The sequence below is a fragment of the Arthrobacter gallicola genome, from assembly GCF_014836775.1.
GTDB classification, from domain to species: Bacteria; Actinomycetota; Actinomycetes; order Actinomycetales; family Micrococcaceae; genus Arthrobacter_B; species Arthrobacter_B gallicola.
The window spans coordinates 416174-473844 of the sequence record NZ_JACSQD010000001.1 but is presented as its reverse complement, the minus strand read 5'-3'; the positions used below and the strand labels follow the sequence as shown (position 1 = coordinate 473844).

Annotated in this window: 47 protein-coding genes (2 of these 47 running past the window's edge); 21 read left to right on the top strand and 26 right to left on the bottom strand. The window is 65.2% G+C overall.

What is annotated here, in order from left to right:
- On the bottom strand, window positions 1-541 hold the 5' portion of the coding sequence (locus tag H9639_RS02105; RefSeq protein WP_318241950.1) for a helix-turn-helix transcriptional regulator. The gene continues 221 nt to the left of window position 1, outside the view; only the first 541 of its 762 coding nucleotides appear in the window; the start codon lies at window positions 539-541; the stop codon falls past the left edge of the window.
- 156 nt (window positions 542-697) lie between these two features.
- On the opposite strand from H9639_RS02105, the gene H9639_RS02100 reads away from it, so the two are divergent.
- From H9639_RS02100 to H9639_RS02090, 3 genes are read left to right on the top strand one after another with little or no spacing between them, the layout of a single operon-like run.
- Window positions 698-1651: an ABC transporter ATP-binding protein gene (locus H9639_RS02100; RefSeq protein ID WP_404799701.1), complete on the top strand. Its 954-nt coding sequence runs from the start codon at window positions 698-700 to the stop codon at window positions 1649-1651.
- Window positions 1648-2391, top strand: coding sequence for an ABC transporter permease (locus tag H9639_RS02095; RefSeq protein WP_191806474.1), 744 nt, complete (start codon window positions 1648-1650; stop codon window positions 2389-2391). Before H9639_RS02100 ends, H9639_RS02095 begins: the two co-directional genes overlap by 4 nt.
- A 5-nt stretch (window positions 2392-2396) precedes the next feature.
- The gene (locus H9639_RS02090; protein ID WP_318241949.1) at window positions 2397-3416 is read left to right on the top strand and encodes a COX15/CtaA family protein; all 1020 of its coding nucleotides are present in this window, start codon (window positions 2397-2399) and stop codon (window positions 3414-3416) included.
- Between the two features lie 1523 nt (window positions 3417-4939).
- On the opposite strand, the gene H9639_RS02085 is transcribed toward H9639_RS02090, so the two are convergent.
- Complete coding sequence (locus tag H9639_RS02085) at window positions 4940-5836, bottom strand: heme o synthase (RefSeq protein ID WP_191806863.1); 897 nt, start codon at window positions 5834-5836, stop codon at window positions 4940-4942.
- A gap of 448 nt (window positions 5837-6284) precedes the next feature.
- On the opposite strand from H9639_RS02085, the gene tkt reads away from it, so the two are divergent.
- The 6 genes from tkt to pgl are packed head-to-tail and all read left to right on the top strand — an operon-like array spanning window position 6285 to window position 14521.
- Window positions 6285-8474, top strand: coding sequence for a transketolase (gene tkt, locus H9639_RS02080; protein ID WP_191806472.1), 2190 nt, complete (start codon window positions 6285-6287; stop codon window positions 8472-8474).
- A 23-nt stretch (window positions 8475-8497) separates the two neighbouring features.
- Window positions 8498-9613 (top strand): transaldolase, encoded by a 1116-nt coding sequence (gene tal, locus H9639_RS02075; protein ID WP_191806471.1) that lies wholly within the window; start codon window positions 8498-8500, stop codon window positions 9611-9613.
- 5 nt (window positions 9614-9618) lie between these two features.
- Window positions 9619-11241, top strand: a complete 1623-nt coding sequence (locus H9639_RS02070; protein WP_191806470.1) for a glucose-6-phosphate isomerase — start codon at window positions 9619-9621, stop codon at window positions 11239-11241.
- A gap of 3 nt (window positions 11242-11244) precedes the next feature.
- Window positions 11245-12789, top strand: a complete 1545-nt coding sequence (gene zwf, locus H9639_RS02065) for a glucose-6-phosphate dehydrogenase (protein WP_191806469.1) — start codon at window positions 11245-11247, stop codon at window positions 12787-12789.
- On the top strand, window positions 12786-13721 hold the full coding sequence (locus tag H9639_RS02060; protein WP_191806468.1) for a glucose-6-phosphate dehydrogenase assembly protein OpcA: 936 nt from the start codon (window positions 12786-12788) through the stop codon (window positions 13719-13721). The genes zwf and H9639_RS02060 overlap by 4 nt, the downstream gene beginning before the upstream one ends.
- Window positions 13718-14521, top strand: coding sequence for a 6-phosphogluconolactonase (gene pgl, locus H9639_RS02055; RefSeq protein ID WP_191806467.1), 804 nt, complete (start codon window positions 13718-13720; stop codon window positions 14519-14521). The genes H9639_RS02060 and pgl overlap by 4 nt, the downstream gene beginning before the upstream one ends.
- Before the next feature lie 159 nt (window positions 14522-14680).
- On the opposite strand, the gene secG is transcribed toward pgl, so the two are convergent.
- From secG to H9639_RS01980, 15 genes are all read right to left on the bottom strand, one after another.
- Window positions 14681-14932 carry a preprotein translocase subunit SecG gene (secG, locus tag H9639_RS02050; RefSeq protein WP_066297948.1) on the bottom strand — a complete coding sequence of 84 codons (252 nt, stop codon included), beginning with the start codon at window positions 14930-14932 and terminating at the stop codon, window positions 14681-14683.
- A gap of 53 nt (window positions 14933-14985) precedes the next feature.
- Window positions 14986-15801, bottom strand: coding sequence for a triose-phosphate isomerase (gene tpiA, locus H9639_RS02045; RefSeq protein WP_191806466.1), 816 nt, complete (start codon window positions 15799-15801; stop codon window positions 14986-14988).
- Between the two features lie 86 nt (window positions 15802-15887).
- Window positions 15888-17114: a phosphoglycerate kinase gene (locus H9639_RS02040; protein ID WP_191806465.1), complete on the bottom strand. Its 1227-nt coding sequence runs from the start codon at window positions 17112-17114 to the stop codon at window positions 15888-15890.
- 38 nt (window positions 17115-17152) lie between these two features.
- The gene (gene gap, locus H9639_RS02035) at window positions 17153-18157 is read right to left on the bottom strand and encodes a type I glyceraldehyde-3-phosphate dehydrogenase (RefSeq protein ID WP_191806464.1); all 1005 of its coding nucleotides are present in this window, start codon (window positions 18155-18157) and stop codon (window positions 17153-17155) included.
- 210 nt (window positions 18158-18367) lie between these two features.
- Entirely contained in the window at window positions 18368-18994 is a 627-nt protein-coding gene (locus tag H9639_RS02030; RefSeq protein WP_191746655.1) for a superoxide dismutase, read from the bottom strand.
- A gap of 107 nt (window positions 18995-19101) precedes the next feature.
- Entirely contained in the window at window positions 19102-20082 is a 981-nt protein-coding gene (whiA, locus tag H9639_RS02025) for a DNA-binding protein WhiA (RefSeq protein ID WP_191806463.1), read from the bottom strand.
- Between the two features lie 10 nt (window positions 20083-20092).
- Window positions 20093-21118: a gluconeogenesis factor YvcK family protein gene (locus tag H9639_RS02020; protein ID WP_191806462.1), complete on the bottom strand. Its 1026-nt coding sequence runs from the start codon at window positions 21116-21118 to the stop codon at window positions 20093-20095.
- The gene (gene rapZ, locus H9639_RS02015) at window positions 21119-22018 is read right to left on the bottom strand and encodes an RNase adapter RapZ (protein ID WP_191806461.1); all 900 of its coding nucleotides are present in this window, start codon (window positions 22016-22018) and stop codon (window positions 21119-21121) included.
- 120 nt (window positions 22019-22138) lie between these two features.
- Window positions 22139-24160, bottom strand: a complete 2022-nt coding sequence (gene uvrC / locus H9639_RS02010) for an excinuclease ABC subunit UvrC (protein ID WP_191806460.1) — start codon at window positions 24158-24160, stop codon at window positions 22139-22141.
- Between the two features lie 1159 nt (window positions 24161-25319).
- Window positions 25320-25988, bottom strand: a complete 669-nt coding sequence (locus tag H9639_RS02005) for a lysophospholipid acyltransferase family protein (protein WP_191806459.1) — start codon at window positions 25986-25988, stop codon at window positions 25320-25322.
- Window positions 25975-26670, bottom strand: coding sequence for an HAD hydrolase-like protein (locus H9639_RS02000; RefSeq protein WP_318241948.1), 696 nt, complete (start codon window positions 26668-26670; stop codon window positions 25975-25977). Before H9639_RS02000 ends, H9639_RS02005 begins: the two co-directional genes overlap by 14 nt.
- 112 nt (window positions 26671-26782) lie before the next feature.
- Window positions 26783-29677 (bottom strand): excinuclease ABC subunit UvrA, encoded by a 2895-nt coding sequence (gene uvrA, locus H9639_RS01995; protein ID WP_191806458.1) that lies wholly within the window; start codon window positions 29675-29677, stop codon window positions 26783-26785.
- Window positions 29678-29731: 54 nt separating this feature from the next.
- Window positions 29732-30109, bottom strand: a complete 378-nt coding sequence (locus H9639_RS01990) for a GntR family transcriptional regulator (protein WP_191806457.1) — start codon at window positions 30107-30109, stop codon at window positions 29732-29734.
- A 94-nt stretch (window positions 30110-30203) separates the two neighbouring features.
- Window positions 30204-32117 carry an ABC transporter ATP-binding protein gene (locus tag H9639_RS01985; RefSeq protein WP_191806861.1) on the bottom strand — a complete coding sequence of 638 codons (1914 nt, stop codon included), beginning with the start codon at window positions 32115-32117 and terminating at the stop codon, window positions 30204-30206.
- A 2-nt stretch (window positions 32118-32119) separates the two neighbouring features.
- Window positions 32120-33853 carry an ABC transporter ATP-binding protein gene (locus tag H9639_RS01980; protein ID WP_191806456.1) on the bottom strand — a complete coding sequence of 578 codons (1734 nt, stop codon included), beginning with the start codon at window positions 33851-33853 and terminating at the stop codon, window positions 32120-32122.
- A gap of 136 nt (window positions 33854-33989) precedes the next feature.
- Here H9639_RS01980 and H9639_RS01975 point away from each other — a divergent pair, with 136 nt between their 5' ends.
- Window positions 33990-34637, top strand: coding sequence for an MBL fold metallo-hydrolase (locus tag H9639_RS01975; RefSeq protein WP_191806455.1), 648 nt, complete (start codon window positions 33990-33992; stop codon window positions 34635-34637).
- 12 nt (window positions 34638-34649) lie between these two features.
- On the opposite strand, the gene H9639_RS01970 is transcribed toward H9639_RS01975, so the two are convergent.
- Complete coding sequence (locus tag H9639_RS01970) at window positions 34650-35426, bottom strand: trans-aconitate 2-methyltransferase (protein WP_191806454.1); 777 nt, start codon at window positions 35424-35426, stop codon at window positions 34650-34652.
- 58 nt (window positions 35427-35484) lie between these two features.
- Entirely contained in the window at window positions 35485-35874 is a 390-nt protein-coding gene (locus H9639_RS01965) for a tautomerase family protein (RefSeq protein ID WP_191806453.1), read from the bottom strand.
- 122 nt (window positions 35875-35996) lie between these two features.
- Between H9639_RS01965 and H9639_RS01960 the strand changes: the two genes are divergently transcribed.
- The 4 genes from H9639_RS01960 to H9639_RS01945 all read left to right on the top strand — a co-directional run bounded on the left by H9639_RS01960 (window position 35997) and on the right by H9639_RS01945 (window position 41661).
- Entirely contained in the window at window positions 35997-38546 is a 2550-nt protein-coding gene (locus H9639_RS01960) for a DEAD/DEAH box helicase (protein WP_191806452.1), read from the top strand.
- Window positions 38547-38556: 10 nt separating this feature from the next.
- Window positions 38557-39054 carry a GNAT family N-acetyltransferase gene (locus tag H9639_RS01955; protein ID WP_191806451.1) on the top strand — a complete coding sequence of 166 codons (498 nt, stop codon included), beginning with the start codon at window positions 38557-38559 and terminating at the stop codon, window positions 39052-39054.
- Entirely contained in the window at window positions 39051-40349 is a 1299-nt protein-coding gene (locus tag H9639_RS01950; RefSeq protein ID WP_191806450.1) for an alpha/beta fold hydrolase, read from the top strand. Before H9639_RS01955 ends, H9639_RS01950 begins: the two co-directional genes overlap by 4 nt.
- Before the next feature lie 85 nt (window positions 40350-40434).
- A complete protein-coding gene (locus H9639_RS01945; RefSeq protein ID WP_191806449.1) occupies window positions 40435-41661 on the top strand; it encodes a hypothetical protein in 1227 nt (408 codons plus the stop codon).
- Between the two features lie 34 nt (window positions 41662-41695).
- On the opposite strand, the gene H9639_RS01940 is transcribed toward H9639_RS01945, so the two are convergent.
- From H9639_RS01940 to coaE, 4 genes are all read right to left on the bottom strand, one after another.
- Window positions 41696-42073 (bottom strand): PLDc N-terminal domain-containing protein, encoded by a 378-nt coding sequence (locus tag H9639_RS01940; RefSeq protein WP_191806448.1) that lies wholly within the window; start codon window positions 42071-42073, stop codon window positions 41696-41698.
- 203 nt (window positions 42074-42276) lie between these two features.
- Complete coding sequence (locus H9639_RS01935; protein ID WP_191806447.1) at window positions 42277-43482, bottom strand: TerC family protein; 1206 nt, start codon at window positions 43480-43482, stop codon at window positions 42277-42279.
- 82 nt (window positions 43483-43564) lie between these two features.
- The gene (uvrB, locus tag H9639_RS01930; protein ID WP_191806446.1) at window positions 43565-45640 is read right to left on the bottom strand and encodes an excinuclease ABC subunit UvrB; all 2076 of its coding nucleotides are present in this window, start codon (window positions 45638-45640) and stop codon (window positions 43565-43567) included.
- A gap of 74 nt (window positions 45641-45714) precedes the next feature.
- On the bottom strand, window positions 45715-46338 hold the full coding sequence (gene coaE / locus H9639_RS01925) for a dephospho-CoA kinase (protein WP_191806445.1): 624 nt from the start codon (window positions 46336-46338) through the stop codon (window positions 45715-45717).
- Window positions 46339-46391: 53 nt separating this feature from the next.
- On the opposite strand from coaE, the gene H9639_RS01920 reads away from it, so the two are divergent.
- From H9639_RS01920 to H9639_RS01890, 7 genes are all read left to right on the top strand, one after another.
- Window positions 46392-47066, top strand: coding sequence for a YigZ family protein (locus tag H9639_RS01920; protein WP_191806444.1), 675 nt, complete (start codon window positions 46392-46394; stop codon window positions 47064-47066).
- Entirely contained in the window at window positions 47063-48211 is a 1149-nt protein-coding gene (locus tag H9639_RS01915) for a class I SAM-dependent methyltransferase (RefSeq protein ID WP_318241947.1), read from the top strand. Before H9639_RS01920 ends, H9639_RS01915 begins: the two co-directional genes overlap by 4 nt.
- Before the next feature lie 299 nt (window positions 48212-48510).
- Window positions 48511-49779: an ABC transporter substrate-binding protein gene (locus H9639_RS01910; protein WP_191806860.1), complete on the top strand. Its 1269-nt coding sequence runs from the start codon at window positions 48511-48513 to the stop codon at window positions 49777-49779.
- A 57-nt stretch (window positions 49780-49836) separates the two neighbouring features.
- Window positions 49837-50823: a carbohydrate ABC transporter permease gene (locus tag H9639_RS01905; protein WP_191746679.1), complete on the top strand. Its 987-nt coding sequence runs from the start codon at window positions 49837-49839 to the stop codon at window positions 50821-50823.
- A complete protein-coding gene (locus H9639_RS01900) occupies window positions 50820-51734 on the top strand; it encodes a carbohydrate ABC transporter permease (protein ID WP_191806442.1) in 915 nt (304 codons plus the stop codon). Before H9639_RS01905 ends, H9639_RS01900 begins: the two co-directional genes overlap by 4 nt.
- The gene (locus tag H9639_RS01895; RefSeq protein WP_191806441.1) at window positions 51734-53191 is read left to right on the top strand and encodes a GH1 family beta-glucosidase; all 1458 of its coding nucleotides are present in this window, start codon (window positions 51734-51736) and stop codon (window positions 53189-53191) included. Before H9639_RS01900 ends, H9639_RS01895 begins: the two co-directional genes overlap by 1 nt.
- Window positions 53192-53249: 58 nt before the next feature.
- Window positions 53250-54281 carry a LacI family DNA-binding transcriptional regulator gene (locus H9639_RS01890; protein ID WP_191806440.1) on the top strand — a complete coding sequence of 344 codons (1032 nt, stop codon included), beginning with the start codon at window positions 53250-53252 and terminating at the stop codon, window positions 54279-54281.
- Between the two features lie 76 nt (window positions 54282-54357).
- On the opposite strand, the gene H9639_RS01885 is transcribed toward H9639_RS01890, so the two are convergent.
- The 3 genes from H9639_RS01885 to H9639_RS01875 form a co-directional block, all read right to left on the bottom strand.
- Window positions 54358-55056, bottom strand: coding sequence for a hypothetical protein (locus tag H9639_RS01885; RefSeq protein WP_191806439.1), 699 nt, complete (start codon window positions 55054-55056; stop codon window positions 54358-54360).
- Between the two features lie 112 nt (window positions 55057-55168).
- Window positions 55169-56641 (bottom strand): 30S ribosomal protein S1, encoded by a 1473-nt coding sequence (rpsA, locus tag H9639_RS01880; RefSeq protein ID WP_066298016.1) that lies wholly within the window; start codon window positions 56639-56641, stop codon window positions 55169-55171.
- A 332-nt stretch (window positions 56642-56973) separates the two neighbouring features.
- A protein-coding gene (locus H9639_RS01875; protein WP_191806438.1) for a GNAT family N-acetyltransferase crosses the window boundary here: on the bottom strand, window positions 56974-57671 show its 3' portion. 613 nt of this gene lie beyond the right edge of the window; 698 of the gene's 1311 nt are visible here — the last part of the coding sequence; its start codon lies beyond the right edge, outside the window; the stop codon is at window positions 56974-56976.

The following is a 57671-nucleotide window of genomic DNA, read 5'->3' as shown; positions in this document are numbered from 1 at the left end:
GGCAATGCCCCTGGCACAGCTGGATGCTCAGCAGCGTGCTGGGTTTCCGGCTGGTGCCGATCATGGTGGTGGATCCGACAAACCCGTCCTTAGTCAAAAGGCCGGCCAGTGCCTCAGCTCTGTCTTCGAGCGCCGGCCCGGCGGCGTCGAGCACCGGACGGTACCGTTCCTCCATTTTCCGGAACCGTGCCGCAGCGAAAGCTTCAATGGCCTCGGGGCCAGCAGCTTGACCCAGCTCCCGGAGCGCTTCGGTGGCGATGGTCAGGTAGTCGTTACCGAGGTAGGACTGACCCTGATGGCTCACGACGTAACGCCGTGCCGGGCGGCCAGCACCCGAGCCCGGACTACTGACCCGTTTAACCTCGATCAGGCCCTGCCGCTCCAGTGTGTCGAGGTGGCGGCGCACCGCCGCTGGCGTGAATCCCAGCTTCTCGCCGAGTTCCGCGGCACTGACCGGACCGCGCTCCAGTACGGCACCGAGGACGCGGTCCCGGGTGCGCTCGTCCGGCTCCCGGGCAGCTGTGGTGGGGGCGGTGTTCACCGCCCCTGGAATCTCCGTCTCAGAACTGTTCACTGAATACACAACACAATCATGACCTAATCCATTCCGCCAGGCTACTAAGGGCAGGCTTCCCCTGCGCCGGGAGAAGCGGCCCGCGCGGCGGGAGCGGACTACTACCTAACGTAGAATATGGGCGTGCCTAACGACGAACCGTGCCTGACCATCCATGGCCTGATCCGGGACCGCGGTCCCGTTCCCGGCCTGGACGGCAAAATGCTCCGGGTCCTGGCCGGCGTCGACTTCACGGCCAGACGCGGCCAGGTCACCGCCCTCCTGGGTGCCAACGGCGCCGGGAAAACGACCACCCTTGAATGCGCCCAGGGGCTCCAGCCGATCGACGGCGGTGAAGTGCGGCTGCTGGGCCGTTCACCCTACGGGGCCGGCGCGGACCTGCGCGCCCGGGTAGGCGTGATGCTGCAGGACGGCGGCCTGCCGCCGTCGGCCCGCCCTGTGGCGCTGCTGCGGCATGTGGCCCGAATGTACGCAGCTCCCCGCGACGTTGACTCCCTGGTGGACCGGCTCGGGATCGGCAGCTTCGCCAACACCAGTATCCGCAGACTCTCCGGCGGCCAGCGGCAGCGGGTGGCCCTCGCTGCAGCCCTGGTGGGAAACCCGGAGGTGCTCTTTCTGGACGAACCCAGCGCCGGGCTGGATCCCCAGTCCCGTCAGATCGTGTTCGAGCTGATCCAGGAACTGCGGGCTGAGAACCTGGGCATCATCCTTACCACCCATCTGCTCGACGACGCGCAGAAGCTTGCCGACTACGTCTACATCATCGATGCCGGGCGCACGGTGGCGCGGGGAACCGTGGCTGAACTGACCGCACGCACTTCGGATCATCCTGCGGGACGCGAGCTGACTTTCGAAGCGCCGCCGGGACTGGCGGTTTCCATCCCCTCGCTGGCCCACCTGGATCTCGCCGAAGAGAGCCCGGGCCGCTATGTGCTGCGCGGTGAATTCTCCCCCGCGGACCTGGCCGGCCTTGCCAGCTGGTGGCATGAAGCCGGGATCCTGCCGGACAGTATCCATATGGCGTCGCGGACGCTGGAGGATGTATTCCTCGAACTATCCGGAAGGGAGATCCGATGAGCGCCCCCGCGTCCCTGCCCGTCCGGGTTCTGAACCAGGGCAAATATGAAGCCGGCACCATGCTGCGCAACGGCGAGCAGCTGGTCCTCGCCGTCGTGCTTCCGCTGCTGGGGCTCATCGCGCTGAGCGTGACCCCCATCCTGGATGCCTACGGATCCTCCCGGGTGGACACCGCCACCCCCGGTGTCCTGGCACTCTGCGCCATGTCCACGGCGTTTACCGGCCAGGGCATCGCCACCGGATTCGACCGGCGTTACGGTGTCCTCCGGTTCCTTTCCACCACGCCGCTGGGCCGGGCCGGACTGATCGCCGGAAAGGTCATCGCTGTGCTGTCCGTCCTGGCCATCCAGGTTCTGCTGGTCACGGTGGTCGCCCTGTTCCTGGGCTGGCGGCCGTCGCTGCCGGGAATTCCCCTGGCGCTGGTCCTGCTGGTACTCGGCGCCGTTGCGTTCACCGCGCTCGGCCTCCTCGTGGCGGGCACCGTGCGCCCCGAGGCGACCCTGGCCATCACCAACCTGCTCTGGATCCTGCTGGCCGGCGCCGGCGGTATCATCATTCCGGCCAGCACCCTTCCCGCAGGCCTCGAGCCCTACGTCCAGCTGCTGCCCTCCGCGGCGCTGGGCGACGCAATGAGGTCAGCGCTGCTCGAAACGCAGTTCAACCTTCCCGCCACGTTCATCCTGCTGGCGTGGACAATCCTGGGCGGCCTCGCTGCCGTCCGCTGGTTCAAATGGAGTTAGCCCCCGTGCCGAAGACACCCGCACCTGCCCCAGCCACCCCAAATACGGAGTCGTCCCTGGTTCCCGCGACCAGCCGCCTGGTCCGGTCCCTGGCGGTCGCCACCCTGGTGGCCAACATCGGCATCGTCGTTACGGGCGGAGCCGTGCGTCTCACGGCCTCCGGCCTCGGCTGCCCGGAATGGCCGCTGTGCACCCCTGATTCGCTGATCACGACGCCGGAAATGGGCGTCCACGGCATCATCGAGTTCGGTAACCGGCTGCTGACCTTTGTCCTGGCGGCGATTGCCTTCGCGATGGTGGCATCGGTCTGGAAGGCACGCTCGGCCCGTCCGGACCTCTTCTGGCTCTCGGTGGCTGCCCTGGCCGGCATTCCGGCGCAGGCGGTTATCGGCGGCATCACCGTGTGGACCGGCCTCAACCCCTGGGTGGTGGGCCTGCACTTTATCGTTTCCATGGCCATCATCGCAGTGGCCGTGGTCCTGGTGAACCGGGCCTGGCTGAGCCGTTCGCGGCTCGATACTGCCGCAGCACCGCTGGCCGGGCGCACCCTGCGTCCGGTGGTCTGGGCGATTGCGGTCCTGTCCGCCATCACGGTTATCCTCGGCGTTATTGTTACCGGGTCCGGCCCGCACGCCGGAGACCACGGCGCAGCCCGCAACAACCTCGACTCCGACCTGGTGACCCGCCTCCACGTGGTTCCGGTCTACCTGCTCGTTTTCGCCGTCGCCGTTGCCCTGTACCTCGTGTTCCGCCGCGGAGCCGACCGCCGGCTGAGGCTCTCCCTGGTGATCTTCGCGGTGGTCCTGCTGGCGCAGGCTGTCATCGGCTACACGCAGCATTTCCTGCACCTTCCGATCGTCCTGGTGGCACTGCACATGCTCGGCGCTTCGGTGATGACCGCTGCTGCGGCGCACGTCGTCTACACCGGTCTTTCCCGGAAGGTTCCGGGCGCGGTGGCCGGAGCTGCGGTTTCCGGCGGGCCAGTTTCCGGCGCTGAAGTTTCCGGCGCAGCTGCCCGGGGCTAACCTGTACCCGCTGAATTCCCTTCCGGTTTGGTGTCTGTGCGGCACTGACGGAGGGGTGCGGCTAGCTGCTGGTCCGGCTGGAACCTGCTGGACACGGGTGGAACCGGCCGGAAGCGGCTGGAACCTGGTGGGCCCTGCCGGAAGCGGCTGGAACCTGGTGGGCCCTGCCGGAAGCGGCTGGAACGTGCTGGACCCTGCCGGAACCTGCTGGGCCCTGCCGGAGGCGGCCGGAACCTGCTGGAAGCGACCGGAACCGGCGTGACCGGCTTGCCGACCTCTTTCCTGTGAACATTGCTGCCAAAGGCCTCTCCGCGTCTGCGGGGAGGCCTTTGGTGTCTATGGGGTGCGTGTGCCGGCGTCGAGTGGGGATGGGTGCGCGGGGGCTGTGGGGATGGGTGCGTCGGGGGCGGCTGGGCTGGACCCGGGGTGCCAGCTGTCGGGTGCCAGATTTCCCACTAAATGTGACTGCTGTGGCCCGTGGGGTCACTCTCGGTTACTCCTGTAACTGAGAGTGGGAACGGTGGATCCGCGTGGACCGCGATTGCCGGATGAGTGCCACAGACGCCGGGCCGGAACGCCACCAGACAGCGCTCAGACAATACGGGACCTGGGCAGACAGTGCGAGACCTGGGCAGGAAGCGTTCCCACGACACGGGTTCCCACTCTTTGTTCACTCCTGGGGCTGGAGTGACCCCACCAGCCTCAGGAGGATACATACAGTGGGAACGCGTGTCGCGGATCGTGTGGGGCGTGATTCTGCCGGATGGGGCAGCTGTCGGTTCGATGCTGGGGCCGCAGACGCCTGGCCGCAACTCCACCGGACAGGGCGCCGACAGCGCGGGACCTGGACAGGAATCGTTCCCGCGACACGGGTTCCCACTCTTTGTTCATTCCTGGGGCTGGAGTGACCCCACCAGCCTCAGGAGGATACATACAGTGGGAACGGTGGATCCGCGTGGACCGCGATTGCCGGATGAGTGCCACAGACGCCGGGCCGGAACGCCACCAGACAGCGCTCAGACAATACGGGACCTGGGCAGACAGTGCGAGACCTGGGCAGGAAGCGTTCCCACGACACGGGTTCCCACTCTTTGTTCACTCCTGGGGCTGGAGTGACCCCACCAGCCTCAGGAGGATACATACAGTGGGAACGCGTGTCGCCGTAGCGGTTGGGGCGAAACAGGCCAGGCTGGGAGCTACCGGATCCCCCGGGGTCCGCCACCAAGAGGCGGACGGCATACGGGCTACCGGATTCCCCCGGGTCCGCCACCAAGAGGCGGACGGCATACGGGCTACCGGATTCCCCCGGGTCCGCCAGCAGCGGCGCGCCTCTTGGGAGTCACAGCTACGGGTACCAGCACCGTTCTGGGGCCTACAGGTCGTCCAGGCGCATCGGCGGTGAAGTCACCCGCGAGTCAGACGAAACGTCAGGAGGGTCTGTCACGGACCGGCACGCAGCCACCTGAGGCAGCTCACGGCTGGCGCCCCCTGGCACCCCCACGCACCCCACGCAGCGAAGCAGACTAGAAGAGCGGACCGCCGACGAACGGATCGATGGCAAGGGCCACGAAGAGGATCGTGAGGTAGCTGATGGAGCCGTGGAAGACCTTCATTGCCGACTTGTCGCTGACCTCGCCGCGCTGGGCACGGCCGTGTAGGCGGTGGGTCTCGGCGAGGAACCAGATACCGCTCAGAGCAGCACCGATGGTGTAAACCCAGCCGGCACCGCCAACGGGAACCAGGAGCAGGGAGCAGACCACGGTGGCGTACGCGTACAGCACAACCTGGACCGAGACCAGCTTGGCACCGGCGACGGCACCGAGCATCGGAACGGAGGCATTGCGGTAGTCCTCGCCGTACTTCATGGACAGCGGCCAGTAATGCGGCGGGGTCCAGAGGAAGATCACCATGAACAGGATGATTGCCGGCCATTCCACGGTATTCGTGACGGCGGCCCAGGCGATCAGCACCGGCATGCAGCCGGCAGCTCCGCCCCAGACAATGTTCTGGGTGGTGCGGCGCTTGAGGATCAGCGTGTACAGGACCACGTAGAGCAGAATGGCGCCGAGGCCCAGCAGGCCGGTGAGGGGGTTCGCGCCGAACCACAGAAGGGCAATCGAAACGATGCCCAGCACCCAGCCGAAGACCAGTGCCTCCCGCGGTGTCACCTCACCTGTGACCAGCGGACGCTTCTCGGTCCGGCGCATCAGCCGGTCCATGTCCCGGTCAATGTAGCAATTGAAGACGCCGGCACTGGCGGCAGCCAGCGCACCGCCCACCATGGTTGCCACCATCAGCCAGACGGACGGAATTCCGCCGTGCGCGAAGAACATGGTGGGAAGAGTGGTGACCAGCAGCAGTTCAATGACGCGCGGCTTCGTCAGCGCAACATAAGCCCGAAGCTTGCGGCCCGCGCTCATTTTTCCGGTGTAGACCGGAATCTCGGCGGGGGCATGCTGCGTACTCACGAAAAGATCACTCAGTCCTGTCTAGGGTCCTGCTCTGGGCCGGAAAAGTCCGAGATCATCATAACCTCTATCCCCTGTAGAAAACGAAGCCCGCAGCGCGTTCCCGCGGACACGTTACCCAAGACGGCTTCCCACAGGCAGGATCACACGTGGTTGGCCGTCACGATACGCCCAATGACCGGCCCTTCGGGATAAGGTTGGAGCGGACATTCCAACGGAGCCATCGGGCACCGCAGGAGGAGCGCAGAGCCTGCCGCCCCCCGCCCAGCCGCACGCAGCCCGCGAAGCGGCGGCGGATGAGCAGGAGAGCGCAATTGTCCGGTAACGACTCAGCACAAGGCTTCCGGTGCTCAAGGCGCCGGTCATCCCCGAAAGAGAGGGCCCGGTAAACGTGCCACATTTGGAAGAGCAGAATCTGACCTGGACCGAGACGGACAGCAAGGCAGTGGACACGATCCGGGTCCTCGCTGCCGACGCCGTCGAAAAGGTCGGCAACGGACACCCCGGAACTGCCATGAGCCTGGCTCCGGCAGCCTACCTGCTGTTCCAGAAGCTCATGCGCCACGACCCGGCCGACCCGCACTGGATCGGCCGTGACCGCTTTGTCCTCTCCCCCGGTCACACCTCCCTGACCCTTTACATCCAGCTCTTCCTCTCCGGTTACGGACTGGAGCTCGATGACCTGAAGGCACTGCGGACCTGGGGCTCCAAGACTCCCGGCCACCCTGAATACCGGCACACGGACGGTGTGGAAATCACCACCGGCCCGCTGGGGCAGGGCCTGGCCTCCGCCGTCGGCTTCGCCTTCGCTCAGCGCCGCCTGCGCGGAATGCTCGACGCCGAGGCTCCCGCCGGCGAGAGCCCCTTCGACCACACTGTCTGGGTCATTGCCTCCGACGGCGATCTCCAGGAAGGCGTCACCTCCGAGGCCTCCTCGCTGGCCGGCCACCAGGAACTGGGCAACCTCGTGGTGATCTACGACGAGAACCACATCTCCATTGAAGACGACACCGACATCGCCTTCACCGAAGACGTCCTGAAGCGCTACGAAGCCTACGGCTGGCACACCCAGCGCGTGGACTGGACCGCCGGCGGCGAATACAAGGAAGACGTGGCAGGCCTGTACGAGGCACTGACGGCCGCCAAAGCCGAGACCTCGCGTCCCTCGATCATCTCGCTGCGCACCATCATCGGGTGGCCCTCCCCCAACAAGCAGAACACCGGCAAGATCCACGGTTCGGCCCTGGGCCGCGACGAAGTCGCCGCTCTCAAGGAAGCCATGGGCTTTGACCCGGAGAAGTCCTTCGACGTCGACCCCGCCGTCCTGGAGCACGCCCGGGCAGCCGTTTCCCGCGGCGCCAAGGAACATGCCCTCTGGAATGAAGCCTTTACCGCCTGGCAGGAAACCAACCCGGAGGCCGCAGAGCTGCTCGAACGCATCCAGGCCGGCAAGCTGCCCGCCGGATGGGAAGAATCCCTGCCTGCATTCGAAGCCGGCAAGGATGTTTCCACCCGCGCCGCGTCCGGCAAGGTCCTGAGCGCCATCGGCCCGGTACTGCCGGAGCTGTGGGGCGGTTCAGCCGACCTGGCCGAGTCCAACAACACCACCATTGAAGGCGCACCGTCCTTCATCCCCGCGGGCAAGCAGACCAGCACCTGGTCCGGCGGACCCTACGGCCGGGTGCTGCACTTCGGCATCCGGGAGCACGCAGCCGCCGCGATCGTCAACGGCATCACGATGGCCAGCAACACCCGGGCCTTCTCCGGTACCTTCCTGATCTTCAGCGATTACCAGCGTCCGGCCATCCGCCTCGGCGCCCTGATGGGTGTGCCCTCCATCTACGTCTGGACGCACGATTCGATCGGCCTCGGCGAAGACGGACCGACGCACCAGCCGGTCGAGCAGCTGGCCTCGCTCCGGGCCATCCCGGGCCTCGACGTCGTCCGTCCCGCAGACGCCAACGAAGTGGCCGTGGCCTGGCGCACCATCCTGGAAAACACCCAGAACCCGGCAGGCATCGTCCTGACCCGCCAGAATGTCCCCACCTGGGACCGCGGTGAAGGTACGGCAGACGCCGCTGCCTTTGGCTCCGCCGAAGGTGCCGCCCGCGGCGGTTACGTTCTGGCTGAGGCCGTGCGCGGCGGCGAAGCCGTCACCCCTGACGTGGTGCTGATCGGCACCGGGTCCGAGGTCCAGCTGGCCGTCGCCGCCCGCGAAGCCCTTGCCGCCGAAGGCATCGCAGCACGCGTCGTTTCGATGCCCAGCGTTGAGTGGTTCAACCGCCAGGATGAGGACTACCGCGAATCGGTCCTCCCCCGCGGCGTCAAGGCACGCGTTTCGGTTGAAGCCGGCATTGCCCAGGGCTGGCGCGAGTTCGTTGGCGACAACGGACGCATGGTTTCCCTGGAGCACTTCGGCGCTTCCGCCGACTACAAGACCCTGTTCAACGAGTTCGGCATCACCGCCGACGCCGTGGCCCAGGCCGCCCGCGATTCCCTGGCAGCCGTCCGCGGCCAGGACGCCGCACCCGCCGGCACACCAGCCGCGCCTTCCGGCGCCGCGTCCACCAAGACCGGCGACCAGAAGTAAAACGGAACAAAAGGAGCACACCAATGACTTGCACCCCTACCGCCGCCCTCTCCGAGGCCGGAGTCTCCATCTGGCTTGACGACCTCTCGCGCGAAAGGATCACCTCCGGCTCGCTGAAGGACCTGATCTCCTCGCGCAACGTCGTCGGCGTCACCACCAACCCGAGCATCTTCGCCGCGGCCCTGGCCAACGGCGAGTCCTACGCGGCCCAGGTCCAGCAGCTGGCAGCCAGCGGCGCCGACGTCGACAAGGCCGTTTTCGAGATCACCACCGACGACGTCATCCAGGCGTGCGACGTCTTCGCCCCCGTCTACGCGGCAACGAACGGTGTTGACGGCCGGGTCTCGATCGAGGTGGACCCCCGCCTCTCCCGTGACACCCAGGGCACCATCAACGAAGCAAAGGAACTCTTCGACAAGGTGGGACGCAGCAACGTCCTCATCAAGATCCCGGCCACCCAGGAAGGCCTGCCGGCCATCTCGGCTGTCCTTGCCGCCGGTATCAGCGTGAACGTCACCCTGATCTTCTCGCTGCAGCGCTACCGCGAGGTCATCAACGCGTTCATGGTGGGCATTGAGCAGGCCCGCGAAAACGGCCACGATCTCTCCACCATCCACTCGGTGGCTTCCTTCTTCGTCTCCCGGGTGGACGCAGAGATCGACAAGCGGCTCGACGCCGCCGGCTCGGACGAAGCGAAGGCACTCAAGGGCAAGGCCGGGCTCGCAAACGCCCGCCTGGCCTACCAGGTCTTCGAAGAGTCCTTCGCCACCGAACGCTGGCAGGTACTGGCAGCTGCCGGCGCCAACGCCCAGCGTCCGCTGTGGGCCTCCACCGGCGTCAAGGACCCGGCCCTGCCGGACACCTTGTACGTCACCGAACTGGTGGCTCCCGGCGTCGTCAACACGATGCCCGAGAAGACCCTCGAGGCGACTGCCGACCACGGCAAGGTCACCGGTGACACCGTCACGGGCACCTACGCCGAGTCCGCAGCCCTCCTCGACGCACTGGACCGCCAGGGCGTGGACTACAACGAGGTCGTCGAACTTCTTGAGGCCGAAGGCCTGGATAAGTTCGTCGTCTCCTGGGGCGAGCTGCTCGAGACCGTATCCACCGCGCTCAACGGCGCACGGGAGGCATAAGAATCATGACAACACTGTCCTTTGAAGCGGCCGGGGCCGCCCGCGATGCCGTGGAAGCGAAGGTCCCCGGACTGGTCCGCGATGAGGTAGCCACCCGGCTGCTCGCGCAGGACCCCACTCTGTGGGGCCCGGATGCCGAAGCTGAAGCCGCCATCCGGCTTGGCTGGCTGAACCCCTCGGAAAGCTCCCGGCCGCTGCTGGGACAGATCCGCGCGCTGCGCGACGAACTCGCCGCTGAAGGGGTCACCCGCGTGGTCCTGGCCGGCATGGGCGGTTCGTCGCTGGCGCCGGAAGTCATTACCCGCACCGATGGAGTGGACCTCACGGTCCTGGACTCCACCGATCCCGACTCCGTCGCTGCGGCCCTGGCCGTAGATTTGGCGGGAACCGTGATCGTGGTTTCCTCCAAGTCGGGCTCCACCGTGGAGACCGACTCCCAGCGGCGCGCGTTTGAGGATGCGTTCACGAAGGCCGGAATCGATGCCGCGTCACGGATCGTCGTCGTGACCGATCCGGGCTCGCCCCTGGACGGTGCCGCGCGGGAAGCCGGCTACCGCGCGGTTTTCAACGCCGATCCGAACGTCGGAGGACGTTACTCGGCGCTGACCGCGTTCGGGCTCGTGCCCTCCGGCCTGGCCGGTGCGGATATCGAATCCCTGCTCGACGCCGCTGAGGACACCGCGGAAATGCTCAGCGGCAACGATGCGGACAACATCGGCCTCGCCCTCGGTGCCGCCCTGGGCGGGACGGATCCGCTGCGGAACAAGATCGTAATCGTTGATGAAGGTTCCGGGCTGGCCGGTTTCCCGGACTGGGCCGAACAGCTCATCGCGGAATCCACCGGCAAGCTTGGCACGGGGTTGCTCCCGGTTGCGGTTGAGCCTGGCGCACCGGAGATCCTCAGCGGAGCGCCGGACATTCTGGTGGTGCGGATCGCGGCACCTGACGCCGAGGCCCTGCCGGAGGGCAACCAGGTGGTTGTCTCCGGCAGCCTCGGCGCGCAGATGATGCTGTGGGAGTACGCGACGGCGGTTGCCGGGCGCCTGCTGGGCATCAACCCGTTTGACCAGCCCGACGTCGAAGCCGCCAAAAAGGCGGCCCGCGGCCTGCTCGATGCCCAGCCCAAGCCCGCAGCGCCGTCGTTTGTTGACGGCAGCATTGAGGTCCGCGCGGATTCCGCGCTGCTCGGCGGGGCTGACACCCTGGAAGCCGCGCTCCGTGCGCTCCTGCAGCACCTCGGCGAAGACGGTTACCTCAGCGTCCAGGCCTACCTGGACCGGGCAGCCCAGGCCCCGCTGGAGCAGCTGCGGCCCGAACTGGCGCAGCTGACCGGCCGTCCGGTGACTTTCGGCTGGGGACCGCGTTTCCTGCACTCCACCGGACAGTTCCACAAGGGCGGCCCGGCGCAGGGCGTCTACCTGCAGATCACCGGGGCGCCCGCCAGCGACGTGCCGATCCCCGGCCGGCCGTTCACCTTCGGTGAGCTGATCGCGGCCCAGGCCGCCGGCGACGCCCAGGTGCTCGTCGACCAGGGGCGTCCCGTCCTGCGGCTGAACCTGCTGGACCGCAATGCGGGAGCCGCGCAGCTGACGGAGACCATCAAGGGACTAGCCAAGGGCGGTAACTAACAGATGTCCCATGAGCAAGACAACGGTTCCCCCAGCCCGTTGCGGGACCCGCGCGACCGGCGGCTGAGCCGGATCGCGGGTCCCTCCTCCCTGGTGATCTTCGGTGTCACCGGAGACCTGGCACGCAAGAAACTCATTCCGGCGGTCTACGACCTCGCCAACCGAGGTCTGCTTCCGCCCAGCTTCTCCATGGTCGGATTCGGCCGGCGGGAATGGAGCGACGCAGACTTCACGGCCTACGTGAAGGAGGCCGTGCAGGCTGGTTCGCGAACCGCATTCAGCGAAAGTGTCTGGGACCAGCTGGTCGAAGGCATCCGGTTTGTGCAGGGCGGCTTCGACGACGACCAGGCGTTCGACAAACTCCGCACCACGCTTGAGGAACTGGACGAGAAGCGCGGCACCCGCGGCAACGTGGCGTTCTACCTCTCGGTTCCACCGAAGAGCTTTGAGCAGGTTTGCCAGCAGCTCTCCAGCCACGGACTGGCTGATTCGGCAGAGGGCCAGTGGCGCCGTGTCGTCATTGAAAAGCCGTTCGGCCATGACCTGCAGTCTGCCCGGGACCTGAACGAAGTGGTTGAAGCGGTCTTCCCCGCCGACTCGGTTTTCCGGATCGACCACTACCTGGGTAAGGAAACAGTCCAGAACATCCTGGCGCTGCGCTTCGCCAACCAGCTTTTCGAGCCGATCTGGAACGCCAACTACGTTGACCACGTCCAGATCACCATGGCCGAGGACATCGGCATTGGCGGCCGCGCGGGCTACTACGACGGCGTCGGGGCTGCCCGTGACGTAATCCAGAACCACCTGCTGCAGCTGCTGGCGCTCACCGCCATGGAAGAGCCGATCTCCTTCGACGCCGCACACCTGCGCGCGGAAAAGGAGAAGGTGCTGGCTGCCGTCCGGCTGCCCAAGGACCTGTCCAAGCATTCCGCCCGCGGACAGTACACGGGCGGCTGGCAGGGCGGTGAAAAGGTCACCGGATTCCTGGAGGAAGAAGGCTTCAACCCGGAGTCCAAGACCGAAACGTTTGCCGCGATCCGGCTGGACATCAACACCAGACGCTGGGCCGGTGTGCCGTTCTACCTGCGGGCAGGAAAACGGCTGGGACGCCGTGTCACCGAGATCGCCGTCGTCTTCAAGCGGGCACCGAACCTCCTGTTCCGTGACCATGAAGAGGACGACTTCGGGCAGAACGCCGTCGTCATCCGCGTCCAGCCGGACGAAGGCGCCACGATCCGGTTCGGTTCCAAGGTGCCGGGAACGCAGATGGAAGTCCGCGACGTTTCCATGGACTTCGGCTACGGTCACTCCTTCACGGAATCCAGCCCGGAGGCCTATGAACGGCTCATCCTCGACGTGCTGCTCGGTGAACCACCGCTGTTCCCGCGGCACGAAGAAGTGGAGCTGTCGTGGAAGATCGTGGATCCGTTCGAGGAATACTGGGCATCCCTGGATGAACAGCCCGAACCCTACGCTCCAGGAAGCTGGGGCCCGCCCTCAGCTGCTGAACTGCTCGCCCGTGACGGAAGGACCTGGAGAAGGCCGTGATCGTTGAACTGCCAGACACCACCACCTCCAAGGTGTCGAAGAAAATCGTTGCCATGCGCGACAAGGGCGGTGTGGTGGCCCTGGGCCGCGTCCTGACCCTGGTGATCGTCGCCAAGCCGGACTTCGTGGAAGAAGCCATTGAAGCGGCCAATGCTGCCAGCCGGGAACACCCCTGCCGGATCATTGTCCTGGTGGCAGGCTCCCCGGATGAGCCGTCCCGGCTGGATGCCCAGATCCGGGTCGGCGGCGACGCCGGCGCCTCGGAGGTCATCCTGCTTTACGGCTACGGCGAACTGGCTGCCGAGACTGAGTCCCTGGTCTCGGCCCTGCTGCTGCCGGATGCACCGATCGTGGCGTGGTGGCCGCACGGCGTACCCAAATCAGCGGCGTCCACACCGCTGGGGCGGATCGCCCACCGCCGCATCACCGATGCTGCGAATGAGGTCAACCCCAAGCAGGCGCTGCTGGACCTCAGCCGCAGCTACCAGGCCGGCGACACGGACCTGAGCTGGACCCGGCTGACGCATTGGCGGATCCAGCTGGCAGCTGTGCTGGAGCAGAACGGTGCCAACGGGATCAACTCCATCACCGTTGAAGGTGCCTCCGATTCCGCCAGTACGTTCCTGCTGGCGGCCTGGCTGAAGAACGCCCTCCACGTTCCGGTGGAAATCATCGAGGACAAAGCAGGCAGCGGTATGCGGCGCGTGCGGCTGGAACGCGGCGCCGGTGTGATTGAGTTGTACCGTCCTGACGGCAATACGGCCTACCTCACCCAGCCGGGACAGCCCGAGCAGCGGATTTCCCTTCCCCGGCGGAACCTGCACGAGTGCCTGGCCGAAGAACTGCGCCGGCTGGATCCTGACGAGGTATTCGGAGAAGTACTAACGCAGGGACTGGCAGCGTGCCTGAGCCCGGAACGGATTAACGCATGAGGCACTTCCCCAACGGAGTGAGCATCCACCCCGACTTCGAGGCCCTGTGCAGTGCGACTGCGGGCCGCATGATCACCAAACTGGTTGACGTGCAGAGCCGGCGGGGCGAAGCAACCGTGGTACTGACCGGCGGCACCGCCGGGATCGCGGTGCTTGCTGCAGTAGCTGCGGCGCCGGCGCGCACCGCGGTGGACTGGCGCAGGGTGAACTTCTGGTGGGGAGACGAGCGGTTTGTTGCCGCAGAGTCAGAGGAGCGTAACGCCCTGGCAGCATGGCGGGCAATGCTGGAACCCCTGGGCGTAGACCCGTCCCGGGTCCACGAGGTTCCCGGCACGGGCACAGCTGCCGACGTCGAAGCGGCTGCTGCGGCTTACGCTGCGGACCTTGCCGCCGCCGCAGGGGCCGAAGAGCTGCCCGCAGGGTTTGCCGAGACCGACCCCCGGCTCCCCCGCTTCGATCTCCTGCTCCTGGGCGTGGGCCCGGATGCCCACGTCGCCTCACTGTTCCCGGAAATGGCGGGCGTGCGGACAACCGGTGAGACCGTGGTGGCCGTGCGCGACGCACCGAAGCCGCCGCCGGAGCGGGTCTCCCTGACCATGGAGGCCATCAATTCGGCTGAGGAGGTCTGGCTGGTGGTTGCCGGTGAGGACAAGGCCGGAGCCGTCGGCCTGGCGTTGGCCGGGGCGGGCCAGGTTCAGGTCCCGGCTGCCGGTGCGCAGGGCCGGGCCAAGACCCGGTGGCTGGTGGACCAGGCCGCTGCTTCGCAGCTTCCGGAACGGCTGCTGGAGTCGGGGAACTAGGGTTCCGCCCGTCGGTTCACCACAAGCCCAGCAGTGCGGTCAGACGCAGAAAGAGTGGCCCCGGATCAGTGATCCGGGGCCACTCTTTATGTTTGAGGACACCGCCCAGGACACCGGTCCTGGCTGCAGGCCTTAGCTGCCGGGTTCTGGGTGCCGGGTCTAGGATTCGCCGGAGAAGCGCTGGATCAGGCCGAGCGCAATGATGACCAGGCCCCAGGAGAGACCAAGCACAACGGTGAAGCGGTTCAGGTTCTTCTCAGCAACTCCGGAAGAACCCATGCTGGTGCTCATGCCGCCGCCAAACATGTCCGACATACCACCGCCGCGGCCCTTGTGAAGAAGAATCAGGAACGTGAGCAGCAGGCTGGTCAGGCCAAGCAGAACCAGCAGGATGATCTTCAGAATTTCCACTTACGGCCTTTCACGGGTGACACATTGAATTGGAGACGCTGCCGCTGCGCAGGTCAGTCGGTCACCAGGTGTTGTTCGAACCTGACAATATTAGCAAATTCAGCTACGTCCAAACTGGCACCGCCAACCAGCACGCCGTCAACGTCACGCTCCTTGAGGATGCTCGCGGCATTCGCTGCTTTCACCGATCCCCCGTAGAGCAGCCGGACCTTGGCGGCAACGGCGTCGTCGTAAAGGTCCGCCAGCTCAGCGCGGATGGTGCTGCACATTTCCTGAGCGTCCTCAGGCCCTGCTACCTCGCCGGTGCCGATAGCCCAGACCGGTTCGTAGGCGATGACCAGGCTGGAAACTTCCTCAGCTGACAATCCCGCCAGGTCATTACGCACCTGCTCCAGGGTGTGGAGCAGGTGGTTGCCGGCCTGGCGCTCGGACAGGCCTTCACCGACGCAGAGCACCGGAACGAGATTGTTCCGGAAGGCTGCCCGGAGCTTGGAGTTCAGCAGTTCATCCGATTCGCCGTGGACGCTGCGGCGTTCGCTGTGGCCGACCAGGACGTAGCTGCAGCCCAGGCGGGACAGGAACTGCCCGGAAATGTCTCCGGTGAAAGCGCCCGAATCCTCCGGCGACAGATCCTGGGCGCCGTAGGCGACCTTGAGCTTGTCCCCCTGGACCAGTGTCTGGGTGCTGCGCAGGTCGGTGAACGGAGGGAAGACCACAACTTCGACCCGGCTGAAGTCATGCTTGGCGTCGCTGAGCGTCCAAGCCAGTTTCTGCAGCAGCGTAATGCCCTGCACATGGTCCATGTTCATTTTCCAGTTGCCCGCGATCAGCGGTGTGCGGTCGAACTTGCCGTTGGTCGAGGTTGTCATCTCTGCTCCGGTTCGGTTTGGTTAGTGTGTCCTGGCGCGGACATGGGAACGGGTCCGCCGGCCCTTTGCCGGCGGACCCGAAATGGTTAGTTGTCGAGGACGGCGATGCCCGGGAGTTCCTTGCCCTCGAGGTATTCCAGGCTGGCACCGCCACCGGTGGAGATATGTCCGAAGTCAGAGTCGGCGAAGCCCAGCTTGCGCACGGCTGCGGCTGAGTCGCCGCCGCCCACGACCGTGAGGCCGGAGCATGCCTTCAATCCTTCGGCCACAGCCTTCGTCCCGTTCGCGAAGGCATCGAATTCGAACACGCCCATGGGCCCGTTCCAGAACACCGTGGCTCCCGATCGGATCCGGTCACTGAAGGCAGCTGCGGATTCGGGGCCGATGTCCAGCCCGGTTCCCGAGGCCCCAAAACTGCTGTTCTCAATGGATGATGCCGGGACGACCTCATGCTTGGCGTCGGGCGCAAACCTGTCTGCCACCACGATGTCGGTAGGCAGCACGAACTGGCAGCCGGCCGCCTCCGCCCGGGAAAGGTAGTCCTTGACGGTGTCGATCTGGTCCTCCTCGAGCAGGGACGCTCCCACCTTGTAACCCTGGGCCGCGAGGAAGGTGTAAACCATGCCGCCGCCGATCAGCAGGTAGTCGGCCCGGGTCATGAGGTTTTCAATCACCGCAAGCTTGTCCGAAACCTTGGATCCGCCCAGGACCACTACGTAGGGCTTGGCCGGGTCCGTGGTCAGACGGGACAGCACCTCAAGTTCCGAGCGCACCAGGTTCCCCTCGTACGCGGGAAGGACTTCGGCGATGTCGTAGACACTGGCATGCCGGCGGTGCACGGCGCCAAAGGCGTCGTCAACGTATGCTCCGGTGTCCCCGGTCAGGGAAGCCAGCTCACGGGCCAGGTCCTGCCGCTGCGCATCGTCCTTGGAGGTCTCCCGCGCATCAAAACGGATGTTCTGAAGCACCAGGACACTGCCCGCGGCGAGGCCAGCCGCGCGCTCCCGGGCGCTGGGACCGGTCACGTCGTCCGCGAACTCGACTGCAAACGGTGCCAGTTCGTCGAGGCGGTCTACTGCAGGGCGCAGGCTGTACTTTTCGTCGGGCTGCCCCTTCGGCCGGCCGAGGTGGGCCATGACAATGACCTTGGCACCGCGCTCCACCAGCAGCTGCAGGGTCGGAATTGAGGCCCGGATGCGGCCGTCGTCGGTAACCCGGCCGTCATCCAGCGGGACGTTCAGGTCGGAGCGGACAAGTACGTACCGGTTGTCAACGCCGTCGCTGAGCAGTTCGTCAAGTGTTTTGATTGTCATGTCTACCTTTGTTTATCTGTGCCGTGCGGGCGGTGGGCCTAAAGCTTGGAGGCTACGAGCTTGGTGAGGTCCACCAGGCGGCAGGAATAGCCCCATTCGTTGTCATACCAGCCAACAACCTTAACCTCGTTGCCCATAACGCGGGTCAGCCCGGAGTCATAAATGCACGACGCCGGGTCCGTCACGATGTCGGAGGACACTAGGGGCTCATCCGTGTAACGCAGATACCCGTTCAGGGGTCCGTCGCTGGCAGCCTTGTACGCCTCATTGATGGCGTCGACGCTGGCTTCCTTGCCCACAGTGACCGTCAGGTCCGTCACGGAACCGGTGGGCACGGGAACCCGCAGCGCAAAGCCGTCCAGCTTGCCGTCGAGTTCGGGGATCACAAGGCCAATCGCCTTGGCGGCACCCGTGCTGGTGGGCACAATATTCAGCGCTGCGGCACGCGCCCGGCGCAGGTCGCGGTGCGGCCCGTCCTGCAGGTTCTGATCCGCGGTGTAGGCATGGACGGTGGTCATCAGGCCGTACTCAATGCCGAACGCATCGTGCAGCACCTTCGCCAGCGGGGCAAGGCAGTTGGTGGTGCAGGAGGCGTTGGAGATGATGGTGTCGGTTGCGGGATCGTAGGTGCTGTCGTTCACACCCATCACGATTGTGCGGTCCACGCCCTTGCCCGGGGCGGAGATCAGCACCTTTTTGGCTCCGGCCTCCAGATGGGCGCGGGCATCGTCGGCCTTGGTGAAGAACCCGGTGGACTCGATGACGATGTCCACCCCCAGGTCCTTCCAGGGGAGTTTGGCGGGGTCCCGTTCCGCGAGGACCTTGATGGTTTTTCCGCCGACCACCAAGTTGCCGTCCTGAACCTCCACGCTGGAGCCGATACGGCCGGTAATGGAATCGTATTTGAGCAGGTGGGCCAGGGCCTCGGGGCTCGTCAGATCATTGACGGCAACGATGTCGAGGTCGGCGTTCTGTTCCAGTGCGGCCCGAAAGTAGTTGCGTCCGATACGCCCGAATCCGTTGATTCCAACTCGAGTAGTCACTTTTCTTCTCTCCTTGATAGCGGGTCGGTTCGAGAATCAGTGACCTCAGTGGGAAAAGGCCACTTCAGTTGACTTCACAGGAGCGGCGGACCGGACCTGCGCCGGCACACGGAATGCCTTCAGGCACCGCATGAGCCGTTGCTTCATCTTACGCGTTGGTGCCGCCGGTGTGTGACCGGCGGCACCCATTTAAGCGTCTGCCAGCTGTGATTAGGCGGGCAGGATCAGCTTCGATGCGCCGGTGCGGGCAGCGTCGAAGCGGGCTGCGACGTCGGCCCAGTTAACGATGTTCCAGAATGCCTTGACGTAGTCAGCCTTGACGTTGACGTAGTCCAGATAGAAGGCGTGCTCCCACATATCCAGCATCAGCAGCGGAATGGTTCCAACGGGGATGTTGCCCTGCTGGTCGTAAAGCTGCTCGATGACCAGGTTTCCGCCGAGGGGTTCGTAGGCCAGGATGGCCCAGCCGGAGCCCTGCAGGGAGTTCGCTGCCGCCGTGAACTGGCCGCGGAAGGCATCGAAGGAGCCGAAGAAGTCGTCGATGGCTGCTGCGAGTTCGCCGACGGGCTTGTCGCCGCCCTCCGGGGAGAGGTTGTTCCAGAAGATGGAGTGGTTCGTGTGTCCACCGAGGTGGAACGCGAGGTCCTTGGAGAGCTTCGGGATGGTGCCGAACTCGCCCTTTTCCCGCGCTTCTGCCATCTGTGCCAGGGCGGTGTTGGCGCCGGCCACGTAGGTGGCGTGGTGCTTGCTGTGATGCAGCTCCATGATGCGCGCAGAGATGTGCGGTTCCAGCGCAGCGTAGTCATACGGCAGCTCAGGCAGTGTGTATTCGTTCACGAAAATCCTCCGTTGATTGTCGGATCCATTTATCCGGGTGGCTTTTCCATCCGGAAGCTCATCGGTGCTGAACAAGTCAGCACCCTTAGCCCATCCTATGCGGGAGACTACTGGTCAAGCATTTCGGGGGTCACGTTGGCCTCGGTGCCTGGGATTCCCAGCTCACCGGCACGTTTGTCCGCCATGGCCAAAAGACGCCGGATCCGGCCGGCAATGGCGTCCTTCGTCATGGGCGGGTCCGCCAGACGTCCGAGTTCGTCCAGGCTGGCCTGTTTGTGCCCTACTCGCAGCTCGCCCGCATAGCGCAGGTGCTCGGGCACGTCCTCCCCGAGGATCTCCAGTGCGCGCTCCACCCGGGCACCGGCGGCCACAGCCGCCTGCGCCGAGCGGCGCAGATTCGCGTCGTCGAAATTGGCCAGGCGGTTGGCGGTGGCACGGACTTCCTTGCGCATCCGCCGCTCTTCCCAGACCATCAGTGCGTCATGGGCACCCATGCGGGTCAGCAGGGCGGCGATGGTGTCCCCGTCGCGGATCACCACGCGGTCCACACCGCGGACTTCCCGGGCTTTGGCTGCAATGCCGATCCGGCGGGCAGCGCCCACCAGGGCCAGGGCAGCCTCCGGTCCCGGGCAGGTGACCTCCAGGGAAGAGGAACGTCCGGGTTCGGTCAGGGAACCGTGGGCCAGGAACGCTCCGCGCCAGACAGCCTCGGCGTCGGCCGCGGAGCCGTTCACGACGACGGAGGGCAGCCCGCGGACCGGCCTCCCCCGGGCATCCAGCAGCCCGGTCTGGCGGGCCAGGGACTCACCGTCCTTGACCACGCGCACCACGTAGCGGTTTCCGCGCCGCAGCCCGGAGCCGGTCACCACAACGATGTCACTGGCGTGGCCATAAACCTCCGCAATCGCCGCACGCAGCCGCCGGGCCGTCGAAGCGAGGTCCACCTCGGCTTCGATGACGATGCGGCCCGAAATGATGTGAAGACCTCCTGCAAAGCGCAGCATTGCCGAAACTTCGGCTTTTCGAACTGAGGCCTTCTTCACGGTCAAACGTGAGAGTTCCTCTTTGACTGCAGCAGTCAGCGCCACAAATACACTCCTAGCTTTCCCCGAAAATATCGTGATAGGCGGCCGCCAGACGCAGCGGATCATGGATCGGCCGCCCGGCCGCTGCCCCTACCTTACCGAAGACCGGACGGGCCCCCATCTCGGCAGCCGCCGCAGCGAAGGCCTCGCGGTCTTCCACCACCGCCGGGTCTGCCAGCACCACGTCCACCTTGAATCCGGGCGCATAGCGGCGGATGACCTGGAGATGGTCGACGGCGGTCATCCCCGAAGTCTCTTTGGTTTCGTTGCTGAGGTTCATTGTCAGGCACCGCCGGGCCTTGGTAGCGCAGAGCGCCTCGCGCATTTCGGGAAGCAGCAGGTGCGGCAGGACCGAGGTGTACCAGGAGCCGGGCCCCAGGATCACCCAGTCCGCACGCCGTATCGCCGAGACTGCTTCGGTGCACGCAGGCGCGTCCGGGGGCAGCAGGCGGACGTTGAGGACGTTGGACAGGGTGCCGGCGACGGCGAGTTCCGCCTGACCGGTGACGGTCTCGTGCCGGAGTCCGGAGTCTGTCATGCGCAGGACGTCGCCTTCGATGGTCAGCGGCACCGTGGACATGGGCAGCACCTGGCCCCGCGCACCCAGCAGCGCTCCGGCCCACTGGAGCCCCGCCACCGGGTCGCCGAGCAGCTCCCACAGGGTGACGATCAGCAGGTTCCCCAGCGCGTGGTTATCCAGGGCACCGTCCACACCGGGACGGGAATGGAAACGGTGCTGCATCACGTCCCGCCACGTGCGTCCCCAGTCGGTGTCGTCGCAGAGCGCTGACAGCGCCATCCGCAGGTCGCCGGGCGGCAACACATCGAGTTCATCGCGCAGCCGGCCGGAGGACCCGCCGTTGTCGGCAACCGTAACGACGGCGGTCAGATCGGTGGTCAGCAGGCGCAGCGCGGAGAGGGACGCGGACAGCCCATGCCCGCCGCCCAGCGCCACGACCGCCGGGGACTTGCCTCCGCCCGGGGGCCGGAGGGTTCCGCCTTCGGGGAGGATCGGGATGGGGCCGGTGAGAAATCCCACCTACTCGCGCCCAAGATCGCGGTGGTGGGCGCTGACGGTGACGTGCGGCAGCTTCGCCAGCCGCTTAGCCAGCTCCTCGGTGACAGCCACGGAACGGTGCTTTCCGCCGGTGCAGCCGACGGCGATCGTAGCGTAATGCTTGTTTTCCCGCCGGTATCCGTCGATGACGGGCACCAGGGCATCCACGTAGCGGTCCAGGAATTCGGCGGTGCCTTGGGCTCCCAGGACGTAGTCGCGCACCTCGGCGTCCTGGCCGGTGTGCGGACGAAGCTGCGGAACCCAGTGCGGGTTGGGAATGAACCGGACGTCGGCGACGAAGTTCGCGTCCACCGGAAGACCGTACTTAAACCCAAAGCTCATCACGTTCAAGCGCAGCACAATCGGGCCGTGTTCGGTGAAAAGTTCGGTAATGGTGGTGGCGAGGGCATGGACGTTGAGCTTGGAGGTGTCCACGATGACGTCCGAGGCATCGCGCAGCTCACGCAGGACGTCACGCTCGGCAGCGATTCCCTCCAGGATTCTGCCGTCTTCCTGCAGCGGGTGCGGGCGGCGTCCGCTTTCGAAGCGCTGGACCAGGGCCTGGTCCGAGGCTTCGAGGAACAGCATCCGGTAGGTGACGCCGGCAGCACGGAGATTGCCCAGGGCCTCCCGGATGTCCTGGAAGAGTTCCTTGCTGCGGACATCGATCACCACGGCAAGCTTGGGGATGGAATGCGGCATCCTCGACACGAGCTCGGTAAGCGTGCCGAGCATCAACGGCGGAAGGTTTTCCACGACGTACCAGCCGTGGTCCTCGAGGGCGTTGGCTGCGGTGGTTCGCCCGGCGCCGGACATGCCGGTGACAACCAGCAGTTCGGACTCGGCAGGCTTGACGCTTTGCAGCCCGTCCACTTCTGTCATGTTCTTCTGTGTCCCGTCAGTCAGCCAACTATTGCCCGTGCCTTTTCCCTGCTGTGCCGTTGCAGCTCCGCAGGCCGGGACGGCCATTGGGCCGCCGTGCACCGGCTGTCCCCAGCCTAGCTAAGATTCGATGATTTCGCCGGTGGCCATGTTGACGGCCGGCGCTGTCTCAGCGCCGTTGCCGGCCAGGGAAGACTGGATCACGGACGCCATCGCCGGGCCGATGCCGGGCACCTCCATCAGCTCGCCGGTGGTGGCCTGCTTGAGCCTGCGCACTGAACCGAAGTGCTTAATTAAGGCCTTCTGCTTGGCCGGACCCAAACCGGGGACGTTATCCAGCGCCGAGGCGGTCATGGACTTGCCCCGCTTCTGGCGGTGGAAGGTGATGGCAAAGCGGTGTGCTTCATCCCGGATGCGCTGGAGCAGGAACAGCGCTTCGGAGGAACGGGGCAGGATGACGGGGAAGTCACTCTCCGGCACCCAGACCTCCTCCAACCGCTTAGCAAGTCCCACGACGTAAACGTCGGTGATCCCCAGGTCAGCAAGTGCCCGGGACGCGGCCGTGACCTGGGGCTTGCCGCCGTCGACCACTACCAGGTTGGGCGGATAGGCAAACTTTGCCTTCGGCGCCGCCGTCAGGGTGTCCGCCACCGGTTCACCCGCCTGCCGGTCCTCCGGTTCCGGCTGCGGCTCCGGAGAGGTCCCGGAATCGGCGTCGGGCACGGCGGCCGCCGGATCGAAGTTGTCTGCCAGATAGTGCTTGAAGCGGCGGGAGATCACGTCATACATGGACGCGGTGTCGTCCCGGGCGGCGTCACCGGTGATCGAGAAGCGGCGGTAGTCGGATTTCTTCATCAGACCGTCCTCCGCCACCACCATGGACGCCACCACGTTGGTGCCCTGCACATGGGAGATGTCGTAGCACTCAATGCGCAGCAGGGGTACCGGGATCTCCAGGGCTTCCTGAAGCTCGGAGAGTGCAGCGGACCGCGTGGTCAGGTCCCCGGCACGGCGGCTCTTGTGCAGGCGCATGGCGTCCTCGGCGTTCCGCGTGACGGTTTCCAACAGCGTCTTTTTGTCTCCGCGCTGGGGAACCGAGATCTTCACCTTGGAGCCGCGCAGTCCCCGCAGCCAGACCTGCAGCTCTTCTGAGTTCTCCGGCAGCACCGGAACCAGGACATGCCGCGGGATGCTATCGGCCATGGCCGCCTCGCCGTAGACCTGCTGCAGCAGGTGTTCCACGATGTCGCCGGTGTCCATGTCTTCCACCTTTTCCACGACCCAGCCGCGCTGGCCGCGGATCCGGCCGCCGCGGACGTGGAAAACCTGGACCGAAGCTTCCAGTTCGTCCTGGACGAGCCCGAAGATGTCGGCGTCGGTGTCCTCGGACAGGACTACCGAGTTTCGTTCGAAGACCTTCCGCAGCGCTGAAATGTCGTCGCGGAGGCGGGCCGCTGATTCATAGTCCAGTTCAGCGACGGCATGCTGCATCTGCTTTTCCAGATCCTGGATGAACCGTTTGCTGTCCCCCGACATAAAGGCACACAGCTCGGCGGCCAGGGCACGGTGGTCTTCGGGGCTGATCCGCCCGACACATGGCGCGGAGCACTTGTCGATGTATCCCAGCAGGCACGGGCGGCCGGTGCGTTCGGCCCGCTTGAACACCCCGGCACTGCAGGTGCGGACCGGGAAGACCCGCAGCAGGGTGTCAAGCGTTTCACGGATTGCCTTAGCCGGGTAGAACGGTCCGAAGTACCGGGTGTCTTTCCGGCGCTCACCGCGCATCACCTGGGCGCGGGGATACTTCTCCCCCATGGTGACGGCAAGGTACGGGTAGGACTTGTCATCCCGGAACATGATGTTGAACCGGGGACTGAATTCCTTGATCCAGGTGTACTCGAGCTGCAGGGCCTCCAGCTCGGTGCCAACAACCGTCCACTCCACGCTGGTGGCGGTGAAAACCATGGTCCGGGTTTTGGGCAGCAGCTGCCGCGGGTTGGCGAAATAGGAGTTCAGCCGGGAGCGCAGGTTCTTGGCCTTGCCCACGTAGATGACCCGGCGGTGTTCATCCCGGAACCGGTACACACCGGGTTCCGTCGGTATTTCCCCGGGCCGGGGCCGGTAAGTTGCTGGATCTGCCACTTTCCCATCCTAAGGCGGGTGCCAGCCTGCCGCCGGACGCCCGCGGGCGGTTTCGCCGCCCGCTAAAAGCTGGAGCGACGGACAGTGTTGGGCGGGCGCCCGCGGAGACACGGGGCGGGGGAAGACTGGGGGCGGTCGCGCGAGGGACCGGGCGGGGCTGGCGGGGCGGAAGGACCGGGCGGGGGCCGGGCGGAAGGACCGGGAATCGGGTGGGGGCGGGAACGGGAGCCGGGCGGGTCAGGTCCGATCGGTCACCCGGCGGCGACACGGGTTCCCACTGTATGTAGCCTCCCGTGGCTGGTGGGGTCACACGAGCCACACCCGTAGACAAAGACTGGGAACCCGTGTCGGTCCACGAGACGGCGCGTGTCCAGCGAGAGCTGCGCAGGAGCCGAGCCGAACCGCGAAGGACGACCGCACGACCGCGGTTCCCACCGAGTGGGGCCAGTGGGGCCAGTGGGGTCACAGCAGCCCCATCCGGCACGGTCACTGGGAACCGTGGGCCTGGACCGTAGCTGCACCCCCGCCTGGCCTACTGCACCCCGGAATTCACCCGGCGGCGACACGGGTTCCCACTGTTTGTAGCCTCCCGTGACTGGTGGGGTCACACGAGTCACACCCGTAGACAAAGACTGGGAACCCGTGTCGGCCCACGAGGCGGACCTGCCCAGCGAGGGGTGCGGCCCGTTCCGGTGCCGTGCCGAACCGCGAAGGACGACCGCGGTTCCCACCGACTGTGCACAGTGGGGCCACTGGGGTCACAGCAGCCCCACCCGGCACACTCACTGGGAACCGTGGGCCTGGACCGTAGCTGCATCCCCCGTTTGGCCTTCTGCACCCCGTAATTCACCCGGCGGCGACACGGGTTCCCACTGTCTGTAGCCTCCCGTGGCTGGTGGGGTCACACGAGCCACACCCGTAGACAAAGACTGGGAACCCGTGTCGGTTCACGATTCGGCGCTGCCCAGCGAGAGCTGCGGGCCTGCGCAGGACCCGAGCCAAACCTCGAAGGACGACCCCGCGGTTCCCACTGAGTGTGTCCAGTGGGGCCACTGGGTTCACAGCAGCCAAACCGGACACGCTCACTGGGAAGCTTGGCGGCCGGTTTGGAACCCAGGCGGCCGTGCCGCAGCAACCGCGCCGTTAAGACAGCCGTGGCTCAGGCGCCGTCGGGCTTGTTCTGGTTGTAGGTGCCGACGCGCTCCTGACCGGAAAGCTCGGCAATGGCGTCCATCACCTGGTCCGTGACGCGCCGCCGTTCCGGCAGAGCATGCCCGGGCCCGGTCTTCTGGAAGTACAGGGGCCGCCCTACAGACATGGTGAAGGGCCGCGGTTTGACCCATTTCTTACCGGCCGGCTGCAAACGCTCCGTGCCAATCAGGCCAACGGGGACGACAGGTGCCCCGGAAGTGAGTGCCAGCCAGCCGACGCCGGTGCGGCCACGGTAGAGCAACCCGTCACGGGACCGGGTTCCTTCGGGATAAATCCCGATCCCGCCGCCGGTTTCGAGCACGTCAAGCAGCGATTTCAATGCGGCAACACTGGCCGCCTGCTGACCCCGTTCCACCGGAATGGAGCCGACGCTCTCGAAGAAGCTGCGCATGGCGGCGCCCTTGAGACCGGGAGTGGTGAAGTACTCGGCTTTCGCGAAAAAACCGACCCGCCGCGGCATGAGGGCCTGGATCAGGACACTGTCCAGGAAAGAAAGGTGGTTGGAAGCAACGATGAAGGGACCCGTTGTGGGCACGTTCTCAAGTCCGGTGAGGGTGGGACGGCAGAGGCTGATCAGACCGCGGGTGCTGGAACGGGTGAGGTCATAGAGCGCCATGGGCACCTGCCAGGCCCGCTGCAGCGGCCACCGCAGCCTTCAGCTGCTGCGCTGAGGTAACGACGGCGGCAGCCCCGGCGGCTTCGAGCTCGCCGTCGGCTGCAAAACCCCACGCAACACCGATGCAGGGAATATTATTGGCGGCGGCGCCGTGCACATCATGCTGCCGGTCCCCCACCATGACCGCCGAGGAATACGATCCTGCGTGCCGGTCCAGGGCAGCCCTGATGATGGAGGTTTTGCCGTCGCTCGCCGCGGTCCGTTCATCGGCCGGAGAACCGTGGACTGAGGCAAACAGGTCATCCAGCTTTTGGATGCGGAGGAGTTCCTTGGCGGTGGGCTCGGGTTTCTGGGTCGCGACGGCGACGACGCAGCCCGCGTCCCGCAGCTCCTGAACCGCAGCCCGGATCCCCGGGTAGGGGCGGCTGGCTGCCATGCCGGTCTCCCGGTATCCGGCGCGGTACCGGGCAATCACGTCGTCGAGCTGCGCGGCGGGAACGCCCGCGATGCGGGTCAGGGACTCGGCCAGCGGGGGTCCGACCATCTGCTGGAGATCCGCGGGGGACGGCACCGGCAGGCCGGAAGCGGCGAGGGCGGCGCTGATCCCGCCGGTTATGCTTCCGGCGGGGTCCACGAGGGTGCCATCAAGATCAAACAGGACCAGTTGCCGGAGTTCTATCACCGGGCAAGTTTCCCACAGAGACGCTCCGGGGCGAAAAAGGCATAACGCCCCGGGAATATGTCAGCGGACTTTTGGGGCCGGCCGCAGCCGGCCCCGTCCAGCCCGTTTGGGGTCAGGGCAGGATTTCTGCCAGGAACCGGCCCGTGTGGCTCGCCGCGACCTTGGCGACTTTTTCCGGGGTGCCGGAGGCCACCACCTGGCCGCCGCCGGTGCCGCCGTCGGGCCCCAGGTCGATGAGCCAGTCCGCGCTCTTGATGACGTCGAGGTTGTGCTCGATCGTGATCACCGTGTTGCCCTTGTCCACCAGCCCCTGGAGCACCATCAGCAGCTTCCGCACGTCTTCGAAGTGGAGGCCGGTGGTGGGTTCATCCAGCACGTAGGCGCTGCGGCCGTTGGACCGCTTCTGCAGTTCCGCGGCCAGCTTGACCCGCTGGGCTTCGCCGCCGGAAAGAGTGGTGGCGGGCTGACCCAGGCGGACGTACCCGAGTCCCACATCCACCAGGGTGTTCAGGTGGCGGGCGATCGGACTGAAGGCTGCGAAGAACTCCGCGGCTTCAGCGATCGGCATGTCCAGGACTTCGGCAATGTTCTTGCCCTTGTAGTGGACTTCCAGGGTTTCGCGGTTGAAGCGCGCACCGTGGCAGACCTCGCACGGGACGTAGACGTCCGGCAGGAAGTTCATTTCGATCTTCAGGGTGCCGTCGCCGTGGCAGGCCTCGCAGCGTCCGCCCTTGACGTTGAACGAGAACCGGCCCGGGAGGTAGCCGCGCACCTTTGCCTCATTGGTCTCGGCAAAGAGCTTGCGGATGTGGTCGAACACGCCCGTGTAGGTGGCCGCATTGGAGCGCGGGGTGCGGCCGATGGGGCTCTGGTCAACGTGGATGACCTTGTCCAGGTGCTCCAGGCCGTCGACCCGGGTGTGGCGTCCGGCCACGTGCTTGGCGCCATTAAGCTTGCTCGCCAGCACCCGGTACAGGATGTCGTTGATGAGGGTGGACTTGCCCGATCCGCTCACGCCGGTCACCGCGGTGAAGACGCCGAGCGGGATGCTGACGTCGAGGTTCCGCAGGTTGTTCTCCCTGGCGCCCACGATCTTCAGCTGGCGGGCCTTGTCGACCTTGCGCCGCTTGGCCGGGATTTCGATCCTCCGGCGCCCGGACAGGTAGTCGCCGGTGATCGACCTGGTGTTGGTCAGCAGCTCGGACAACGGACCGGAATGCACGATTTCGCCGCCGGCCTCCCCCGCACCTGGTCCGACGTCGACAACCCAGTCGGCTTCGTGAATGGTGTCTTCGTCGTGCTCCACGACGATCAGTGTGTTCCCCAGGTTGCGCAGCCGGGCGAGGGTCTCGATCAGCCGCCGGTTGTCCCGCTGATGCAGTCCGATGGACGGCTCATCCAGGACGTAGAGCACCCCGACCAGGCCGGAGCCGATCTGGGTGGCGAGCCGGATGCGCTGGGCTTCACCGCCGGAGAGGGTGGCGGCCGGACGGTCCAGGCTCAGGTAGTCCAGGCCGACGTCGAGGAGGAAGGTCAGGCGGGCCTGGATCTCCTTCAGGACCTGCTCGCCGATCTTGGCTTCGCGTGGCGTCAGCGCCAGGTTTTCGAAGAACGCAGCGGCTTCGCGCAGCGGCATCTTGCTGGCCTCGGCAATGTTCCGCCCGTTGATCAGCACGGAGAGGGAGGCGGGGTTCAGCCGTGCGCCGCCGCATTCCGGGCACGGGGTTTCCCGCATGTACTCCTCGTAGCGGTCCCGCGAGCTTTCTGACTCCGTTTCCTGGTGCTTGCGCTTGATGTAGCCGATCACACCCTCGAAGCCCGTGCTGTACTTCCGTTCCCGGCCGAAGCGGTTCTTGTACTGGACCACAACCTTGTGGTCCTTGCCGTGCAGCACAGCCTCGCGGGCCGCGGCGGGCAGCTTCTTCCACGGCACGTTCATGGAGAAGCCCATGTCCTTGGCCAGCCCGTCCAGCAGCCGGTTCCAGTACTCGGTGGTAGCCGTGCCCATGGACCACGGTGCGATCGCGCCGGCTGCGAGACTCAGGTTTGGATTGGGGACCACCAGCTCCTCGTCCACTTCCAGCCGCGACCCGATGCCGGTGCAGACCGGGCAGGCACCGAAGGGGTTGTTGAAGGAGAAGGAGCGGGGCTCAATCTCATCGATGGCCAGCGGGTGCTCGTTCGGGCAGGCAAGGTGCTCGGAGAAGGTCCGGGTGCGCTCCGGGCTGCCTTCCTCGGCGTCGACGAAATCAGCGAGGACGCGGCCGTCAGCCAGGCCCAGGGCGGTTTCCACCGAATCGGTGAGCCGCTGCCGGATGCCGTCCTTGGCGACCAGACGGTCAATCACAACCTCGATGGTGTGTTTGTACTGTTTGCCCAGCTTGGGCGGGTCGGAGAGCTGGACCAGCTTGCCGTCCACCTTGGCCCGCGAATACCCCTTGGCGGCCAGGTCCTTGAACAGGTCGACGAATTCGCCCTTGCGTCCGCGGACCACCGGCGCCAGGATCTGGTAGCGGGTTCCTTCCTCGAGTTCGAGGAGCTGGTCAGTGATCTGCTGCGGGGTCTGCCGGCTGACCGGCTCTCCGCAGATGGGACAGAACGGGGTGCCCACACGTGCCCAGAGCAGGCGCATGTAGTCATGGATCTCGGTGATCGTGCCTACCGTGGACCGCGGGTTTTTACTGGTGGATTTCTGGTCGATGGACACCGCAGGCGAGAGGCCTTCGATGAAGTCGACGTCGGGCTTATCCACTTGGCCCAGGAACATCCGGGCGTAGGAGGAGAGCGATTCCACGTAGCGGCGCTGTCCCTCGGCGAAGATCGTGTCGAAGGCCAGGGAGGACTTGCCTGAGCCCGAGAGGCCCGTGAAGACGATCATCGCGTCCCGGGGCAGGTCCAGGTCGACATTGCGCAGGTTGTGCTCCCGTGCGCCCTTAACGATCAGGCGCGACAGGTCGCCGCCGTGGTTCGGTGTTTGGCCAGGGGAGAGTGAAGTCGCGGTAGACACGCTTTCCACTGTAGAACAATCGGCACTCGAACAAGTATTCGACCAGGGGTGTGTTCACCCCTGGCGTAGGGCTGCTTCGACAAAAGACAGGGCGCTCTTCTGGTCCACGCCGTTGGCCTTGACTGTGTGGGCGAAAACCCGGGCGGCTTCAGCCACGCGGCGCCTGCCGTTGTCCCCAGCCGCGGCAATGATGGTGCCGGCGCGGGAGCGGGTGGTAACAACCTCGGCCTGCTCCAGTTCCCGGTAGGCCCGCGCGACCGTATTGACGGCGAGACCCAGCTGGGCGGCCAGGGCACGCACCGGAGGGAGTCGGGTCCCGACGGCCAGGCTGCCGTCGTTGGCGGCGTCGAGGATCTGCAGCCGGAGCTGCTCGTACGGCGGCACCGAACTTGATCCGTCGATCCGCACCCAGGAGAGCACGCCGTCGTCCATGCCACCGCTTTCTGGTCTGCTGCCGAGCGCGTGCTCCGCAGATATTGGAAGTCCCTCAATCTTGCCACGTGCGGGGCGGGTCCGGGCGGAAAGGCTACTCCGGCGGTTCGTCCGCCGTGACGGGCCCGCTGAACTGTGACTGGTAGAGCTCGGCGTAGAAGCCCCCTGCCTCCAGCAGGTCCGCGTGGGTGCCCTGCTCTACGATCTTCCCGTCCCGCACGGCCAGGATCACGTCGGCATCCCTGATCGTCGAAAGACGGTGTGCGATCACGAACGATGTGCGGGCTTCACGAAGGGCATTCATGGCCTGGCGGATGGCGACTTCGGTGCGCGTGTCCACCGAACTGGTTGCCTCGTCCAGCACCAGGATCGATGGATTCGCCAGCCAGGCCCGGGCAATGGTGATCAGCTGCCGCTGGCCCTGACTCAGGGAACCGCCGTCCGCCGGAAGGACCGTGTCATAACCTTCCGGCAGCGAACGGACGAAGTGGTCCACAGAGGTGGCCCTGGCCGCGGCCATGATCTGCTCCTCCGTGGCCTCCGGTGCGCCGTAGGACAGATTCTCGCGGATCGTTCCCTCAAAGAGCCAGGCGTCCTGGAGCACCATTCCGATACAGCGGCGCACATCGTCCCTGCGCATCTCCATGGTGCTGACGCCGTCGATCGTGATTTCCCCGGAATCGATGTCATAGAAGCGCATCAGGAGGTTCACCAGAGTGGTCTTGCCAGCTCCCGTAGGACCGACGATCGCCACTGTCCGGCCGGGTTTGGCTTCGAAGGAGAGGTCCCGGATCAGCGGGGCCTGCGGCGTGTAGGAGAAGGAAACATGACGGAACGCCACGTCTCCGCGGACCTGGTCCAGCACCACCGGATGGGCGGGATCGGGGCTTTCCTCCCGGGAGTCGAGGAGGCCGAAGACGCGCTCGGCGGAGGCGACGCCGGATTGCAGCATGTTAATCAGGCCGCCCAGCTGACCCAGCGGCTGGGAGAACTGCCGGCTGTACTGCACAAACGCCTGCACTCCGCCGATGGAGAGGGCGCCGCCGGCAACCTGGATCCCGCCGACGACGGCGACCGCCACGTAGTTCAGGTTCGAAATGAACATCATGACCGGCATGATGATCCCGGAGACAAACTGCGCGCGGAAGGTTGAGGAGTAGAGCCGGTCATTCGCCGGAGCGAAGCCTGCCACGACCCGGTCCTGCTGTCCGAAGGCCTTCACCACGTCCTGGCCGGTAAACATCTCCTCGATGTAGCCGTTCACCTCACCGGTGGTTTTCCACTGCGCCTTGAACTGCACCTGCGAGCGCCGGGCGATCAGGACGGTTACCAGAGCGGAAACGGGAACGGTGGCCACTGCAATCAGTGCCAGCAGCGGAGAGATCCACAGCATCATTCCCAGCACGCCCAGGATGGTCAGCACCGAGGTGATCACCTGGGTAATACTCTGCGAGAGCGTCTGGGCCAGGTTGTCGATGTCATTGGTCACCCGGCTCAGCACGTCCCCGCGGGATTCCCGCTGGAAATGGGACATCGGCAGCCGGAACAGTTTGGCGTCCACGTCCCGCCGCAGCCGGTACATGGCGTTCTGCACAATCCTCGCCGTCACCCGTGCCTGGGCCCAGCCAAAGAAGAAGGACGCCAGGTAGATGGCGAGCACCCCCAGCAGCAGGGTCCCGAGGGTGCCGAAGTTGATCCCCTCCCCCGGCACGGCGTCCATGGCCGCGAGCATGTCGGCGAGCTGGGTCTGTCCCGACGCGCGCAGGGCCTCCACCTGCGCTTCCTTGGGAACCCCCGGCTCCAGCGAGGCGCCGATCACGCCGTCGAAAATCACGTTCGTGGCGTCGCCGAGGACCTTGGGTGCGGTGACCGCGAGCGCCACGGAAACGACGGCGCAGACCGCCACCGCGGCGACCCGCCAGGTATCGGGAGAGAGCAGTCGGAGGAGCCTGCCGGCGGAGGAAGCGAAGTTGGCCGGTTTGACGGCCGGAGCGCCGCGGCCCGGCATACTCACAGCGCCTCCTCGGGGGTGAGCTGGGATTCGACGATTTCCCGGTAGGTGGGGCTGGATTCCATGAGCTCGGCATGGCTGCCGGACCCGGCGATCCGTCCCTCGTCCAGGACGATGATCCGGGCCGCGTCAGTGATCGTGTTGACCCGCTGTGCCACCACCAGCACCGTCGCATGCGCGGTGCGCTGCTTCAGTGCTGCGCGCAGCCGGGCGTCGGTGGCGAAGTCCAGGGCGGAGAAGCTGTCATCGAACAGGTAAATGAACGGTTGCACCACCAGTGCACGGGCGATCGCCAGCCGCTGGCGCTGTCCGCCCGAGAAGTTGGTGCCGCCCTGCTCCACGGGATAATCCAGTCCGCCCTCAGTTGCCCGGACGAAGTCCGCAGCCTGCGCAATTTCCAGCGCCTGCCAGAGTTCCTCCTCCGTGGCGTCCGGTTTGCCGAAGCGCAGGTTGGTGGCGATGGTGCCGGAGAAGAGGTGCGCCCGCTGCGGCACCAGTCCGATTCCGCTGCGCAGGGACTGCAGCGTAACCGCAGCGGTGTCCTGTCCGTCCACGCTGATGCTCCCGCCGGTGGGATCCAGCAGCCGCGGAATGAGGTTGAGCAGAGTGGACTTCCCGGCACCGGTGGAGCCAATGACCGCCGTCGTCTGCCCGGGCAGCGCCTCGAAGCTGATGCCCTGCAGCACCGGAGCCTCGGCCCCCGGGTACGTGAAGCCCACGTCCCGGAAAGTGATCCGGCCGCCGTCGAACACCAGCGGGCGGGCACCGGGCGCGTCCCGCACGCTGGTCCGCGTATCAAGCACCTCGTAGATCCGTTCTGCGCAGACTGCGGCGCGGGGCAGCATCATGATCATGAACATGGACATCATCACGGCCATGAGGATCTGCATGATGTAGGCGATGAACGCGGTGAGGGCACCAATCTGCATCTGCCCGGCATCGATCCGGAAGGCCCCGAACCACACCACGGCAACGGTGGCGGTGTTCGCGACGAGCATGGCGGCTGGAAAGAGCAGTGCCAGGTACTGTGCCACCCGCAGCTGCGTACCGGTGAGATCGGCGTTGGCACCTTCGAACCGTTGTTCCTCGGTGCGCTCCCGGACAAACGCACGGATGACCGCAATACCCATGATCTGTTCCCGCAGCACCCCGTTGACGCGGTCGATCTGGCGCTGCGCCCGCCGGAACAGCGGCACCAGCCGGCGCAGGATCAGGAGGATGATGACAAACAGCACCGGCAGGATCAGCAGCAGGATGCCGGACAGCGGGATGTCCTGGTTCAGGGCCAGCAGCACACCGCCCACGCCCATGATCGGTGCCGAGACCATCATGGTCATGGTGAGCAGCAGGGACATCTGCACCTGCTGGACATCGTTGGTGGTGCGGGTAATCAGCGACGGCGCTCCGAAGACGCCCACCTCCCGGCCGGAGAACGTCTGCACGTTGGTGAACAGGGCATCGCGCACATTCCGCCCCACCCGCATGGCGGTGCGCGCCGAGTAATAGGTAGCCGCCACCGAGCACACCACCTGCGCGGCAGTCACGGCCAGCATCCAGGCACCAATCGAAAGAATGGTCCCGGTGTCTCCCCGCACCACGCCCCGGTCAATGATGTCCGCGTTGAGGGTGGGAAGGAACAGTGTCGCGGCGGTCTGCAGGAACTGCAGGACGACGACGGCGGCCACGGCACCCTTGAACGGGGCCAGGTTTTCACGAACGAGCCGAACGAGCACGTATCCTCCTGGAACTGCCGGGCGGTCCGCCGGCACCATCCGAAACTACGCCCGTTACACAGGGGCAGCAAGGGCGCCGCTGACACGGTCTTCACGCGCACGCAGGTCAGCCCGGCAGCCGTTTAGACTGGGCCGCATGTTGGATAACAAGAACGTCTCGATCAGAAGCGCGTCCGTGGGAGCAATGGACAACAACGTCTATGTCCTTACCGCTAAGAACTCGGGGGTCCAGGTCATTATTGACGCCGCTGATGACCTCCCCCGCATCCAGGCGCTCCTCGAGGAAGGGGCAGCCGATCTCTATGGCGGGCCCGCGGAGGCTGCTGTGCGGATGATCATCACTACCCACAGCCATCCGGACCATGTCCAGGCGCTCGCCGGTGCCGTTGCCGCCACCGGTGCCCGCACGGCCGCCGGAGCTGAGGACATCCCTGCGATTCCGGTGCCGACCGACGTGCCGCTGGCCCACGGAGATGTGCTGGATTTTGATGGTTTCGACCTGGAAGTGATCAGCCTCCGCGGTCATACGCCTGGCTCCGTTGCCCTGCTGTACCGGGATCCGGATGGGCCGGCTCACCTGTTTACCGGTGACTCGCTCTTCCCTGGAGGCCTCGGCAACACGCAGAAAGACCCACAAAGGTTCGACTCCCTGTTTGCGGACGTATTCGAACGTATCTTCGAATACCTGCCCGATGACACAGTGGTCCATCCGGGTCACGGCTCCGGGACGACCCTTGGGGCTGAGCGTCCGCACCTTGCCGAATGGAAAGAACGCGGCTGGTAGCGGGCGGCGTGCCTACCCCTTCCGCGCGACCATAAAAATGCGGCGGAAGGGGAATATGGTCCCCCAGGACTTGGCGGGATAGGCCCTGCGGAGCAGCTGTCCGTATTCCGCTTCGAACGCCGCGTAGTCCTCGGCTGCCAGTGCCGCCATGACCGGCCGCAGTGCTGTGCCCCGGACCCAGTCCAGTACCGGATTCTCCCCGGTGAGCAGCTGCTGGTAGCTGGTTTCCCAGACGTCGGCGCTGAGGCCGGCGCCGATGAGCAGCTCGAGGTACTGCTCCGGCTCAGAAACCGAGTCTTCGCCCCGCAGCACGCCGGCGAGCGCCGTAGCCCAGCGCGGGGACTGGGCCAGTTCGCGCATGAGGACGTGGGAGAGGCCGCCGAAGTTGCCGGGTACCTGCACGGCGAGCCAGGACCCGGGATCGAGCTTCTTGGCCCAGTGTTCCAGCAGCTCTTCATGCCCGGGGACCCACTGGAGGGCCGCGTTGGAGACCAGCACACCCGGACCGGAGGGTGTTTCCCAGTCCCGGATGCTTCCGAGCGTGAAGGAAGGTCCCTCCGGACCGCCGGCGAGCGCGCGGGCCTGGCGCACCATGTCCGGTGAAGAATCCAGTCCGGTTACCGAGGCTTCCGGCCACCGTTCGGCAAGGGTGGCTGTCAGGACTCCGGTGCCGCAGCCGAGGTCCGCGACCCAGCCGGGATCTTCGGCGCCGATCCGGGCAACCAGGTCGAAGAACGGACGGTCCCTGTGGGAAGAGAACTGTGTGTACTTTGCCGGATCCCATTTCATGCCCGCGAGCCTAGCAGCCCGGACTGGCCGGTGCCGTTACAGCGAAATGCTGCTGTGGTCAGACTTCAACGGTGTACCCAAGCGTCAGATCGGCGGCGTTGGCTCCTCTGATACCCCAGTTGATCCTTGGGGTCTCGGTGATGGTGATTTCAAGACTGTGCGGAGAGATTCCGGCTTCTTCATCGACACGACGGAACAGCTCGGCGATCAGCGCCCGCTTCGCATTATCAGAGCGGCCCTCAAACATGGAGATTTCGATAATCGTGTAATCGGCTCCGCGATCCGCAGGGTGAACGAAATCCTCATCGTTCAGCGCTATATAGCGTTGAAAACACTTCTCGGCCGGGTACTCGAGGGCGGCCATCAGCGCACCATGGATGGCGTTCTTCAATTCCGTCCGCCGACGGTCGAGATTCCTCCGATGCCCGTAAACCATGATCTGTGCCATGCGAGCACGATATCTGACTGACCACCAATGGAACGTACCCCGCGCCCGCTGACCGGACAGCCATTGCATGAGTGATCCCTGCGCAAACGCAGTTTCCCACGCCCCGTTAGGCTGGTAGGGAGATGAAACTACTTGAACAGCTGCCTTCCGGTCCCTCTGGACAATCCGCCACCCGCACCGTCGATCCGGACGAGCTCTACACGTCCTTCCTGGAATGGGTCGAAAGCCGGGGCATGAACCTGTACCAGGCCCAGGATGAGGCCGTGATGGAGCTCGTCTCCGGGAACAACGTCATCCTGGCGACCCCCACCGGGTCCGGGAAGTCCATGGTGGCCATCGCCGCGCACTTCTACGCCATGGCCCTGGACGAGCGCAGCTACTACACCGCTCCCATTAAGGCCCTGGTCTCAGAGAAGTTCTTTGCGCTCTGCGACATCTTCGGCGCCGAGAACGTTGGTATGGTCACCGGCGACTCCTCCGTGAACAAGGACGCCCCGATCATCTGCTGCACCGCGGAGATCCTCGCAAACATCGCCCTGCGCGAGGGCCCCGACGCCGACGTCGGAACCGTGATCATGGACGAGTTCCACTTCTACTCCGATCCGCAGCGCGGCTGGGCCTGGCAGGTGCCGCTTCTGGAGCTGCCGCAGACCCAGTTCCTGCTGATGTCCGCGACGCTGGGCGACATGACCCGGATCGCCACGGATCTCTCCGAACTGACCAACCGGGACACGGTCACGGTCTCCTCCGTGGAGCGGCCCATCCCGCTGCACTACTACTACGTCGAAACCCCGGTCCAGGAATCCCTCGAGGAACTGCTCGCCACCAAGCAGGTTCCCGTCTACGTGGTGCACTTCAGCCAGATCGAAGCCATTGACCGCGCCCAGGCGCTGATGAGCATCAATGTCTGCACCCGCGAAGAGAAGGACCGGATCGCCGAACTGATCGCCGGCTTCCGCTTCGCACCCGGCTTCGGCAAAACCCTCAACCGGCTGGTCCGGCACGGGATCGGCGTCCACCACGCCGGCATGCTGCCCAAGTACCGCCGCCTCGTGGAGCAGCTGGCCCAGGCCGGACTGCTGAAAGTCATCTGCGGCACCGACACCCTCGGCGTCGGCATCAACGTGCCGATCCGTACCGTGCTGATCACCGCCCTGTCCAAGTACGACGGCGTGCGCACCCGCCCGCTGAACGTCCGGGAGTTCCACCAGATCGCCGGACGCGCCGGGCGGGCCGGATACGACACTGCGGGGACCGTCGTCGTGCAGGCCCCGGAGCACGTCATCGAAAACGCCAAGGCGATGGCGAAAGCCAAGGCAAAGTTCGGCGACGACCAGAAGAAACTCCGCCAGGTCGCGAAGAAGAAACCGCAGGCCGGCTTCGTGTCCTGGGGCGAGCCCACCTTCACCAAACTGGTGGAGGGCACGCCCGAACCGCTGAGCTCCAGCTTCAACGTCACCCATGCCATGCTGCTGAACCTCCTGGAACGCCCGGGCGATCCGTTCCGCGCGGCCAAGCACCTGCTCACGAACAACCACGAGACCCGTTCCTCGCAGCTGAAACTGATGCGCAAGGCACTGGGCATCTACCGCGAACTGAAAACGGCCGGAATTGTGGAGAAGCTGCCCACCCCGGATGCCGATGGCCGCCAGGTCCGGCTCAAGGTGCATCTGCAGCCGAATTTCGCGCTCAACCAGCCGCTCTCCCCCTTTGCCATGGCTGCGCTGGAAATCCTGGACCCGGAGAGCCCGTCCTACGCTCTGGACGTGGTCTCCGTCATTGAGGCAACGCTGGAGAAACCGCGCCAGGTCCTTTCCGCCCAGGAGAAGAAGGCGCGCGGCGAAGCCATTGCCGCCATGAAGTCCGAGGGCATCGAGTACGACCAGCGGATGGCGCTGCTGGAGGAGGTCACGTATCCGCAGCCGCTTGCGGAGCTGCTCTTCCAGTCCTTCGAGGTGTACCGCAGCGGCGCACCGTGGCTGGGCGATTTCGAGCTCACGCCGAAGTCGATTGTCCGGGACATGTACGAGCGGGCCATGAGCTTCGGCGAGTACGTGGCGTTCTACTCCCTCGCCCGCTCGGAAGGCGTGGTGCTGCGCTATCTGGCCGACTGCTACAAGGCCCTGCTGCAGACCGTTCCGCCGGAAGCCCTGCGCGAGGACCTCTCCGACATCATCGAGTGGCTCGGTGAACTGGTCCGCCAGACCGATTCGTCCCTGCTGGACGAATGGGAAGAACTGGCTGCCGGCGTCGACTCCTCCGCGGGCAGCGAGCCGGTACTGCCGCCGGCACCGGAGAAACTCACGGCCAACACGCGTGCTTTCCGGGTGATGGTGCGTAATGAAATGTTCCAGCGGGTGAAGCTGTTTGCCGACGAAGATGACACCGCGTTGGGAACGCTCGACGGCAGCTCCGGCTGGGACGCGGACCGGTGGGCCGATGTGCTGGACGCCTACTTCGAGGAACACGATGACATCGACGACGGCCCCGATGCCCGCGGTCCGCAGCTGCTGATCATCAAGGAACTGCCCGGCAAATGGGAGGTGCGGCAGATCTTTAAGGACCCTGCCGGGCACCTGGACTGGGGAATCTCGGCCGAAGTTGACCTTGCCGCCTCGGACGAAGCTGGCAGCCCCGTCATCCGCGTGATCCACGCCGGCCGGCTGGACTAGGCTGGACCCCATGCTGATCCGACCCGCGCGCAAAGAAGACGTTCCCGTGATCCTGGAGCTCATCCATGAGCTTGCTATCTATGAAAAGGAACCGGACGCGGTCAAGAACACGCCGGAGGCACTGGAGCAGCACCTGTTCAGTGAACACCCGGCCGTGTTTGCGCACGTGTTGGAAGACAATGGTGCCGTCCAGGGGTTCGCGCTCTGGTTCCTGAACTACTCCACCTGGGAAGGGGTCCACGGGATCTGGCTCGAAGACCTCTACGTACGTCCCGAGGGTCGTGGCCGCGGCTACGGCAAGGCGCTCCTGCGCAACCTGGCGCAGCTCGCCGTCGACCGCGGGTACGCCCGGGTCGAATGGTGCGTGCTCAACTGGAACGAACCCTCCATCCAGTTTTACAAGTCGCTCGGGGCAGAGCCGATGGACGACTGGACCACGTACCGGCTCACCGGTGGGGCCCTGGACGACTTCGGGGCAGCGCAGCCCGGGACATCCCAGCCCGCATGAGCATTCCCCACACGGCGTCGGCGCCCGTCGACGTCCGCGGCATGCGGGTGACCGAGCACCGGTTCAGTGTTCCGCTGGACCACCGGCGGCCGGACAGCGAACAGATCACGGTCTTCGCCCGGGAATACTCGGACCCGGAAATCTCCGGCGACCTGCCCTGGCTGCTGTATCTGCAGGGTGGTCCGGGCGGCAAGGGTACCCGGCTGACCCAGTTTGGCGGCTGGACCAAGGCCGCTTCCCGCCGGTTCCGGATCCTGATGCTGGACCAGCGCGGCACGGGTCTCTCCACGCCGGCCAACCGGCAGACCCTGGCTGCGCGCGGGGACGCCGCCAGCCAGGCTGAGTATCTGACCCATTTCCGCGCCGACTCGATCATCCGGGACGCCGAACTCATCCGCACGGCGCTGGGCTCCGGGCCGTGGAGCATCTACGGACAGTCCTACGGCGGCTTCTGCGCCCTCACCTATCTCTCTTTCGCCCCGGAAGGGCTGCGCGAGGTCCTGATCACCGGAGGATTGGCCCCGCTGACCGGCCCTGCCGACCGCGTTTACTCCGCCACGTTTGCCCGTGTCGCGGCCCGGAACAAGGAATACTTCGCCAAGTACCCCGGCGACCGGGACATAACCACCCGGATCGCCAGGCACCTGGAGGAGGTCCCGGAACATCTGCCCGACGGCGAACGGCTGTCCGTCCGGCGGTTCCAGATGGCCGGATCCTTCCTGGGCGGCAACACCCGCATGGACGCGCTTCATCATCTGCTGGAGGAGGCGTTTGTTTCAACGCCGTCGGGCGAACGGCTCTCCGACACGTTCCTGACCGGCGTCTGGCATCTGGTGGACCGGTCCGCCAACCCGCTGTACGCGCTGATGCATGAATCGATCTACGGTCAGGGAGAAGCCACCAACTGGGCGGCCTGGCGGGTCCTGTCCGCCTACCCGCAGTTCCAGCCGGACGCGCCCGAGCCGCTCTACACGGGCGAGATGGTGTACCCGTGGTACTTCGATGAGGACCCCGCGCTGCGCCCCCTGAAGGAAACCGCCCAGATACTGGCCGCGAAATCTGATTGGCCTGCGCTCTACGACGCCGGCCAGCTGGCCCGCAACACGGTACCGGCCGCTGCTGCCGTCTACACCGACGACATCTACGTTGACCGCGGTCTCTCGCTGGAGACGGCCGCCGCAGTGAAGGGCCTCCGGGTCTGGGAGACCGCTGACTTCCACCATGACGGTATTTCCGACGACGGCGAAGCCATCTTCAACCGGCTGCTGGGAATGGTGCGCTCAGGCGAGCCGTAGGCAGATCCAGCCCCGCGGTCTGTTGAAGCGGTCGGCTCCGGCCTACCCTGTCAGCTAGGAATGCACGGCGGCGGAAGGCCCTGACATGGCACCCAGTACACGTTTGGACGCCCCCCGGACCGAACATCCGGTCCCCGATGCTCCCAGATGGCGCAGGATTCTGTCCGCGGTCCTCGGTGTGCTCAGCGCCCTGCTGCTCGTAGCCGCGGTAACGGCCGGCTACGCGGCAAGTCTGGTGAGCAACACTGACCGGTACGTGGACACTGTTGGACCGGTAATCCAGGACCCAGCCGTACAGGCGAACCTGTCCCAGCAGATTGGGGACCAGATCACCGAACGGCTGGACATCAGCACCACCGTCGATGACGCCCTGTCCAGCCTTGATGATTCGCGTGCTTCCCAGGTGCTCGCCGCCGCTCTGGGACCGGTCATCGCTGACCGCACGAATGCCATGATCGACAACACCGTGACCAAGGCGGTCTCCAGTCAGGCCTTCGCCAACCTTTGGGTCGATGCCAACAGAAGAGCCCACGAAGCCCTGGTCCGCGCCATGGACAACGATTCGGGCGATATCGCTTCCATCGCACCGAACGGCGACGTCACCATCTCGACGACGGCGATGATCAGCGAAGTGAAATCCCGGCTGCTGGCCAAGGGTGTGTCCGCGGCGTCAGCGATTCCCGACGACGCCGGGCGGGACTTCACTGTCTTCCATGCCCCCGGTCTGGCCTCGGCGCTCTCCGCGCTGGCTGCGCTGGAACGCGTGGCGGCTGTTCTTCCGTGGGCGGCCCTGGTGGCTGCCGCTGCCGCTGTCCTGCTGGCTCCGGCGGGCCGGCGGCTGCGGGCCGGCCTGGTGATTGCCGTGGCCAGCGCCGCGGCGGCCCTCGCCCTGGTGCTGGCGCTGCGCATCGTCCAGCAGATGGGCGTCCAGGAGCTGACGGGCAGTGCCGTATCCCCGGATGCGGCTGCGGCCCTCAGCGATGCGTTCCTCGGTCCGCTTGCCGGGGCGCTTCGGACGGTGCTGGTGCTTGGCCTGCTTGCGGTGCTGGTGCTCTATGCTGCAGGGCACCCGGCCCGATGGCAGCCGTGGATGCTGCGTCACCAGCGCTGGTGCCAGGGTATTGCCGCGGGAATCGTCGTGCTGGTGCTGTTCATTCCCGGGCTGACCGCCGGCACCACACTAGGTATCGCCGTCGTTTTGGTGGGCCTGATCGTTGTCCTCGAGGTGCTGGGCAGGCGGCCGGCGGCGGTCCGGACCTCCGCCGCACCGCCGCCGCCCGCTGCCCCGCCTGCACAGGCCGCCGCCGGGTAGCCGGGGAACGGTGCTCCGTCCCGGTCTGCGCAGGTCAGGCGAGGGCCTTGGCCTTCAGCCGGCCAAACTCGTCGTTGGTGATCAGTCCTTCGTCCAGCATGGTTTTAGCGGAGCTGATCTGTTCGGTGGCGCTCTGGTTTCCTGCGGTGCGCCGGATGTAGTCCGCCGTGTGCTCTTCCATCTCATGGGCGCGGCGTGCATTCCGCGCGGCCATCCCGCGTCCCCGGGCAATCACGTAGACCAGGGCCGTCAGATAGGGAACAAACAGCAGGAAGAAGATCCAGACTGCCTTGAGCCAGCCATTCATGCTGTCGTCACGGAAAATGTCCGCGAAAATCTGGAACAACAGCATGAGGTAGGCGAAGAGGAAGAACACCGCGATGATTGACCATAAGACTTCGAAGAAGTTCATTGCTGCTCCTCGGGAGCGTCAAGAGGAAACAAAATGGCCGCTGCGGGCCGTGGGTGTCCCTATCAGGGATGGTCGTAGTAGATGAAGGCTAGCACCGGGGAACGGCGGGGTCTCCGGTTAAGGCCGATTCTGCCTCCCCCACCAACAACTGCGGCTGCCCGGCGTGTTGGAACGCCGGGCAGCCGCAGTTGTTGCTTCTTTGTTTAGTTCTCCGGGGAGTTCCCCGGAACCCGGGGGTCGGAGGCACGGAACCGGGCCCGGGCCTCGTCCGAAATTTCCGGCAGCTCGACATCCGGGCGGTTCTGGGACGCCTTCTCCGCGGCAAGGTACGTCGCCGAGACGTTTTCATACGCCTGGACACGCTCTTCATAGGCGGCGTCCTCTCCCAGGCCGCGGTACACGGTCAGGGCGTTCTCCAGGGACGCAACGGCCTGCACGGCCTTCGCCTTGGGACTGAGCAGGCTGGCCACAGTGGCAATAACGATGGTGCCTAGAATGACGGCCAGGGAGACGAAGGTCGGGATCTCCGGCGCCCAGGCAACCGGTTCGCCACCGTTGATGAACGGCAGCTCATTAACGTGCAGCGCGTGGAGAATGAGCTTGACGCCGATGAAGGCCAGGATGATCGACAGCCCGTGCTTGAGGTAGATCAGCCGGTCCATCAGTCCGCCCAGCAGGAAGTAGAGCTGGCGCAGGCCCATCAGCGCGAAGATGTTGGCGGTGAAGACGATGAACGCGCTCTGGGTCAGGCCAAAGATCGCCGGGATCGAGTCGACCGCGAACATCAGATCGGTGACACCGATGGTGATGAAGACAACCAGCATCGGGGTGAAGACCTTTTTGCCGTCGACCACCGTGCGGATCCTGCCCGCATCAAATTTATCCGTCATGGGCAGGAAGCCGGTGAGCCGGCGGATGAGCTTGTTGTCACTGCCGGCGTCCTCATCCTCGCCGTTGTCAGTGGCCTGCTTGTACGCGGTCCAGAGCAGGAAGGCGCCGAAGATGAAGAAGACCCAGCTGAAGTTCTCGATCACGGCGGCACCGATGAGGATGAAGATTCCCCGCAGGATCAGGGCGATGATAATGCCGAACATCAGCACTTCCTGCTGGTACTTACGCGGTACCGAGAAGCGGGCCATGATGATGATGAACACGAACAGGTTGTCGATGCTCAGGCTGTATTCGGTGACCCAGCCCGCAACGAACTGGCTGCCGTACTCCGGTCCGGTGAAGACGAACATCATGGCGGCAAACAAAAGCGCCAGGCCAACATAGAAACCGACCCACAGGCCGGCTTCCTTCATGGACGGTTCGTGGGGCCGTTTGACGACCAGGAGCAGGTCGAAAAGCAGGACCAGTCCCAGGATGATGAACGTGCCGACCTCGAAGGCGACAGGTAAAGCTGGCATGTATAGACCTTTCGGAACACGGAAAAAGGCAGGGAGTTCCGGGTGCGTCCCGGGCTGCCCTACCGCCGCCAAGCAGTCTATCTCAGGCGTGTCCGGCGTTCTGCATCTGGCGGAGCTCCTTCTTGAGGTCGCCCACCTCGTCGCGCAGCCGTGCGGCAAGTTCGAACTGCAGCTCCGCGGCCGCGGCATGCATCTGCTCCGTCAACTGCTCGATCAGACCGGTCAGGTCCTCTGCGGGAGCCGCAGCCAGGCCGTCCTTCCGGACTTTGGTCTTCCCCTTCTTCTTGGTCCGGGCTGCCTCTTCCAGCAGGGCCTTGGTGTCCGCGTCCTCGCGTGCCAGGGAATCGGTGATGTCCGCGATCCGCTTCCGCAGGGGCTGCGGGTCCACACCGCGCTCCTTGTTGTAGGCAACCTGAATGGCCCGGCGTCGGTTCGTTTCATCAATGGCATGCGCCATGGAATCGGTGATCCGGTCGGCATACATGTGCACCTGGCCGGAGACGTTACGCGCCGCACGGCCGATGGTCTGAATCAGGGAGGTTGAACTGCGCAGGAACCCTTCCTTGTCTGCGTCCAGGATGGACACCAGGGAGACTTCCGGAAGGTCCAGGCCCTCACGGAGCAGGTTGATGCCCACCAGGACATCGAAGGTGCCCAACCGCAGTTCGCGCAGCAGCTCCACGCGGCGCAGGGTGTCGACGTCGGAGTGCAGGTATTCGACCTTGACCCCGTTCTCGAGCAGATACCCGGTGAGGTCCTCGGCCATCCGCTTAGTCAGGGTGGTCACCAGCACGCGTTCGTCCTTCTCCGTCCGCGTCCGGATTTCGGCCAGCAGGTCATCGATCTGGCCCTTGCTGGGCTTAACCACGACTTCCGGGTCCACCAGGCCGGTGGGACGGATGATCTGCTCCACCACGCCGTCGGACTTGCCCAGCTCGTACTTGCCCGGTGTCGCGGACATGTAGACGGTCTGGCCGATGCGTTCCAGGAATTCATCCCACTTCAGCGGCCGGTTGTCCATGGCTGAGGGCAGCCGGAAGCCATGCTCTACGAGGGTCCGCTTGCGGGACATGTCCCCCTCGTACATGGCACCGATCTGCGGAATCGTCACGTGGGATTCGTCCACCACCAGCAGGAAGTCATCGGGGAAGTAGTCCAGCAGGCAGTGCGGTGCTGTGCCCGGCCCGCGGCCGTCGATCCAGCGCGAGTAGTTTTCGATGCCGTTGCAGAAACCCATCTGCTGCATCATTTCCAGGTCATAGGTGGTGCGCATCCGCAGCCGCTGCGCTTCGAGGAGCTTGTTCTGCCCTTCAAGTTCGGCGAGGCGTTCGCGCAGCTCGTTCTCGATACCGGTGATTGCCCGGTTCATCCGTTCCGGTCCGGCAACGTAGTGCGAGGCGGGGAAGACGTACATTTCCTCTTCGTCGCGGATCAGGTCCCCGGTGAGCGGATGCAGGGTCTGGATGCTCTCGATCTCGTCGCCGAAGAACTCGATCCGGATGGCCTGTTCCTCGTACATCGGGATGATTTCCACGGTGTCGCCGCGGACCCGGAAGGTGCCGCGGTGGAAGTCCATGTCATTGCGCACATACTGCATGGACACGAAGCGGCGCAGCAGGTCGTCGCGGTTCATTTCCATACCGCGGCGCAGGGTCACCATGCCGCGGATGTATTCTTCCGGCGTGCCCAGACCGTAGATGCAGGACACGGTCGCCACCACGATCACGTCGCGCCGGGTCAGCAGGGCGTTGGTCGCCGAGTGCCGCAGGCGTTCCACCTCCTCGTTGATGGAGGAGTCCTTCTCAATGAAGGTGTCGGTCTGCGGGACGTACGCTTCGGGCTGGTAGTAGTCGTAGTAGGAAACGAAGTACTCCACCGCGTTGTTCGGCAGCAGTTCCCTAAACTCGTTGGCCAGCTGGGCTGCCAGGGTTTTGTTCTGGACCATCACCAGGGTGGGCCGCTGCACCTGTTCCACCAGCCAGGCTGCGGTGGCGCTCTTACCGGTGCCCGTGGCGCCCATCAGGACGACGTCCTTTTCACCGGCGTTGATGCGTTCGGCAAGTTCCTTGATCGCTGTCGGCTGGTCGCCGGCGGGTGAGTAGTCACTGACTACCCGGAACGGGGCAACAACACGATTGATGTCCTGCGCAAGACTCATGGTTTAACGCTACTCCGGGATACGGTCAGCTCTTGTCCGTATTGCTCACGGCATAACGTCAGGACTGCCTCCGGCTACGCCCGGTCAGCCCGCAGCCGCTGATTATTCAGGGGAACAAGCCGCTTCTCCCAGAGCTCCTTGACCGCGGACACCAGCTGATCAGGAGTGCCGGTGTTATTGAGCACGACGTCGGCTGCCGCGGCCCGCTGTGCGGCAGTCGCCTGCGCCGCGATCCTCGCCTGCGCATCGGCAGGATCCATGCCGCGGTCCCGGACCATGCGCTGCATCCGCAGCTCTTCCGGAGCTTCGACCACCAGGACAAAGTCAAAACTGCCCGCCTGTCCGGTCTCGACCAGCAGCGGGATGTCCTGAACCAGAATCCCGTCCCGGGGAACCCGGGCTGCCAGCTCCGCGGCGCGGGCGCGCACCCGCGGATGAACAATGCCGTTGAGCACGGCGCGCCGCTCATCGTCACCGAAGACCATTGCCGCCAGCGCAGCCCGGTCAAGGGAACCGTCGCCGGCGAGTATTTCGGAGCCGAAGGCGCCGACGACGGCGGCGAGGCCGTCCGTGCCGGGAGCAACGACCTCCCGGGCCAGCGCGTCGGCGTCGATAAGCACGGCACCGCAGTCCGCCAGGGTCCGGGCGGCCAGGGATTTGCCGGCAGCGATCCCGCCGGTCAGTCCTACCTTGAGCATGGCTCCCACCCTACCCGGAAGCCTGTCAGCGGGACGGCAACTAGACTGGGAGCGTGAGTGATTTCGACGCGGCGGCGGGGCGCTACACAACCATCGCCCGGGACCACCGCAGCGAACTCGAAATCAAGCGTTCACGCTTCATCACCGTGCTGCGGCGGACGGAGACCGAGCAGCAGGCCCGTGAACTGGTGGCGCAGCTGCGCCGGGAATTCCACGACGCCCGCCATCACTGCAGCGCTTTTGTCCTCGGGCCGGACCGGGCCGTTCAGCGCTCCAGCGACGACGGCGAGCCGTCCGGAACCGCGGGCATCCCCATGCTCGAAGCGCTGACTAAACGGGAGACCTTTGACGGTGCCGCCGATCTGAGCGACATCACCGCCGTCACGGTGCGCTACTTCGGCGGGATTCTTCTGGGCGCCGGCGGTTTGGTGCGGGCGTACTCCGAGTCTGTGTCGCAGGCGCTTTCCACCGCTCCCCTGCTCCAGCGCAGGCGCATGCAGCTCTATGCGGTCAAGACCGGCCATGCCGGGGCCGGCCGGCTGGAGAACGAGCTGCGCAGCGCCGGATTCAGCATCAGAGGCACCGACTATGAACCGGACGGAGCCAGCATCACCGTGGCCCTGCCGGATGTTCCCGGCGGCGCCGATACCTTTTTGGACCGGCTGGCGTCCCTCACCGCCGGCGGGTCCGCCGCCGAACCCCTCGCTACCGAATGGATCGACCTGTGACATCCGCTGCACCCTTCGCGTTCGACGTACTCGGCCGTGCCCCCGACGTTGAGGCGGAGAATCTCCAGGCCTACGACAGCGCAGACCGGCTCCTGCTGGATACGGCTGCGGATGATCTGATGTCTGCCGAATCCGGCACGGTCAGTGTAATCGGGGATGCCTACGGTGCCCTCACTCTGGGGGCCGCGGCCCTGCACGGCCTCCACGGACTGCGGGTCCAGCAGGATCCGCTCTCCGGGGAACTTGCCCTTGACGCCAATGCCCGGGCCTTGGGGCTGGAGGGTGCCTACTCGCACCACGGGCTGGACCGCAGCCTCGTGGCAGGTGCACGGGTTGTGCTCCTGCGCCTGCCGCGCTCCCTGGATGCGCTGGAGGAGATTGCTTCCCTCATCGCACGGGACGCGGATCCGGCGGTCAGGGTTTACGCCGGCGGGCGGCTCAAGCACATGACCACCGCCATGAATGGCATCTTCGCCCGGTACTTCGGCTCCGTTAGTGCAGGCCTCGCCCGGCAGAAGTCCCGGATCCTGACCGTATCGGCTCCCCTGCCGGCCCTGGATCACCCGGCGCCGCGCTTTCCGCTGGCCGCAGCCTACGACGTCGGACTCCCGGCTCCGCTTCAGCTGCGCGCCCGCGCCGCGGCCTTCGGTGGAGCGGCGCTCGATCCCGGCACACGTTTCCTGCTCCCGCATCTGGCGCATGCCCGGGATGCTGCGCAGGCGGTGGACCTGGGTTGCGGAAACGGAGCCATCGCCGCCTACCTCGCCCTGACCCGGCCGGCGGCACGCATCCTCGCCTCCGACCAGTCGGAGGCCGCCGTTGCCTCCACTGCCCTGACACTGGAAGCGAACGGCGTCGCCGGAAACGCCGTCGTGCGCCGGGCTGATGCCCTGAGCTGGCTCAGCGATGCCTCCCAGGAACTGGTGGTGCTGAATCCTCCATTCCATATCGGCGCCACTGTCCATGCCGGAATCGCTTTAAAGCTCTTTGCTGACGCCGGCCGGGTCCTGCAGTCCGGCGGCGAACTGTGGACGGTCTGGAACAGCCACCTCGCCTACAAGGCTGCCCTGAACCGGCTGGTGGGGCCCACCCGGCAGGTCGCCCGGAACCCCAAATTCACGGTCACGGTATCCACCGCGCGCTAGTTTCCGCCCCGCTGTATAACGTTCGGGAAAACTTCAGAGAGCGCTCTCTTGACAGTGAAGCCCGTCACATCTAGGCTCTCAGCAACGTCAGAGAGCGCTCTCTCGTTCGGCTCACTTCATAGCCGGACCTGGCTCCCTTGTTATTTACACCATCAGTCCCGCGCTGCGGATCGGCCAGGAAGCAACACGGCAGGGTCCACCTTCGGGATATCGCATCGACAAGACCCACACACAAAGGAGTGACCGTGAAAAACTTCCGATATCCAGCTGCTGCGGTGGCAGGGGCCGCCGTAGTGGCCATGCTCGCCACCGGCTGCGGCGGCGGTGGCAGCAGCAGTGACGAACCCGCTTCGGCGGAGAATCCGATTGAACTCTCTGTCACCACGTTCGGCACCTTCGGGTACGAAGATCTCTATGGGGAATACGAAGACGCCAACCCGGGCATCACCATCAAGGCCAACAACATCGACACCGGCGGCAACGCCCGGACCGACCTCTTCACGAAGCTCGCCGCGGGTTCAGGAGTCAGCGACGTGGTGGCCATCGAAGAGGGCTGGCTCGGCGCCATCATGGAGGTTTCGGACAAGTTCGTGGACCTGAATGAATATGGCGCAGAGGAGATCAAGGACAACTGGGTCGACTGGAAGTACAAGCAGGGCACCGATCCTGATGGCCGCGTCATCGGCTACGGCACCGACATTGGACCGCAGGGTATCTGCTACAACGGTGACCTGTTCGAAGCCGCGGGGCTGCCGAGTGACCGGGACGCCGTCGCCGAACTCCTGGGCGGAGCAGACGCCACGTGGGAGAAGTACTTCGAGGTCGGTAACCAGTACAAGGACGCAAGCGGGAAAGCCTGGTTCGACCAGGCCGGCTTCGTGTGGAACTCCATGGTGAATCAGATGGAGGAGGGCTACTACACGAAGGACGGTGAGCTGAACATCGAAGGCAATGATGCGATGATCGCCAACTTCAAGATGCTTTCCGGCTCGATTGATGACGGCCTGTCTGCGAACCAGGAAGAGTGGAAGTGGAACAACGGACAGTCCTTCCTCGACGGCACTTTCGCCACCATGGTCTGCCCCGGCTGGATGCTCGGAAATATCCAGGGCGGCATTGAAACCGCAGGCGGCTCCACTGACAGCGGTTGGGACTTTGCAGATGTGTTCCCCGGCGGTGCGTCAAACTGGGGCGGTGCTTTCCTCTCGGTGCCGGAAACCTCGGAGCACAAGGAGGAAGCTGCCAAGCTCGCCGCCTGGCTGACGGACCCCCAGCAGCAGATCAAGCAGTCCGCAGCAGCGGGCAACTTCCCCAGCACCCTTGAGGCGCAGGAACAGCTTGCTTCTGATGCAACTCCGAATGAGTGGTTCAACGACGCCCCCACCGGAGCCATCCTGGCCTCGCGCGCCGAAGGCGTAGAGGCCCAGTTCAAGGGGCCGGACGACTCAGTCATCCAGGAAAAGGTCTTTGGCCCGGCCATCGATGACATGGAGACAGGTACCGCGAACGCGGACCAGGCATGGGAGAAGGCACTGCAGCTCCTCAACGACCTGGTCATCAACAACTAGCAGCACCGCACGCGGGGCCTCCTTCTGGGGGCCCCGCCCGGAGCACGGGAGTCTGCCATGACCGCCACACTGAACCGGCCTGTACAGAAGAAACCGGTTAAGCCGCGGAAAACGTTCCGCCAACGCCTTTCCAAATGGGATATGAAGGCGTCCCCTTACCTCTACATTTCACCGTTCTTTATTCTCTTTGGCATTACCGGCCTGTTCCCCCTGGTATATACCTTCTGGGTATCCCTGCACGAATGGCACCTGCTCAAGGGACAGGGTGACTTTGTCGGACTGCAGAATTTCGCCAGCGTGCTGGGCGACACCCGATTCTGGGGCTCGCTCTTCAACACTTTTTCGATTTTCCTGCTCTCCGCGGTTCCCCAGCTGGTAGTTGCGGTGTTCCTGGCGGCCATCCTGGACCAGCATCTGCGGGCCAAGACGTTCTGGCGTATGTCGGTGCTGCTGCCCTACGTTGTAACGCCCGTGGCGGTGGCGCTGATCTTCTCCAAGATGTTTTCCGAGGAGAACGGCCTGCTTAACAATCTGCTGGGCAACTTCGGCGTCGATCCAATCATGTGGCAGAACGGCACGTTGCCCAGTCACATAGCGATTGCCACCATGGTCAACTGGCGGTGGACCGGCTACAACGCACTGATCCTGCTGGCCGCCATGCAGGCCGTCCCCCGCGATCTGTACGAATCGGCAGCGATTGACGGTGCCGGCGCCTTCCGGCGGTTCTTCAGCATCACGCTGCCGAGTATCCGCCCCACCATGATCTTCGTGATCATCACTGCCACCATCGGCGGCCTGCAGATCTTTGCTGAGCCCAAGCTGTTCGACCCGGTCAATGCCGGCGGAATCCAAGGGCAGTTCCAAACGACAGTGCTGTTCCTGTGGGATATGGGCTTCCAGAGACAGAACTTTGGCAAGGCCTCAGCCGTGGCCTGGCTGCTGTTCCTGATCATTGTGCTGGTGGGCATGGTCAACTTCCTTATTTCCAAGCGGATCGCCACCGGGGATTCCCAGCGGCCACGTGCCTCAAGGAGAAAGTCATGAGTGTCCTACAGCGAGCCCGGGCAATCCCAGGAACCGGGACGGGGTCAGGGGCCGGGAAGCCGATACGCAAACGGCGCGCGGGGCAGTCTTTCGGCAGCGGCCGTCGTCCCGGGTTCCTGACCTACGGGATCCTCCTGGTTTTCCTATTCTGTTCCGCTTACCCTCTCTGGTGGTCCGTTCTCATCGGCAGCAACGGAAATCCCGCGCTTGGGCAGGAATGGCCTCCCCTCCTGCCGGGCGGACGGTTCTGGAGCAACGTCGCCGAGGTTGTAAACACCGTGCCGTTCTGGCAGGCGCTCGCCAACAGCCTGATTATTTCCGGCACCATAACCGTCTCCGTGGTGATTTTCTCCACGCTGGCAGGCTACGCATTTGCAAAGCTCAGGTTCAGGGGACGGGGGGTCCTCATGGTGGCGGTCATTGCCACCATGGCCATCCCCACGCAGCTTGGCATCATTCCACTGTTCATGGTGATGCAGAAACTCGGCTGGACCGGTGAACTGGGCGCGGTGATCGTGCCCGGGCTGGTGACCGCCTTCGGAGTGTTCTTTATGCGCCAGTACCTGGTGGATGTCATCCCCGATGAACTAATCGAATCCGCCAGGATGGACGGTGCCAGCATGCTTGGAACCTTCCGGCATGTGGCTCTGCCGGCGGCGCGGCCCGCCATGGCCATTCTGGGGCTGTTCACCTTTATGACGGCGTGGACCGACTTTATGTGGCCCATGCTCGTGCTGGCAGACAATCCGACTCTGCAGGTGGCACTCAGCCAGCTGCAGTCGGCCCGCTACGTCGACTATTCAATCGTCCTGACCGGTGCCGTGCTGGCAACAGTTCCGCTGCTGATTCTCTTCGTGGCAGCGGGCAAACAACTTATTTCAGGAATTATGCAGGGAGCAGTGAAGGGCTAATGATGAAGAACACCCCCACCACAGACAATTTTCCGCCCGGCTTCATCTGGGGATCGGCCACGGCCGCAGCCCAGGTGGAGGGCGCAGCCTGGGAAGACGGCAAGGAAGACTCGGTATGGGACGCCTTTGCCCGCATCCCCGGCAATGTCCTCAACGGAGACACCCCCGCCACCGCGGTTGACCACTATCACCGGATGCCGCAGGACGTTGCCTTGATGAAGCAGCTCGGCCTGGATTCCTACCGGTTCTCCACCAGCTGGGCGCGGATCCGTCCGGGAGGAAGGGATGTCAACCCCAAGGGCCTGGAATTCTATTCGCGCCTGGTGGACGAGCTGCTGGAGGCCGGGATCCTTCCGTGGCTGACCCTCTACCACTGGGACCTGCCCCAGGGCCTCGAGGATGCCGGCGGCTGGGCGAACCGGGACACGGCGTACCGGTTCGCGGAGTATGCACAGGACGTTTACGCTGCACTCGGGGACCGGGTCCGGCACTGGACGACGTTCAACGAGCCGTTCTGCTCCTCCCTGCTGGGGTACGGCTCAGGGGTGCATGCCCCCGGGCGGCAGGACCCCCGGGCCGCCGTCGCCGCTGTCCACCATCAGCATCTGGCACATGGAATGGCGGTCACGGAACTGCGGGAGCTCGGTGCCGAGCAGATCGGCATAACGCTCAACCTCAGCAACTCCATCCCCCGGGATCCTGCAGACCCCGTGGACCGCGAGGCAGCGCGTCTCTTCGACTCCCTGCAGAACCGGATCTTCCTTGAGCCGGTCCTTCGCGGCGCGTATCCCGAGGACTCGCTCAAGGATCTGGAGCCCTTTGGGCTTCATGACCTGATCCGGCCCGGCGACATGGAGACCATCGGCGCACCTATCGATTTCCTGGGCGTCAACCACTATCACGACGATCTGATCAGCGGCCACCCGGATACGTCCGGGGCCGACGGACACGGCGGCGGCGGCGCCCGCCCGAAGGCCTCCCCCTGGGTCGGCGCCGAGCACATCACGTTCCCTTCGCGCGGCCTGCCGCGGACAGCGATGAACTGGGAAGTGAACCCTGACGGGCTGCGGAAACTCCTGGTGCGCCTCAGCCAGGAATACCCGGAGCTGCCGCCGCTCTACATCACCGAGAACGGCGCCGCCTACGACGACGTCGTCAGCGGTGAAGGCACCGTGCCTGATGCCGACCGCACCCGGTTCATCCTCGATCACGTCCAGGCGGTCAGTGCGGCGATCGAACAGGGCGCAGACGTCCGGGGCTACTTCGTCTGGTCCCTGCTGGACAACTTCGAATGGTCCTGGGGCTACGAGAAGCGTTTTGGCATCATCCACGTGGACTACCAGACGCAGGTCCGCACCATTAAGGACAGTGGCCTGGCGTACAGCCGTTTCGCTGCCGCGGTCCGGAACGGAAATTCACCAGCGCCGGAAGTGCCGGCTGCAGCGCCGGTCGGCTGAATGAAACTAGACTGGAAACCCCGGCCCGGCCAGGGACGAGGGGAACGGATTTCGGTACATGGAGACCACGGTGGGTATTGAAACCGGCCAGTCGCGGCCAGCGCCGACATTGGAGATGGTGGCGGCGCTGGCCGGTGTGTCACGGGCGACAGTCTCACGCGTAGTGAACGGTTCGACGTCGGTGGCCCCGGAACTGGCGCAAAGTGTTGAGCAGGCAGTGCGGGCGCTGAACTATGTTCCCAACCGCGCGGCCCGGACGCTGGCCAGCAGACGAACGTACACGATCACCCTGCTGGTCCCCGAGTCGACCTCCAAGGTGTTCGCTGATCCGTTCTTTGCGACCGTCGTCGAGGGCGTGGCCAAGTACCTGAACTCCACCGAGTACATGCTGAACATGGTGACCTCGTCGGAAGCGGACCCCGGCAAGACCCAGCGGTACCTGATGGGCGGGAACGTGGACGGCGTCCTGGTGGTTTCCCACCACAGCGGCGATCATTCCTGGGAACACCTCAATGACGCGCTGCCCATTGTGTTCGCAGGACGGCCGCTGCTCAACGCCAGCGACAGCTACTACGTTGAGGTGGACAACGAAGAGGGAGCGCTGGCAGCTGTCCAGCACCTCATCACCACCGGGCGCCGAAACATAGCGACGATCGCAGGTCCCCAGGACATGCCGCCGGGCGTGGACCGGCTGGCCGGCTGGCGGTCCGGGCTGGCGGCTGCGGGGCTGGATGATGCCCTCGTTGAATACGGTGATTTCACCGTTGCTTCCGGCGAAGCCGCCATGCGGCGGCTGCTGGCGCGCGGGAAACCGCTGGACGGACTGTTCGCGGCGAACGACCAGATGGCTGCCGGCGCCCACGCCGTCATTCAGGAACATGGGCTGCGGATCCCTGAGGACATCGCCGTCGTGGGTTTTGACGATGATCTCTTCGCGACCAGTGTCTCCCCTGCATTAACCACGGTGCACCATCCCATTTCCGACCTGGGCGAGAAGATGGCACACATGCTGGTCGAACTGATCGAGGGACGGCCGGCGCACCGCGTGTGCCGCCTTCCGACCTCTCTGGTGGTGCGGGAGTCCGCCTAGGAGCGCGGCTCCGCCGCAACCCGGTCCGGTCCCTGGCAGGCAGCATCCGTCCTGCCGGGGACCTTTCGCTGTGCCGCTATCCAGCTATGCGGCTGTAGTCCTCCTGTGAATAGAGGACGCTGCTGCGGTTACGCAGCGCCCAGTTCTCCTCCAGCTCCCGGAGACCGTCCGCGTGGGCCGCCGCACCGGGTTCGCGGGACCGGATCAGTTCCGCCGCCGCAGCCTGCGCAGCCGCGTACCAAACGGTCCTGCACGTGTACTTGGGGTCGGAGAAGACTCCCCTCCACAGCGGGCTGCTGCGCCGTTTCCGGAACCGTCCGCCCAGCATGTAAAGGCCCGTCGAGGCTGCCCACCAGACGAGCAGGGCCGAATAGCCGATCAGGTTGATACCCAGGGCCAGGATCCCGGCAAAGGTCAGCGCGGCACCTCCGGCGCGCAGCCACGGAGCCAGGGTAGCTGCCGGACCGTCCTCGGCACGGGCGAGGGCAAGCTGCTGTCTCCGCCATCCCTGGAACCGGCCCAGGTCCGCGGCTGATTCAGATTTTGCCACTGCATGAGCAGCCTGAAAGTAGTCCGGATAGGCTTCCTGCAGCGCTCCGACAGCTTCCTGCATGGTATGGAACTCCTCGTACGTCTGCCCGGTTTCCGCTTCCGCGGAGCCGTTGACGAGGTTGGCTGCCTGCTGCGGGCGCAGGTGTGCGGCACCGCTCCTGGCCCGGCGCCGGATCTCTGCCTCCAGCGGTCCATCAGTGTCCGGCCTGTCCCGGTGCTGCATACATCCCCCGTCGTCTCTGTGTGGATTCCCAGCTCCCAGTATCAACGTAAAGCGGGCCCCCACCGAAGTGGGGGCCCGCTTTACGTTGGCTTACGTCTACCGGGAACCGGTATTAGTTGCCGGTCAGCTTCTCGCGCAGTGCGGCAAGTGCCTCATCCGATGCCAGGGTACCGGCAGCGGACTCGGATGCAGCGGGCTCGGAAGAGTAGCTGGTTGCGCTGGACTCAACGGAGTCCGATGCAGCAGCAACATCCTCGGAGTTGTGCTGGGCAACCTGCTTCTTGTGAGCTTCCCAACGGGCCTGGGCGTCAGCGTACTGCTGCTCCCAAGCGGCACGCTGGGTCTCGTAACCTTCGAGCCATTCGTTGGACTCGGGGTCGAAGCCCTCCGGGTACTTGTAGTTGCCGGCTTCGTCGTACTCTGCGGCCATGCCGTACAGAGCCGGATCGAATTCGGTGCCTTCGGGGTCGACGCCCTCGTTCGCCTGCTTCAGCGACAGGGAGATGCGGCGGCGCTCGAGGTCGATGTCGATGACCTTGACGAACAGTTCATCCCCAACGGAGACAACCTGCTCGGCCAGCTCCACGTGGCGGACTGCCAGCTCGGAGATGTGGACCAGGCCTTCGATGCCGTCTTCGACGCGAACGAACGCACCGAACGGAACCAGCTTGGTGACCTTACCCGGCACAACCTGGCCCAGGGCGTGGGTGCGGGCGAAGGTCTGCCACGGATCTTCCTGCGTAGCCTTCAGCGACAGGGAGACACGCTCGCGGTCGAGGTCAACTTCCAGAACCTCAACGGTGACTTCCTGGCCAACTTCAACGACCTCGGAGGGGTGGTCGATGTGCTTCCAGGACAGCTCGGAAACGTGGACGAGGCCGTCTACGCCGCCAAGGTCCACGAATGCACCGAAGTTGACGATGGAGGAAACAACGCCCGGACGAACCTGGCCCTTTTCCAGCTTGTTGAGGAACGTGGAACGAACCTCGGACTGGGTCTGCTCGAGCCAGGCACGGCGGGACAGGACCACGTTGTTGCGGTTCTTGTCCAGCTCGATGATCTTGGCTTCGATCTGCTGGCCGATGTACGGAGCCAGGTCGCGGACGCGACGCATCTCCACGAGGGATGCCGGCAGGAAGCCGCGCAGCCCGATGTCGAGGATAAGACCACCCTTGACAACCTCGATGACGGTACCGGTAACGACGCCGTCTTCTTCCTTGACCTTCTCGATGTCGCCCCAGGCACGCTCGTACTGTGCGCGCTTCTTGGAGAGGATCAGACGGCCTTCTTTGTCTTCCTTGGTGAGGACCAAAGCTTCAACCTGATCGCCAACGGAGACAACGTCTCCGGGATCAACGTCGTGCTTGATGGAAAGCTCACGCGAAGGGATGACACCCTCGGTCTTGTAACCGATGTCGAGCAGGACCTCGTCGCGGTCGACCTTAACGACGGTACCTTCGACGAGATCTCCGTCGTTGAAGTACTTGATCGTTGCGTCGATTGCGGCGAGGAAGTCCTCGGCAGTACCGATGTCGTTGATCGCGACCTGCGGGGTACCGGACTTCTCGGTGGTGGTGATGGTCATGTAGTTGGGACTCCGATGTGGAAGTTGTTGTAATTCCGGATGTGCTCCCACCGGCTCGGGTGCAACCCGGAAAAACCAGGTTCAAGACGGTGCTTGGTTGTCCGGAGATGGACAGAATGTAAATGCTGTTGTAATCGTTGTGCGCACCTGCGGCCGGGGATATGAGAGTCACCAGCACGCGTAACGCGCCTGATTAGTCTAGCCGCAGCCGCCAAGTCAGGTCAAAGCCAAACGAAGAAACCCGTACCTCCGGTTGGTCCCGTGCGTAATGGACGGCCGGTACCGGTAATTCGGCGCCGGGATCCTCCCGCCGAGCTACCGACCTCAGCGGCCTAGAAGTGCGTGCTGCAGTATGGTGCCCGCGATACGGCAAACAGCCTGTCGAGCGTGCCGACGGCGTCCGCCGGGCCGCGGACACCCCCCGCTGCAGAAAGCAGCTGGCCGCTGACGCCGCCCAGGTAGAGAGAGCCGAAAGCGGCAGCATCCATTTCCACGGCCGGTACCCCTGGCGGCAGGGCGTCCCCGGCCTGGAGTTCCGTGACCACCGCGGCACCGGCATCCACCTGCACCAGCCAGCGGCCGGACGCCAGGTCCAGCGAATCAGTGATCCCCAGCACCAGCGCTCCGTCAGCGTCAAACCCGCGGGCCCGCAGCATGGCTGCAGGATCCAGAGCCCGTACCCACAGCTGGTCCTCGTGGGCTTTCACGGCATAACGGCGGCGGTCGGCCAGAGCCCAGGGCAGCGGATCGGCTTCCGGGGCTGCCGGACAGGTAATGCGCTCCACCAGGTCGATGGACCCGAGGAAACGCCACAGTTCCAGCCGGGCGGTGTCATCCACGGCCACCAGGTCCAGCACCTTCAAGGTGTGAGGCTCCGTCTCCCAGGGCAGGAACTTATAGCTGACGTAGCCGTCCGGGGTCCCGGAGGGGCTGTAGTGGATAGCTGCGCGGACATCCTTTTCGGGTTCTGGGAGGTCTCCCCACAACCCTGCTGCACGCTTGGCGTAGCCAACCTGACGCCCGACTGCTC

Bases quoted from the DNA above. Each gene is read 5' to 3' on its own strand.
- H9639_RS02095 (WP_191806474.1), top strand. From the start codon at position 1,648: ATGAGCGCCCCCGCGTCCCTGCCCGTCCGGGTTCTGAACCAGGGCAAA.
- H9639_RS02085 (WP_191806863.1), bottom strand. From the start codon at position 5,836: ATGAGCGCGGGCCGCAAGCTTCGGGCTTATGTTGCGCTGACGAAGCCG.
- tal (WP_191806471.1), top strand. From the start codon at position 8,498: ATGACTTGCACCCCTACCGCCGCCCTCTCCGAGGCCGGAGTCTCCATC.
- H9639_RS02070 (WP_191806470.1), top strand. From the start codon at position 9,619: ATGACAACACTGTCCTTTGAAGCGGCCGGGGCCGCCCGCGATGCCGTG.
- zwf (WP_191806469.1), top strand. From the start codon at position 11,245: ATGTCCCATGAGCAAGACAACGGTTCCCCCAGCCCGTTGCGGGACCCG.
- pgl (WP_191806467.1), top strand. From the start codon at position 13,718: ATGAGGCACTTCCCCAACGGAGTGAGCATCCACCCCGACTTCGAGGCC.
- tpiA (WP_191806466.1), bottom strand. From the start codon at position 15,801: ATGACAACCTCGACCAACGGCAAGTTCGACCGCACACCGCTGATCGCG.
- H9639_RS02040 (WP_191806465.1), bottom strand. From the start codon at position 17,114: ATGACAATCAAAACACTTGACGAACTGCTCAGCGACGGCGTTGACAAC.
- rapZ (WP_191806461.1), bottom strand. From the start codon at position 22,018: ATGACAGAAGTGGACGGGCTGCAAAGCGTCAAGCCTGCCGAGTCCGAA.
- H9639_RS02005 (WP_191806459.1), bottom strand. From the start codon at position 25,988: ATGGCGCTCTATGACCTCACCCGTTCCAGCACCCGCGGTCTGATCAGC.
- H9639_RS01990 (WP_191806457.1), bottom strand. From the start codon at position 30,109: ATGGACGACGGCGTGCTCTCCTGGGTGCGGATCGACGGATCAAGTTCG.
- H9639_RS01985 (WP_191806861.1), bottom strand. From the start codon at position 32,117: ATGCCGGGCCGCGGCGCTCCGGCCGTCAAACCGGCCAACTTCGCTTCC.
- H9639_RS01975 (WP_191806455.1), top strand. From the start codon at position 33,990: ATGTTGGATAACAAGAACGTCTCGATCAGAAGCGCGTCCGTGGGAGCA.
- H9639_RS01970 (WP_191806454.1), bottom strand. From the start codon at position 35,426: ATGAAATGGGATCCGGCAAAGTACACACAGTTCTCTTCCCACAGGGAC.
- H9639_RS01965 (WP_191806453.1), bottom strand. From the start codon at position 35,874: ATGGCACAGATCATGGTTTACGGGCATCGGAGGAATCTCGACCGTCGG.
- H9639_RS01960 (WP_191806452.1), top strand. From the start codon at position 35,997: ATGAAACTACTTGAACAGCTGCCTTCCGGTCCCTCTGGACAATCCGCC.
- H9639_RS01955 (WP_191806451.1), top strand. From the start codon at position 38,557: ATGCTGATCCGACCCGCGCGCAAAGAAGACGTTCCCGTGATCCTGGAG.
- H9639_RS01950 (WP_191806450.1), top strand. From the start codon at position 39,051: ATGAGCATTCCCCACACGGCGTCGGCGCCCGTCGACGTCCGCGGCATG.
- H9639_RS01945 (WP_191806449.1), top strand. From the start codon at position 40,435: ATGGCACCCAGTACACGTTTGGACGCCCCCCGGACCGAACATCCGGTC.
- H9639_RS01940 (WP_191806448.1), bottom strand. From the start codon at position 42,073: ATGAACTTCTTCGAAGTCTTATGGTCAATCATCGCGGTGTTCTTCCTC.
- H9639_RS01935 (WP_191806447.1), bottom strand. From the start codon at position 43,482: ATGCCAGCTTTACCTGTCGCCTTCGAGGTCGGCACGTTCATCATCCTG.
- uvrB (WP_191806446.1), bottom strand. From the start codon at position 45,640: ATGAGTCTTGCGCAGGACATCAATCGTGTTGTTGCCCCGTTCCGGGTA.
- coaE (WP_191806445.1), bottom strand. From the start codon at position 46,338: ATGCTCAAGGTAGGACTGACCGGCGGGATCGCTGCCGGCAAATCCCTG.
- H9639_RS01910 (WP_191806860.1), top strand. From the start codon at position 48,511: ATGCTCGCCACCGGCTGCGGCGGCGGTGGCAGCAGCAGTGACGAACCC.
- H9639_RS01905 (WP_191746679.1), top strand. From the start codon at position 49,837: ATGACCGCCACACTGAACCGGCCTGTACAGAAGAAACCGGTTAAGCCG.
- H9639_RS01900 (WP_191806442.1), top strand. From the start codon at position 50,820: ATGAGTGTCCTACAGCGAGCCCGGGCAATCCCAGGAACCGGGACGGGG.
- H9639_RS01895 (WP_191806441.1), top strand. From the start codon at position 51,734: ATGATGAAGAACACCCCCACCACAGACAATTTTCCGCCCGGCTTCATC.
- H9639_RS01890 (WP_191806440.1), top strand. From the start codon at position 53,250: ATGGAGACCACGGTGGGTATTGAAACCGGCCAGTCGCGGCCAGCGCCG.
- H9639_RS01885 (WP_191806439.1), bottom strand. From the start codon at position 55,056: ATGCAGCACCGGGACAGGCCGGACACTGATGGACCGCTGGAGGCAGAG.
- rpsA (WP_066298016.1), bottom strand. From the start codon at position 56,641: ATGACCATCACCACCACCGAGAAGTCCGGTACCCCGCAGGTCGCGATC.